The sequence below is a fragment of the Roseateles violae genome (assembly GCF_030410485.1).
Taxonomy (GTDB): domain Bacteria; phylum Pseudomonadota; class Gammaproteobacteria; order Burkholderiales; family Burkholderiaceae_C; genus Roseateles_D; species Roseateles_D violae.
This window is the reverse complement of the sequence record NZ_JAUHHC010000002.1, coordinates 963,650-1,019,016: the sequence shown is the minus strand read 5'-3', so window position 1 is coordinate 1,019,016 and position 55,367 is coordinate 963,650. Positions and strand designations below refer to the sequence as shown.

Sequence of the window (55,367 nt, the reverse complement as noted above, 5' to 3'; positions counted from 1 at the left end):
GCTCTTGCTCATCCTCGCCTGCTAACGGCCGTGATCCCGCCCCCAGCGCGCGGCCGGCGCCAGCTCGATGAACAGAGCCTGATCGCGGCCGCCTCCGGCGCGCTGGAAGCGCCGATACGCGCGGTGCTGTTCGGCCAGGCCCGCTTCGAGCAGCATGGCCACAGCCTGGCGCTGGCGCACGAGATCGTCCCCGGCGCCAAGCCGGGGCAGAACTTCTTTCCGCGCCTGCGCAGCAATATCGAGACCCTGCAGCAGGCGCGCAGCCTGCTCGAGCAGCGCGCGCTCGACGGCCGCCATCTGGGCCCGGCCGCGCATTGGCTGCTCGACAACGCGCCGCTGATCGACGAGCAGCTCTATGCGATCCGCCAGGGCCTGCCGCGCAGCTTCTTCCGCCTGCTGCCGCGGCTGCGCGACGAGCCGCTGGCCGGCCTGCCGCGCATCTACGGCGTCGCCTGGGCCTGGGTCGCGCACACCGACAGCGGCTTCGATCCGGCGCTGCTGAGCGCCTATCTGCGCGCCTACCAGGCCGAGCGCGAACTCTCGCTGGCCGAGTTGTGGGCGCTGCCCACCACCTTGCGCGTGGTGCTGATCGAGAACCTGCGCCGCCTGGCCGAGCGCTCGGTCACCCAGCAGGCGGCGCGCGACGCGGCGCACCGCTGGTTCGACAAGCCGCAGCGCGAGCTGGCCGAGCTGGAGGCGCTGGAGCCCGGCATCCGCGCGCGCGGCGTCGCCACCGCCTTCTATCTGCAGCTGGAGCACCGGCAGGAGGAATTGCCGCCGGAGCAGGCCCAGGCGCTCGATGCCTGGCTGGCCAGCCGCCTGCCCGACCCGTCCGGCAGCCTCGCCCATCAGCAGAACGAGACCATCGAGGACCAGCAGAGCATACGCAACGCCATCGTCAGCCTGCGCCTGCTGGACCGCAGCGACTGGCGCAAGCTGATCGCCGGCACCAGCAGCGTGATGCAGATCCTGCAGGGCTCGGCCGTGCACCGCGCCGAGGCCGAGATCACGCAGGATGCCACGCTGCACGCGGTGGAACGGCTGGCGCGGCGCTGCGGCCGCAGCGAATCGGCGGTGGCGCTGCTGCTGGTGCAGCTGGCGCAGGAGGCCGAGAGCAGCGAGGACGTCGAGGAGGCGGCGCAGGCCGCGCCGGCCTACTGGTGGCGCGGGCCGGGCCGCAGCCGGCTGTACCGGCTGCTGGACCTGCCGGCGCCCTGGTGGCCGGCCGAAGGCAGCGCGGCCAGGCGCGCGCTGGCCAGCTGGGCCTATCTGGGCAGCATCGCGGCCTTGAGCAGCGGCGCGATCGCCTGGCTGCTGTGGCGCCAGGGGGCACCGGGCCTGCCGGCCTGGCTGATCGCGCTGACGGCGCTGCTGCTGCTCGGGCCGGTCAGCGAGGCCGTCGTGGCCCTGGTCAACCGGCTGATCAGCGAATCGGCGCGGCCGGCCCTGCTGCCGCGCCTGGCCTTCGCCGAAGGCCTGCCCGAGACGCAGCGGGCGCTGGTGGTGATGCCGGTGATGCTGGCCAGCCCCGCGGCCATTGCCGTGCAGGCCGCCCAGCTGGAGCAGCATTACCTGGCCAATGCCGAGGCGCAGGCGCAGTTCGCCCTGCTCAGCGACTATCTGGATGCGCCCGCCGAGCGGCAGGACGGCGACGCCGAACTGCTGGCCGCGGCCGAGACCGCGCTGGCCGGGCTGAACCTGCGCCATCCGGCGCCGGCCGGCGCGCCGCCACGCTTTCTGCTCTTGCAGCGCGAGCGCCGCTGGTCCGAGACCGAGCAATGCTGGATGGGCTGGGAGCGCAAGCGCGGCAAGCTGGAGCAGCTGCTGCTGGCGCTGGACGGCGCGGCGGCGGCCAGCCCCTTTCTCCCGCTCGGCGCGCTGTCGCAGCTGGCCGCCGGCATCCGCTACATCGTCACCCTGGATGCCGACACCGATCTGCCGCCGGGCCGCCTGCGCGCGCTGGTCGGCATGGCCGCCCATCCGCTGAACCTGCCGCGGCTGGACGCAGAAGGCAGGCGCGTCGTCGACGGCCATGCGATCCTGCAGCCGCGGGTGATGACGCCGCTGCCGCGACCCGAGGAGGCGACGCCCTACCACCGGCTGTTCAGCGGCGAGGGCGGCATCGATCCCTACAGCGTCGCCAGCTCCGAGATCTATCAGGACCTGTTCGACGAAGGCAGCTTCACCGGCAAGGGCCTGCTGCATGTGGCGGCGCTGCGCCGGGTGCTGGCCGGCCGCCTGCCCGAGGGCCAGGTCTTGAGCCACGACCTGCTGGAGGGCTCGCTCGCCCGCTGCGCCGGCGTCAGCGACATCACGCTGATGGAGCAGTCGCCCTTCCATGCCGACGTGGCCGCCGCCCGCCTGCACCGCTGGACCCGCGGCGACTGGCAGCTGCTGCCCTTCCTGCTGCGGCCGCGCCGCTATCCAATGGCGGCGATCAGCCGCTGGAAGATGATCGACAACCTGCGCCGTTCGCTGGTGGCGCCGGTCTCGCTGGCCCTGCTGCTGCTGGTGCTGGCCAGCGGCGTGCTGCCGCTGGGCTGGGCGCTGGGGGTGGTCGGCGCGGCCTTCAGCGCCGGCCCGCTGCTGGGCGCGATCGCCGGCCTGGCGCCCAGCCGCGACGACATCGCGCTGCAGCGCTTCTACCGCCTGGCCGGCGCCGACGTCGTGCGCGCCCTGCTGCTGGCGCTCTGGCATGGCGCGCAGCTGCTGCAGCTGGGCCTGATGTATGGCGACGCGATCGGGCGCGCGCTGTACCGGCAGTTCGTTTCGCGCCGCCATCTGCTGGAATGGACAACGGCCGAGGCGGCCGAGCGGGCCGCGCGCACGGAGCTGCCGGCCCTGCTGCGCCTGCACCGGCGGGTGCCGCTGACGGCCCTGGGCCTGCTGGCGGCGCTGGGCGCGGCGGCCCTGCTCGGCGCGCCGGTGCACTGGCCCGGCAGCCTGGCCCTGCTGGCGCTGTGGGCGGCGGCACCGCTGTGGACCTGGCTGGCCAGCCGGCCGCGCCGCACCGAGCCGCAGCAGCGGCTGGACGAGGAATCGCGCGACTATCTGCAGGGCCTGGCGCGCGACAGCTGGCGCTATTACGAACAGCACATCGGCCCCGAGGACCACCATCTGCCGCCCGACAATGTGCAGCTGACGCCGCGCACCATGGTCGCGCACCGCAGCTCGCCGACCAATTTCGGCCTCTATCTGCTTGCGGTCGCCTGCGCTCAGGAGCTCGGCTTCATCGGCCGCGCAGCGATGGCCGAGCGCCTGCAGCTGACCCTGGCGACACTGGAGCGGCTGCCGCGCTGGCGCGGCCATTTCTACAACTGGTACGACACGCAGTCGCTGGCGGTGCTGACGCCGGCCTATGTCTCGGCCGTCGACAGCGGCAACTGCTCGGCCCATCTGCTGGCGGTGGCACGCGCCTGCGAACTGGCGACGCAGATCGATGCGGAGGCGGCCGAGCAGCGCGCGCGCCGCATGCTGCAGTATTCGCTGCAGCGCCTGCGCGCGCTGCAGCCCTTGCTCAGCGGCGCGCCCTCGCTGCAGGCGCTGGCCGCGCTGGCCAGCGGCGAATGGGCCTGGCCCGAGAGCGCGCGCCAGCTGCAGGCGCTCAATGCCAAGCTGCGCCAGGCGCGCCACGAGCTCGACGCGCTGCACCGCGGTCTCGGCGAGGGGGACGATCGCGGCGCGATGTGGCTGGCGCATGATCTGGTCGGCTCGGTGGAGTCGGCGCTGCGCGACCGCAGCGAGGACCTGCGGGCCCTGAACGACCGCCTGCGCGTGATCGGCCAGCGCCTGCGCGAGATCGCGCTGGAGGCCGATTTCGCGGCGCTCTACGACCGCGAGCGCCGCCTGCTGCACATCGGCTACCGCGCCGATTCCCAGCAGCTCGACGACAACCACTACGACCTGCTGGCCAGCGAGGCGCGGCTGACCAGCCTGCTGGCGATCGCCAAGGGCGATGTGCCGGTCGAGCATTGGTCGGCGCTGGGCCGGCCGCTGTATGCCGAGGGCCACGAGCTGGGGCTGAAGTCCTGGTCGGGCTCGATGTTCGAGTACCTGATGCCCTCGCTGGTGCTGGACGAGCCGCCCGGCAGCGTGCTGGGCCAGGCGGTGCGCAGCGCGGTGATCGAGCAGCGCGCCGAAGGCGCCAAGCAGGGCACGCCCTGGGGCATTTCCGAATCGGCCATCGCCGGCCAGGACCATACCCTGGCCTACCAGTACGGCCCGCAGGGCGCGCCGCGCCTGGCGCTGCGCCGCACCCCGCGGGACGAGCGGGTGCTGGCGCCCTATGCGACCCTGCTGGCGCTGGAAATCGATCCCTGCGCGGCGGTGGCCAATCTGCGCGCGCTGCAGGAACTGGGCGCGCGCCGCGCGATGGGCTTCATCGAGGCGCTGGACTACACGCCGCAGCGCCAGGCCGAGGGCAGCAGCTTCACCCTGGTGCAGACCTATATGACCCATCACCAGGCGATGGGCCTGGTGGCGCTGTGCAATCTGCTGGCCGACGAGGCGCCGCGGCGCTGGGCGATGAGCGACGCGCATCTGCGCGCGGTCGGCTCGCTGCTGCACGAGCGCGCGCCCTACGAGGTCGCGCGGCTCAGCGCGGCGCCGCCGCTGCCGCCGCCGCGCACGCCGCGCAGCGCGCGCCTGCTGCGCGAGATCGATCCGCTGCAGGACGGCCTGCCCTGCACCCAGCTGCTCACCAACGGCCGCTACGCGGTGCTGCTGCGCAGCCATGGCGGCGGCTACAGCAGCTGGGACGGTGTGGGTCTGACGCGCTGGCGCGACGATCTGCTGCGCGACGGCCATGGCAGCTTCTTCTATCTGCAGCGCAGCGGCGTCGGCGGCAGCGAGATGCCCTGGCAGTCGCTGACCGCGCATCCGGCGCCCGATCGCGCGGCGCGCTACCGCTGCCGCATGCAGGCCGACCGGGTGATCTTCGACGCCCACTGGCCCGACTGCCAATCGCGCATCACCAACTGGGTCAGTCCCGAGGACGATTGCGAGCTGCGCCAGCTGGAGCTCAGCAACACCGGCAAGGCCGAGCTGCTGCTGAACCTGATGACCTGCTTCGAGGCGAGCCTGGCGCCGCACAAGGCCGACGAGGCGCATCCGGCCTTCTCCAATCTGTTCGTGCAGATGCGCTGGGACGCGGTCGAGCGCGTGCTCTATCTGCGCCGGCGCCCGCGCCTGCCGGACGAGCAGGCGGTGCTGGCCGTGCATTTCCTGGCCGGCATCGAGGCGCCCGAGGGCGCGGTCGAGGCGGTCGAGCCCTGCAGCGACCGCGCCCGCTGGCTGGGCCGCTATGGCAGCGTCGCCCGCCCGCTGGGCGACGCCGGCCACAGCCTGCTCGAGCAGCAGGCCGGCGAGGAAAGCGGCCCGGGCCTGGCGCTGGACACCGGCCTCGATCCGCTGGCCGGCATCGGCCTGCGCCTGCGCCTGGCGCCCGGCGCGAGCCTGCGCCTGACCTTCTGCAGCGCAGCTGCCCATGGCGCGGAGACGCTGGACGCGCTGGTGGACAAATACCGCCAGGCCGCCCATGTCGAGCGCGCGTCCAGCATGTCGCACACGATGGCCGGCATCCGCCTGCGCGAGCTGCAGTTCGATGCCGACACCTGGGCCGCGATGCTGCGCATGAACACCGTGGTCAGCGCGCTGCTGACCCGCGAGGGCGTCGCCGCGCCGCGCGCCACCCTGCCCGGCGTCGCGCCGGCCGTCGGCGGCAGCACGGTCGGCCGCTGCGATCGCCGCCTGCTCTGGCGCCATGGCATCTCCGGCGACCGGCCCATCATCTGGGTCGCGATCAGCGGCGAGGAAGGGCTGGGCCTGGTGCAGGCGCTGAAGAAGGCGCTGCGCCTGTGGTCGGCCTGCGGCCTGGGCGTCGACCTGGTGGTCAGCAATGGCGAGCCGAACTCCTATCTGGCGCCGGTGCAGCAGGCGCTGCAGCAGTTGCTGGCCCGCCACCAGGCCCAGCAGCAGGAGCGGCCGGCGCATCTGCGCGCCAGCCTGCATGTGCTGCGCGAGCAGGACCTCAGCGCCGACGAGCGCTACACCTTGCAGACCCTGGCGCGGCTGAAGCTGCTGGCCGATGGCCGCTCGCTGGCCCAGCAGCTGGAGCGCTGGATGGACGAGCAGCAGCGCGAGTTCGAGAGCCGGCGCGCGCTGCGCAGCCTGCCGGTGCCCGATCCGCTGGACGGCCGGCCGCGCGGCACGGCCCTGCCGCCGGACGGGCGCTTCCATGCCGAGACCGGCGCCTTTGCCTTCGAGCTGACGCCGACCCGGCTGCCGGCGCGGCCCTGGGCCAATGTGCTGGCCAATGCCGGCTTCGGCTGCCAGGTCACCGAGCTGGCCGGCGGCTATTGCTGGGCCGGCAACAGCCGCATGCAGCAGCTGACGCCCTGGTCCAACGATCCGCTGACCGATCCGGCCGGCGAATGGCTGCTGCTGCAGGACCTGGACCAGGGCCGCGTCTGGCCGCTGGGCCGGCATCTGCCCAGCCCCGGCGAGCGCGCCAGCTGCGAGATCGAGCATGGCATCGGCTACAGCCGCCATCGCCAGCGCCTGGACGGGCTGGAGATCACCCTGAGCTGGTGCGTGGACGTGCAGGCCTCGCTGAAGCAGTTGCAGGTGCAGATCCGCCATGAGTCCGGCCCGCGGCGGCGCCTGCGCCTGGTCGCGCTGGCCGAATGGCAGCTGGGCAGCGCGCGGCAGGAGCGGCTGTCGGTGCTGACGCGGCCGACCTGGCTGATCACCGGCCCCGAGGGCGCCGGCCTGCCGCGGCCCAGCAGCGCGCTGGCCCTGCTGGCGACCCAGCTCGACCATCTGGGCGGCTTCGGCGAGTCGACCGCCGTCCTGGCGCTGCGGCCGGCGCAGGCCGGCGAGGCCCCGGGCGAGGCGGCGATCCGGCTCGGCGCCCAGGACTGGACCTGCGACCGCCGCGAGTTCTTCGACAGCGCCGGCCGCATGGTGCTGCCCGCGCGCCTGGGCCAGCGCAGCGGCGCCGGCCTGGACCCCTGCGCGGCGCTGGGCGCCGAGATCGATCTGCCGCCGGATGGCGCGGCCAGCCTGACAGTGCTGCTGGGCCATGGCGCGCATCCGGCCGCCGCGCAGGCGCTGCTCGAGCAGGCCTGGGCGATCGCGCCGGCCGAGCGGCTGGCGCGGCAGCGCGAGCAATGGCCGGCGCTGCTTGGCGGCGTGCAGGTGCAGACGCCCGATCCGCAGTTCGATGCGCTGGTCAACCACTGGCTGCCCTACCAGACCCTGGTCTGCCGGATCTGGGCACGCGCCGGCTTCTACCAGGCCGGCGGCGCCTTCGGCTATCGCGACCAGTTGCAGGACGCGATGGCGCTGGCCACGCGCGCACCCGCGCTGCTGGCCGAGCAAATCCTGCGCTGCGCGGCGCGCCAGTTCCCGGAGGGCGACGTCCAGCATTGGTGGCACGAGCCGGGCGGCGCCGGCGTGCGCACGCATTTCTCCGACGACCGGCTGTGGCTGCCCTATGCCCTCGCCCACTATGTGCAGCGCAGCGGCGACCTGGCCCTGCTCGACGAGGCCCTGCCCTTCCTGGTCGGCCAGCAGGTGCCGCCGGGCGCCGAGGACATCTACGAGACGCCCGGTTTCGGCGGCGAGGCGGTGTCGCTGTACGAGCATGCGGCGCGCGCGATCGACCGCAGCCTGGCCAGCGGCGCCCATGGCCTGCCGCTGTTCGGCACCGGCGACTGGAACGACGGCATGAACCGCGTCGGCGACCAGGGCCGCGGCGAGTCGGTCTGGCTGGCCTGGTTCCTGTGCCAGGTGATCGCCGATTTCTCGCCCATCGCCGCGGCGCGCCAGGACCAGGCGCGCGTGCAGCGCTGGCAGGCGGCACGCGCCGGCTGGGCGCGCGCGCTGGACGAGCAGGCCTGGGACGGCGCCTGGTATCTGCGCGGCTTCTTCGACGACGGCACACCGCTGGGTTCCTCCACGCAGGAGGAATGCCGGATCGACCTGATTGCCCAGGCCTGGGCCGTGCTCAGCGGGGCCGGCGATCCGGCGCGCGCGCGCCAGGCCATGGTCAGCGCCGGCGCGCGGCTGATGGACGGCCCCAACCAGCTCTTGCGCCTGCTCGATCCGCCGCTGGCCCGGCAGCGGCCCAGCGCCGGCTATATCCAGGCCTATCCGCCCGGCGTGCGCGAGAACGGCGGCCAGTACAACCATGGCGCGGTCTGGGCGCTGATGGCGCTGGCACAGCTGGGCCAGCGCGATGCGATGTGGCAGGTCTTCCGCGCGCTGAGCCCGGCGCATCGCTGGCAGGACCGGCGCCGCGGCAGCGCCTATGCGATCGAGCCCTATGTGATGGCCGGCGATGTCTACACGCAGCCGCCCTATATCGGCCGCGGCGGCTGGAGCTGGTACACCGGCTCGGCCGGCTGGCTCTTGCGCGCCGCGGTCGAGTCGATCTGCGGCGTCGTGCTGGCCGAGGGCCGCGTCAGTCTGCAGCCCTGCCTGCCCGCGCACTGGCTGGCCGCCGAGGTCGCGCTGCGCCACGGCGAGGCCTGGCACCGCATCATCGTCTGCGCGGACGAGGACACGGCCGAGGAGGCGCTGGCCACGCATGAGAGCGCGCGCCCGGCCCGCCTCGACGAGCAGATCGACCTGTCGCAGTGGCCCGAGGGCAGCGTGCACGTGGTCGTCGCGCCGCCGGCCGCGCCGGCGACGGCCCTGGTCGAATCGGAGCTGCCGGTCGAGAAGGAGTAGGGGAATAGGCGGAGCAGACCCCGCAAGAGCTACCAGCTCTTGTTCAGGGTAATGCCGACCTTGCCGGCGCGCGGCTTCAGCGCCAGGGTGGTCTGATTGCTCAGCTCCACCTTCATCAGCAGGCCGCGGCGCAGGTCCTTGAGCCGGTCGGTGCTGCGGAATTCCAGACCCATGCGCAGCTCGCGCGAGCCGTCACCGGCGGGCAGCGGCTCGCCGCTGGGCGAGAACTGCAGGCGCGGCGCCGGCAGCAGCGGGGTCTGCACAGAGAGCTGGGTCTGCGGACCGGTATTCAGCGCCAGACCGACGACCAGGCCGCCGTCGCGCGGCTGCTGGCCCTCGAAGGGGCGCAGGCGCATCGCGCCGTCGAAGCGCAGGCGCTGCTCGACGCCGACGCCCAGCGCCCAATGCTGGCGCTCGGCCCACAGCATGGTCTGACGCGCGGCCGGCAGTTCGGCCGCGCGCTGCAGCGCATTCGGCGCGGCGCCGGCGGTGGCCAGCGGCTCGACGACGCTCTGCGTCACGCTCAGATGGGTGGAGTCGGGATCGGTGGGCGGCTGCCAGCGCGCGTCCTGCGCCAGGGCCGGGGCGCTCAGCAGCGCCAGCAGGCAGCAGCAGGGCCAGCGCGTCGATCGGGGGAACGAGCGGCTGGCCATGATGGAGCTCCGTGACTGGGGTGCTGATTTCAGCCCGAGGGCTGGCTCAGGAAGATCTCGACGCGCCGGTTCGCCGCGCGGCCAGCCTCGCTGGCATTGCTGGCGACCGGCTGGTGCGAGCCGCGGCCCTCGATCGCCATCCGCGTCGAGCGGACGCCGCGATCGGCCAGATAGTTGCGCACCGCCTCGGCGCGATCCAGCGACAGCGGATCGTTGATGCCGTCATTGCCGCTGCTGTCGGTATGGCCGACGATGGTGACGCGCACCTCGGGGTCCAGATTGCGGCCGATCTCGTCGAGCACCGGGCGCATCTGCGGCCGGATATCGGCGCGGCCGAGGTCGAAGGAGACGTCGCTGGGCACGTTCAGGCGCAGCTGGTTGTCCGGCGTGCGTTCGACCGCGACGCCGGTGCCGGCGCTGGCGGTCTGCAGCGCGCGGCGCTTGTCTTCCATATGCTTGGACCAGAGATTGCCGCCCAGCGCGCCGAGCGCGCCGCCGATGGCCGCGCTCTTGCCGGCGCTGCCGCCGGTGGCCGAGCCGATCACCGCGCCGGCGACCGCGCCGATGCCGGCGCCGGTGGCCGTGCCCTTCTCGCGCTCGCTCATCGAGGAGCAGGCCGCCAGGCTCAGGATGAGGGCCAGGCAGGGCAGGCTGGTCGTGGTCGCTTTCATCGGCATCTCCTCGCTATCGATGGAACGATGTTAGGAAGACGCCGTTGCTGCCCTTGTCGGCAGCAGGCGGCAGCGGCCGTCGGACAAGGCCGACAATTGGCGGCCCTTGCCGATGGCGGACTCAGGGATACATATAGCGCCGCGTCCAGGGCCGGTCCTGCAGCGCCGCCGCGTCCGCGCCGCGCGCGCTGCCGAGGATCTGGTAGATGCCCAGCTCGCCGGTCTCGAACTCCAGCGCGCTGGCCGCCATATAGAGCCGCCAGATCCGGTAGGTCGATTCGCTGACATGCTGTAGCGCCTCGTCGTGATGGCGCTCGAGCCCGGCCACCCAATGCCGCAGGGTCAGCGCGTAATGCGCACGCAGGCCCTCGACATCGAGGATCTCGAAGCGCTGGCGCTCCATCGTCCGCTGCACATTGCTGAGCAGGTCCAGCTCGCCGTCCGGGAAGACGTAGCGGTTGATGAACTTGGCCGACAAGGCCTGGCCCCAGCCCTCCTCGTTGTGGGTGATGCCATGGTTGAGGAAGAGGCCGGCCGGCTTCAGCAGGCTGTGGACCTTGGCGAAGTACTGCGGCAGATTGCGCAGGCCGACATGCTCGAACATGCCGACGCTGGCGACCTTGTCGTAGCTGCCCTCGCCCTGCAGATCGCGGTAATCGCACAGCTCGACCGTGACGCTATCGCCCAGGCCGGCGGCGGCGATGCGCTGGCGCGCCAGCGCCAGCTGCTGGCTGCTCAAGGTCACGCCATGCGCGCGCACGCCGTGATGGCGCGCCGCGTGCATGACCAGCGCGCCCCAGCCGCAGCCGATGTCCAGGAAACGCTCGCCCTCGCGCAGGCGCAGCTTGCGGCAGATGTGCTCCAGCTTGGCGGTCTGCGCCTCGGCCAGGCTCAGCTCGGGTCGCTCGAAATAGGCGCAGGAATAGACCATCGCCGGATCGAGCCAGAGCGCATAGAACTCGTTGGAGACGTCGTAGTGGAAGGCGATCGCCGCGCGGTTCTCCTGCCGCGTATGGGCCTTGACGTCGGGCGCGGCCAGGCTGTCGTCGGCCGCTTCATTGCCCAGGCGCAGCGCGCGCAGCAGCAGCTTCAGCCGGTCGCGCGCCGGCAGCCGCAGCTCGTGCAGAAAGTCCTTCAGCCGCAGCGCGGCGAACAGATCGCCCTCGATCTCCAGATCGCCGCGGAAATAGGCATCGGCAAAGCGCAGCGGATCGCGGCCGACGACCAGTCGCCGCAGCACCTGCGCATCGCGCAGGCCGAGGCTGAAATCGGGTTGTGCCTGCCGGCCGGCGGCGCGGCCGAACAGGCCGCTGGGGCCATCGCCCAGATGCAGGCCCAGGCTGCCCGGATAGGCGGAGAACAACTTCTCGGCCAGCTCGGTCCAGCCGCGCAGGACGGCCGGGGCCGATCGGGGGCCGGCGGCGAGGCCGCCGGGCGGAGTCAGGGCTCGATGTTCACGCTGCGTCAGCGCGGCGCCCCGGCCGGATGCGAGTTCCTGGTCCGCTTGGTCCATAGCACCTCCCGCGAGCCGTCACGCCGGGGGAGCCGGCAGCGACAGCCGATGCATTATGGTAGCCAAGCTGCGGCCTCATTGCCGCACCGCACTCTGGGGAGAAAACAGGCGTCGGCGACGTCTGTCGCCCGGGGCGGGTTCAGGCCTGCGGATTGCCGTCCTCGAAGATTTCCTCGATCTCTTCCGGGGCGGCGTCGATCAGGCGGTCGAAGTCGGCGGTGACTTGCTGCTTGCCGTCGTTCTTCGGGATGATGGGCTTGTCCAGCGGGCGGTAGACGCGGCTGTGCAGGCGGTTCAGGCGCTCCGAATGCTCGATCGCGCGAACGACCTGCTCCGGATCCAGCAACATGGCGAAGGGGCTGTTGACTTGGGTGCTCAGCATTTTGCGACTCCGCTTGCGTGTTCTTGCAAGGTGAGTCAACTGTAGGCAAGCGGCCGCGCCGCGCGTAGTCGGCTCGCCGCCAAAGCGCTTGTCAGAAAAATTCCTAGGCCGGTGCTGCCGGCCGACCGGCTTCAGCGGCCCTGTTGCTGGCGTTGCAGCAGCAGTTTGTGCAGCTTCTCACGCTCGGCGGCGGCGGCGAAGTCGGCGGCCGTCAGGCCCAGCTGGTTGCGCAATGTCGGGTCGGCGCCCAGCTTGAGCAACTGCTCGGCCAGGTCGTAGGGGCCGTAGCGCGCGGCCATCATCAGCGGCGTCGTGCCGTTCGGCGAACGCGCATCGATGGCGGCGCCCTTGGCGATCAGCCAGGCGGCGATGCCGTTGTCGGGGCCGCTGCAGGCATAGTGCAGCGGCGTCCAGCCGTCCTTGTCGATCTTGGCGCCGCGCGCGGCCAGGGTCTTGACCCAGTCCAGCTGGCCCTTCAGCGCGGCCAGCATCAGCGGTGTCTCGCCGACGCCATTGGCCGCGTCGATGTTCAGCCCCGGGTAGTCGAGCAGCGCCTGCAGCGATTTCGGCGACTCCTCGCGGATCGCCACCTCCAGCGGGCTGCGCCCCTGCGAATCGCGGCCGTTCGGGTCGACCCCCTTCATCAGCAGGCTGGTGACCTCGCGGCCATTGTTGCGGTAGGCGGCCGTGGTCAGCTCGTCGATGTCGGCGGCGCGCGCCGGGCCGGCGGCCAGCAGCGCGGCGGCCAGCCAGGACAGTGCGATCCGCCAGCTCATCATGAGGGCTGCGGCAGCTTGAACAGCCGGCGCGTGTTGGCGCTCGTCTGCTCGGCCACTTGTTCGACGGAAACGCCCTTCAGCTCGGCCAGCGCGGCCGCCACATGCGGCACATAGGCGGGGCTGTTGGTCTTGCCGCGGTGCGGCACCGGGGCCAGATAGGGGCTGTCGGTCTCGATCAGCAGGCGCTCCAGCGGCAGCTGCAGCGCCACCTCGCGCAAGGCCTGCGCGTTCTTGAAGGTCAGGATGCCGGAGAAGGAGACGTAAAAGCCCATCTCGACGGCCGCCAGCGCGACCTCGGCGGTTTCGGTGAAGCAGTGGAACACGCCGCCGGCGCCTCCCTCATGCCCGTGGCAGCCCTCCTCCTGCAGCACGCGCAAGGTGTCGGCGGCGCTGCTGCGGGTGTGGATCACCAGCGGCTTATCCGCCTGCCTGGCGGCGCGGATATGGGTGCGAAAGCGCTGCCGCTGCCACTCCATATCGTGCTCGATGCTGCGGCCGTTGAGCCGGTAGTAGTCCAGGCCGGTCTCGCCGATCGCGACCACCTTGGGATCCTGCGCGCCCTGCACCAGCTCCTCGACGCTGGGCTCGTGCACGTCCTCGTTGTCCGGATGGACGCCGACGGTGGCCCAGAGCTGCCGGTGTTCGGCGGCCAGCGCGCGCACGCTGGGGAACTCCTCCATCGTCGTGCAGATGCAGACCGCCTGGCCGACCTGGGCGGTCTGCATCTCGGCCAGGATCTGCGGCAGCTGGGCCTGCAGCTCGGGAAAGCTCAGATGGCAATGCGAATCGATGAACACGAGAAAACCCGCGAATGGAAAGGGTTCAGATCGTCTGCGTCGGCTTGGCCGAGGAGATCTGCGTGCCGAGGATCTCCTCGATCTTCAGCTTCATCAGCCGGCTCTTCTCGTCGCCGGGGAAGCGCACGCCGACGCCCTGGGTGCGGCCGCCCGAGGCATTGGCCGGCGTCAGCCAGGCGACCTTGCCGGCGACCGGATAGCGCTGGTTGTCCTCCGGCAGGGCCAGCAGCAGATAGACGTCCTCGCCGAGCTGGTAGTCGCGCGTGGTCGGCACGAACAGGCCGCCCTCGGCAAACAGCGGGATATAGGCCGCATAGAGCGCGCCCTTTTCCTTGAACACCAGCTGGATCACGCTGGCGCGCGCGGCGACGGCCGTGCCCGGCGCAGCGGCATGGGCGGCACCGGGGGCCGGCGGCGTGCCGGCGGGCTTGGACGGTTCGTTCATGGGCCCAGTGTAGCCCGGCCGGTCAGGCCCGTTGGGCGCGCGGGCCCATCGCCTCGCGCAGCGCCTGCTGACCCTGGGCCAGCAGCGACTCGATCAGCAGGCCCTGGTTCAAGGGATGCTCGGCATGGCGCGCCGCCTGGCGCAGGGCGGCGTCCCAGCGATGCAGCGGCGCGGCCAGCTTCGGCGCCGGCAGCGACTCGGCCGGGAAGTAACTCGGCGCCGCGCCCTGGCTGCGCCGCAGCAGGTCGTGGCACAGGCGCTGCAGCGCGTCGATCGCGCGCGGCTGGGTCCAGTCGGCCAGTGCCGTCGCATCGCCGCGCAGCAGGCGCTGCGGCAATTGCTGCCAGCTCTTCGCGCGCAGGCCGGCCTCGAACCAGTCGCGCGCCTGCTGCGGGCGGCCGCCGGCGGCATCGAGCAGCACCTCCGCCTCGTCGACGCCCTCGCCGGCCAGCCATTGCAGCGCGGCGGCGCGCGGCGGCAGCGGCAGCGGCACCGGCTGGCAGCGGCTGCGTATGGTCGGCAGCAAGGCCTCGGGCGCCATGCTGGCCAGCGCGAAGCGCAGCTGGCCGGCCGGCTCCTCCAGCGTCTTCAGCAAGGCATTGGCAGCCACGGTGTTGAGCGCCTCGGCCGGGTAGACCACCACCACCTTGGCGCGGCCGCGCGCCGAGCTGGCCTGGGCAAAGCCCAGCACCGCGCGCACCGCGTCGATCTTGATCTCGCGGCTGGGCTTGGTCTTGCTGGTCTTGGCCTCGCCTGCCCCACCCTCGCCCTCCGGCGCGCCCCAGCCCAGCGGCTCGCGCAGCGCTTCCGGGATCAGCAGCTGGAAGTCCGGATGGGTGCGCGACTGGAACAGCCGGCAACTCGGGCATTCGCCGCAGGCGGCGCGCTCGATCGGCGCCTCGCACAGCCAGGACTGGGCCAGCAAGAGGGCCAGGTCGAACTGGCCGACGCCGGCCGGCCCCTGGATCAGCAGCGCATGCGAGCGCGCCGTCGCCAGCGCCTGACGCAAGGGCTGATCCAGCCAGGGTAGGGCGCCGCTCACCATCCCCGCGCCTCCATCACCGCGACGATCTGCGCCCAGACCTCGGGCACCAAGACGCTGGCGTCGATGCGGGCGAAACGCTCGGGCGCGGCGGCGGCACGTGCCGCATAGCCGGCGCGCACGCGCTCGAAGAAATCGAGATCCTGCTGCTCGAAGCGGTCGGCCTCGCGCGCCCCGACTTCACGGCCCACGCGGCGCTGCGCGGCCTGCGCGGCCGGCAGGTCGAACCACAGGGTCAGGTCCGGCTGGCGGCCGGCCTGCACCCATTGCTCCAGGGTCGCCAACTGGGCCAGGTCCATGCCGCGGCCGAAGCCCTGGTAGGCGAAGCTGGCGTCGGTGAAGCGGTCGCAGAGCACCGTCTTGCCGGCGGCCAGCGCCGGCTCGATCACCTGCCGCAGATGATCGCGCCGGCCGGCGAAGACCAGCAGCAGCTCGGTCAGCGCATCCATGCCGCTGTTCAGGAACAGGCCGCGCAGGGTCTCGGCCAGCGGCGTGCCGCCGGGCTCGCGGGTGTTGACGAGTTCGCCCTGGGCGGCCAGCCGCTCGGTCAGCGCCGCGATATGGGTCGATTTGCCGGCACCGTCGATGCCTTCGAAGGTGATGAATCTGCCTGCCACTGGAATCTATCTGCCGCGCTGGTATTTGTTGACGGCGCGATTATGCGCGGCCAGGTCCTCGCTGAATTCGCTGCGGCCGCTGCCGTCGTTGCGCGAGACGAAGTACAAGGCCTTGCTGCTCGCCGGATGCAGGGCCGCCTGCAGCGAGGCCGCGCCCGGCATCGCGATCGGCGTGGGCGGCAGGCCCGGCCGGGTGTAGGTGTTGAATTCGGTGTCGGCCAGCAGATCGCGCTTGCGCAGATTGCCGTCGAAGCGCTCGCCCAGGCCGTAGATCACCGTCGGATCGGTCTGCAGCGGCATGCCCAGCTTGAGCCGGTTGACGAAGACCGCGGCCACCAGGCCGCGCTCGGCCGGCGCGCCGGTCTCCTTCTCGACGATGGAGGCCAGGATCAGCGCCTCGTCGGCGCTCTTCAGCGGCAGGCCCTCAGCGCGCTCGGCCCAGGCCGCCTCGAGCTTGCGGCGCATCGCCTGGTAGGCGCGCTTGAGCACGGTCAGGTCGCTGACCCCGCGGCTGTAGGCATAGGTATCGGGAAAGAAGCGGCCCTCGGGCGCCTGGCCCGGCGCGCCAATCGCGGCCATCAGCTCGGCATCGGACAGGGCCGCGCCGGCCTGCTTCAGCGACGGCGCCTTGGCCAGCGCTGCGCGCACCTGGCGCCAGGTCCAGCCCTCGATCAGGCGCAGCTGCTCCAGCACCTCGTCGCCGCGCACCATCTTGGCGAGCAGCTCGCGCGGCGTCGTGCCCTGGTGGATCTCGTAGCTGCCGGCGCGTATGGCCTTGGCCTGGCCCGACCAGCGGAACCATTCGAACAGCAGGCGCGGATCTTCCTGCACGCCGGCGCGCACCCAGGCCTGGGCGACCTCGCGCGGCGAGCTGCCGGCCTCGATCGACAGCTCGACCGAAGGCGTCGCCAGGCGCAGCGGCGCCTGCAGCCACCAACCGACCCAGCCGGCCACGCCGGCCAGCGCCAACAGCACCACCACAAGGGCCTTGCCCAGCAACTTCATCGTCGTCCTCAAGGCCCTGATCGCCTGCTTGTTTCGGGCGCTGATGATAATCGCGGCCATGAGCACAACCATGACGACCGGCGCGCTGCGCCTGAACACGCTGGGCCTGATCCGCGCCCAGGGCGAGGACGCCGCCAAATTCCTGCACGGCCAGCTGACCCAGGACTTCGCGCTGCTCGGCGAGGGCGAGGCGCGGCTGGCCGGCTACTGCTCGGCCAAGGGCCGGCTGCTGGCCACGATGATCGGCTGGAAGGCCGGCACGGATGAGATCCTGCTGGCGCTGCCGCTGGAGCTGCTGCCGACGCTGCTGAAGCGCCTGTCCATGTTCGTGCTGCGCGCCAAGTGCAAGCTCAGCGACGCCAGCGCCGACTGGCAGCTCTGGGGCCTGATCGAGGCGCCGGCGCCGGGCGCGCGCTGGAGCCTCGGCCGCGAGGGCGAGTCCGTGCGCATCCGCCTGCCCGACGACGGCAGCCGCTCGCGCTGGCTGCTGGCCCAGCCGGCCGATGCGCCGGCGCCTGCCCTGCCGACGATCACCGAGGCCGACTGGCAATGGCTGGAGCTGGCCAGCGGCCTGCCCTGGGTGCGTGCCGAGACCAGCGAGCAGTTCGTGCCGCAGATGCTCAACCTGGAGCTGCTGGGCGGCGTCAACTTCCAGAAAGGCTGCTACCCGGGCCAGGAGGTGGTCGCGCGCAGCCAGTACCGCGGCACCCTGAAGCGCCGCACCTATCTGTACGAGCTGGACGAGGGCCAGGCCTTGCCCGGCCAGGAGATCTTCCACAGCGAGGACCCGGGCCAGCCGGCCGGCCTGGTCGCCAACGTGGCCCGGCGCGAGGGCAAGAGCCTGCTGCTGGCCGAGACCAAGATCGCCGCGCTGGCCAGCGGCAGCCTGCACCTGGGCGCCGCCGACGGCCCGCTGCTGCGCCCGCGCGAGCTGCCCTATGCGCTGAGCGAGCCGCAGTGAGCCAGGGCGCCGGCGAGCTCTACGTCTACTACAAGCTGCGCGCCGGGCTGGCGGCGGCGGCGCGCGCCGCCTTCGACGCGGCGCGCGGCATGGCGCCGGTGCGCCTGCTGCAGCGCGATGAGGGCGGCGCTTGGCTGACATGGATGGAGATCTACGCGCCCGAGCAGCCCGAGCTCGAAGCCCGCATCGCCGCCGCGCTGGCGCCCTTCATCGAGGGCGAACGGCATGGCGAGCGCTTCGCCGAACTCAAGCCGGGCCGACCTTGAGCTTGATCGTCTGCTTGAACACCCCGTCACGCTCGCAGCCATAGGCCTGGGCCATCTCGGTGTAGGCGGCGACATAGGCCGCATAGGCCTTGGCGCTCATGGTCGCCGAGCTGTGGACGAGCTGCATCCGGACCTTCTGCACCCGTTTGTCCTGCACCGTCGCGACGAGCAGGAACTCGGCCTGGCCGCGGAAGTCGGACAGCACCACCTCGGGATTGCCACGGCGCGAGCAGAAGTCCTTGGCCTTGCCCTCCACCGCGCCCTCGCCGGCCGATGCGCTCGCCGAAGCAAGCAGCAAGGCGGATGCGATAGCGCCGATCGCGATGGCAGCGCTCGCCCTCACAGCGCCCGCACCATCTCGACATGGCCGATGCCGGCCTCCTCGAAGGCGGCGCCGCGCTGCACGAAGCCGGCGCGGGTGTAGAAGCCGGCGGCCGACAGCTGCGCATGCAGCAGCACCTCGGCAAAGCCCTGCTTGCGGCCCTCGCGCATCAGCGCGTCCAGCACCTCGCGGCCGATGCGGCCGCCGCGCATGCTGCGCACGACCGCCATGCGACCGATCTTGGCCACGCCCGGCACATGCTCGAGCAGGCGACCGGTGGCCAGCGGCCGGCCGAAGCGGTTGAAGGCGACCGCGTGCAGGCAGCTTTCGTCGGCCGCGTCCCATTCCATCTCGGCCGGGATCTTCTGCTCGTCGACGAAGACCGCCTGGCGGATCGCGCCGGCGGCCTCGCCCAGCTCGGCCCAGCGGCCGACCCGGACCTCGATCACCGGCTCGCCGGCCTCGAAGCCCTCGATCACCGCGCGCAGCTCGGCCGGGATGGGCTTGGCGGTCTGCGTGGCCGGATCGGCAAACACATAGACCAGCTCGCCATGGACCAGCAGCTCCTCGCCGCGGAACACCGCGCAGACCACCGTCATCGAGCTGCTGCCGATGCGGCTGCAGCGCACGCCGATGTCGAGCTGCTCGTCGTAGCGGGCCGAGCCCAGGTATTCCAGGGTCGATTTGCGGACGTAAAGATCGCCGGCCAGGCCCTGCATGGTGTCGGCGTAGGGCAAGGCCAGCGCGCGCCACCAGCCGCCGACGGCCGTGTCCACATACATCAGGTAATGGCCGTTGAAGACGATTTGCTGGGCGTCGATCTCGGCCCAGCGCACGCGCAGCCGTTCGGTGAAGCGGAAGTCGCTGCGTTTCATTCGGTGAACAAAGCCTTTCGAATCGCCTGGCCGCAGACCTCCAGCGCCCTCAGCGCCTCGGGAATAGTGCGGCCCATCTTGATGAAATCGTGGGTGACGCCACGGTAGAGCTCCAGCTCGACCGGCACGCCGTTCGCGCGCAAGAGATCGGCATAGGCAAGGCCCTCGTCGACCAGCGGATCGGCCTCCGCGAGGATCAGGCAGGCCGGCGCCAGGCCCTCGTGGTCCTCGGCCAGCAGCGGGGCGAAGCGCCAGTCGCTGCGCTGCGCTTCGTCGATGTAATGCCGGAAGAACCAGGCGATCGATTCGGCGTCGAGCAGATGCCCCTTGGCGAAGCGGCGGTGCGAATCGGTATCGGCATGGGCGCTGGCGCCCGGCGTGATCAGCAGCTGCAGGGCCAGCTGCAGGCCGATGTCGCGCGCATGCAGGGCGCTGACCGCGGCCAGCGTGCCGCCGGCGCTGTCGCCGCCGACGGCCAGGCGGCTGCCGTCAAGGCCCAGCTCTTGAGCCTGCTCGGCCAGCCAGCGCAGCGCCGCCCAGCTGTCGTCGACGGCTGCCGGGAAGCGGTGCTCCGGCGCCAGCCGGTAATCCAGCGAGACGACGGCCGCGCCGCTGCGCAGGGCCAGTTGCCGGCACAGGCTGTCGTGCGTCTCCAGGCTGCCGATGGTGAAGCCGCCGCCGTGCAGATAGAGCAACACCGGTAGCTGCGCGTCGCTGGGCGCATAGAGCCGCGCCGCCAGCGCCCCGGCCGGGCCGGGAATCTGCAGGTTCTCGATGCGCGGCAGCGGCGCGCGCGGCAGGTCGAGGATCTCGGCGCCCATCAGATAGCCGATGCGCGCCTGCTTGGGCGTCAGGGTGTGGAAGGCCGGGCGGTTGGCGCGGTGGATGCGCTCCAGCACGCTGGCCATCCGCGGTGTCAACAAGGTGCTACTCAATTCGGGCTGCGGGGCGATATAAAGCGAGCGACAGTGTGCCAGAGCGCGCGCGGTTCACCCATTCCAACGAGACACGACCATGGCCCTGATCCAGTACCTGACCCATATTCAGATCGATTTCGGCGCTGCCGCGCTGCTGCCGCAGGAGTGCGAGCGGGTCGGCATGCGACGCCCGCTGGTGATCAGCGACGCCGGCGTTCGCGCGGCCGGTGTGCTGGCCAAGGCGCTGGCCGGCTGGGGCGAGACCCCGCCGCCGGTGTTCGACCAGACGCCGTCCAACCCGACCGAGGCGGCCGTGCGCCAGGCGGTCGAGCTGTTCCGTCAGCAGGGCTGCGACGGCCTGGTCGCCATCGGCGGCGGCTCCAGCATGGACCTGGCCAAGGGCGTGGCGATCGCCGCGACGCATGAAGGCCCGCTGAAGACCTACGCGACGATCGAGGGCGGCAGCCCCAGGATCAGCAAGGCGGTGGCGCCGGTGATCGCCGTGCCGACGACGGCCGGCACCGGTAGCGAGGTCGCGCGGGGCGCCATCATCATCGTCGACGACGGCCGCAAGCTCGGTTTCCACAGCTGGGAGCTGATGCCCAAGGCCGCCATCTGCGACCCCGAGCTGACGATGGGCCTGCCGCCGCTGCTGACCGCCGCCACCGGCATGGATGCGATCGCGCATTGCCTGGAGACCTTCATGTCGGCGGCCGTCAATCCGCCGGCCGACGGCATCGCGCTGGACGGCCTGGCGCGCGGCTGGGCCCATATCGAGCGCGCGACCCGCGACGGCCGCGAGGACCGCGAGGCGCGCTGGCAGATGATGAGCTGCAGCATGCAGGGCGCGATGGCCTTCCAGAAGGGCCTGGGCTGCGTCCATTCGCTGAGCCATGCGCTGGGCGGTGCCGACCCGCGCCTGCACCACGGCACCTTGAACGCGGTCTTCCTGCCCGCGGTGATCCGCTTCAACGCCCAGGCCGAAAGCATGCGCCGCGACCGGCGCCTGGCCCGCATCGCCCATGCGATGGGCTTGGCCGGCTGCGACGAGGCCGGCAACGAGGTGGCCGAGGCGATCAAGGCGATGAATGCACGGCTGGGCCTGCCTTCGGGCTTGGCCGCGATGGGCGTCACGCCGGCCCTGTTCGACAAGGTGATAGCCGGCGCAATGGCCGACCACTGCCACAAGACCAACCCGCGCCTGGCCACGCGCGAGGACTACCGCGCGATGCTGGAAGCGTCGATGTAGGGCTAGATCCGTCCCATCAGCAGCAGCACCAGCAGGATCAGCACGATCAGGCCGATGCCGCCGGCGGGGCCGTAGCCCCAGCCGCGGCTGTAGGGCCAGGCCGGCACGGCGCCGAGCAGCAAGAGGACGAGGACGATGAGCAGGATGGTGCTGAGCATGATCGGAACTCCAGCGCGAGTTGAGGGTCTACAGCACCTTAGCCCCGCCCGCGGCGGCGCCGCGTCGGCCTGAGACGGGCCCGGCCGTCGGCCTTCAGGCGCTTGGCGCCGTGGCGGCGTCCTACGCCGGCGCCCGGGCCGCCAGCGGTAGTCCTTTTCCGACCCGCCGGCAAGGGCCGGGACTATGCCCGCCGGGCGGTGCGCGTTATGCAATGGAGTCAAGCTTGCATTCATCGCAGGAGTTCGCCATGAGCCAGCCCAGCAAGATCCTCACCGCAGCGATGCGCCAGCGTGGCTGCTACGGCGTCGCCCGCCCCGCCCAGCCGCTGCAGCACCAGGCGGCCGCGCCGCCGCCGGCCGGGCGGCATCGCAAGCCGCCCTGGTATATCCGCTGGTGGATGGCGCTGCATCATGATCGCTGAACGAAGGACCCGACGAAAAAAGAGCCCGGCTCCGCACAGGAGACCGGGCTCTGCTTTTGGGGGCGCCGAGCGGATCAGCGCGCCGGATCAGCCATGCTTGGCGTCGAAGAACTGCTCGTCCTCGGTGGAACCCTTCAGCGCGGCGGTCGAGGCCTCGCGCTCGATCGTCGTCGTCACCGCGTCGAAGTAGCCGGTGCCGACCTCGCGCTGGTGCTTGACCGCGGTGAAGCCCTTCTCGGCGGCGGCGAACTCGGCCTCCTGCAACTCGACGAAGGCGCTCATATTGTTGCGGGCATAGCCGTGCGCCAGATTGAACATCGAGTAGTTCAGGCTGTGGAAGCCGGCCAGCGTGATGAACTGGAACTTGTAGCCCATCGCGCCCAGCTCGCGCTGGAACTTGGCGATGGTCGCGTCGTCCAGGTTCTTCTTCCAGTTGAAGCTCGGCGAGCAGTTGTAGGCCAGCAGCTTGCCCGGGAACTTGGCATGGATCGCGTCGGCAAAGGCCTTGGCGAACGCCAGGTCCGGCTTGCCGGTCTCGCACCAGATCATGTCGGCGTATTCGGCATAGGCCAGCCCACGGCTGATCGCCTGATCGAGGCCGTTGCGGGTGCGGAAGAAGCCCTCGACGGTGCGCTCGCCGGTGCAGAAGGGCTTGTCGTTGTCGTCGATATCGCTGGTGACCAGGTCGCCGGCCTCGGCATCGGTGCGGGCCAGCAGCACGGTGGGCGTGCCCATCACATCGGCGGCCAGGCGGGCGGCGACCAGCTTGGCGACGGCCTCACGGGTGGGCACGAGCACCTTGCCGCCCATATGGCCGCACTTCTTGGCGGCGGCCAGCTGGTCCTCGAAGTGCACGCCGGCGGCACCGGCCTCGATCATGGCCTTCATCAGCTCGAAGGCATTCAGCACGCCACCGAAGCCGGCCTCTGCATCGGCGACGATGGGCGCGAAGTAGTCGATATCGTCCTTGCCCTCGCTCCATTGGATCTCGTCCGCGCGCTTGAAGGTGGCGTTGATCTTCTTGACGACCTTGGGCACCGAGTCCACCGAGTACAGCGACTGGTCCGGATACATCTCGCCATTGCTGTTGGCGTCTCCGGCGACCTGCCAGCCGGACAGATAGATCGCCTTCAGGCCAGCCTTGACCTGTTGCATCGCCTGGTTGCCGGTCAAAGCGCCGAGCGCGTTGATGAAGGGCTCGGTGTTCACCAGGCCCCAGAGCTTCTCCGCGCCGCGCTGGGCCAGCGTGTGCTCGATCTTCAGCGAGCCGCGCAGGCGCACCACGTCGGCGGCCGTGTAACCGCGCTTGATGCCTTTCCAACGGGGGTTCTCGGCCCAGTCCTTCTCGAGGGCGGCGATCTGCTGTTCGCGGGTCGGGGTCGTCATGGTCATCTCCTGCTGATGGATGGAAGAAAGAAAAGAGGAATCTGTTGGACTCAAGATTAGTCCGCGAGCATCCGCAGCGGGAGACTTGTGTCTTATATAAGACTTAAAATTTTCCTATTGAAAATCAACCACTTGAGAAAATAAAACCGTATCGTGAAATTGGCTTCACCATAATGAGAAAAAATGCGGCGCCGCAGCAAGCCCGTCTTTCACAGCTTGAAGCGAGAGTTTCGTATTGCGAAAAGCGAACGGTCTGGAACGTCAAGCGCAAAGCGCGCATCCTTGCCCCGGCCGAAGCGCCGGGCGTGCAGCGCTTACAGTGGGCCAATGACGACACTGACTACCGCCCGCCTGCGCCTGGAGCCCTTTGCCGACGCCCACCTGGAGGGGCTCAACGCGATGAACAGCGATCCGGCGGTGATGCGCTATCTGACCGGCCGGCCGGAGACCCTGGACGAGACCCGCGCGGCGATCGCGCGCGTCCAGGCGCGCTGGGCCGAATGGGGCTATTCCTGGTGGAGTTTCATCGAACAGGACAGCGGCCATCTGGTCGGCGCCGGCTGCATCCAGCATCTGGGCCGCGAGAAGGCGAATCCGCTGGAAATCGGCTGGCGCCTGCGCCAGGACCGCTGGGGCCGCGGCTATGCCTCGGAGGCCGCGCAGCGCATGGCCGCCTTCGCCTTCGACGAGTTGCGGGCACCGCTGCTGCGCGCGGTCTGCGATCCGCAGAACCAGGCCTCGGCGCGCGTGATGCAGCGGCTGGGCATGCGCTTTTGCGGCATCGAGCGCTGGTACGAGGCCGATTGCGCGGCCTACGAGATCGATGCGACGGGCTGGCGCGCGCGGACTCAGAGCCCGCCGACGAAGTAGCGCTTCAGGCCGGCCAGCACCATCTCGACCGCGATCGCGGTCAGCACCAGGCCCATCAGCTTTTCCAGCGCCGAGATCACCGAGTCGCCCAGCAGGCGGCGGATGCGGTCGGCCAGCAGCAGGGTCAGGCCCGAGACCAGCATCGCCGCGCTGAGCGCCGCGATCCATTCCCAGATCCGCTCGGGCTGGCGCGAGGCCAGCAGCAGCACGGTCGCCATTGCCGAGGGCCCGGCCAGCAGCGGCACGGCCAGCGGGAAGATCAGCGGCTCGCGGCCCGGCTCCAGGCCATAGGCCGACTCGCCGGCGCTGCCGAAGATCATGCGGATCGCGATGATGGTCAGGATCACGCCGCCGGCCACCTCCAGCGAACGTTCGGACAGATGCATCACGCGCAGAAAGCTCTCGCCGACGAACATGAAGGCGAACAGCACCATAAAGGCGATGCCGACCTCGCGCACCGCGACGCGGCGGCGCCGCTGTGGCGCGACCGAACGCATAATGGGGATGAAGATCGGCAGGCTGCCGAGCGGGTCCAGAACCAGCAGCAGGAGGATGAAGGCGGAGAGGAAACTGTGGTCCATCCGGCATTGTCACCCGCGCGGGTGGTGCTCTGAATGGATCTTTCTGAGCCGCTCCCGCGCCACATGGGTGTAGATCTGGGTGGTCGACAGATCGGCATGGCCCAGCAGCAGCTGCACCGCGCGCAGATCGGCGCCATGGTTCAGCAGATGGGTGGCGAAGGCATGGCGCAGAGTGTGCGGCGACAGCGGGCTGGTGATTCCGGCGACGCCCGCGTACTTCTTGACCAGGATCCAGAACATCTGCCGCGTCATGCCCTCGCCGCGCGCGGTGACGAACAGCGCGTCGCTGCTCCGGCCGGCCAGGATGGCGGCGCGCGCCTCCTGCAGATAGCGCATCAGCCAGCCATGCGCCTCCTCGCCGAAGGGCACCAGCCGCTCCTTGGAGCCCTTGCCGGTGATGCGCAGCACCGCCTCCTTGAAGCCGACGTGCACGCTCTTCAGCCCGACCAGCTCGCTGACCCGCAGGCCGCTGGCATACATCAGCTCCAGCATCGCGCGGTCGCGCAGGCCCAGGCTGCTGTCGACCTCGGGCGCGGCCAGCAGCGCCTCGACCTGGGCCTGGCTCAAGAGCTTGGGCACGCGCAGCGGCTGGCGCGCGTTCTCCAGGCGCAGGGTCGGGTCTTGCCGGATGCGCTGCTCGCGCAGCGCCCAGCGGAAATAGCGTTTGAACACCGACAAGCGGCGGTTGGCGCTGGTCGCGCGGCTGCCGGCATGGCGGGCGCTGGCATAGGCGAGCAGGTCCAGCTCGCCGCAGCTGTCCAGCGCCCGGCCCGGCTCACCCTGCCCGGCCAGCCAGGCGGCGAACAGGCGCAGATCGCGGCGATAGGCGTCGAGCGTGTTCTTGGCCAGACCGTCCTCCAGCCACAGCGTTTCGACGAAGGCCTCGATTGCCGCCGCGCTGGCCGGCGGCGGCGCGGCCAGCGGCTCCTCGCCGGTCTCAGTCGAGCTTGAGCTTCTGCTGCGCGACGACTTGCTTGTAGACATCGAACTCGGCCTTGATCTGGGCCGCGAACTGCTCCGGCGTGTTGGCGATGATCAGCGAGCCGGTGTCCTCGATGCGCTTCTTCACCTCGGGCAGCTCGACCGTCTTCTTGACCGCGTTGTGGATTTTCTCGACCACATCCTTGGGCATGTTTTTGGGCCCGTGGATGCCGTAATAGGCCATGCGGTTGACCGGCTCCAGGCCGACTTCCTTGAAGGTCGGCACATTGGGCAGCACGGCCAGGCGCTGCGGCGCGGCGACGACGATGGGGATCAGGCGGCCGTCCTTGATGAAGGGCAAGGCCGAGGGCAGGTTGTCGAAGATCATCGGCACCTGGCCGGCCACCGTGTCGTTCAGCGCCGGGCCGGCGCCGCGGTAGGGGATGTGCAGCACGAAGACGCCGGCCAGGTTCTTGTACAGCTCCATCTGCAGATGGCCGATGCCGCCGGTGCCCGAGCTCGAATAGCTGTACTTGCCCGGGTTCTTCTTCAGCTCGGCGACGAAGCCGGCATAGTCGCGCGCCGGGAAGCTCGGATGGACGGCGATGATATTGGGCGTCGCCGCGACATTGATGATGGGCGTGAAGTCGGTCAGCGGGTTATAGCTGATCTTCGGGTTGATCGCCGGATTGGCGGCCGTCGTCGAGACGGTGGCCATGCCCACCGTGTAGCCGTCGGCGGCCGAGCGGGCGATCTCGGTCGCACCGACCGAGCCGCCGCCGCCGGCCTTGTTCTCGACCAGCAACTGCTGGCCCAGCGAGGCGGTGATCCGCTCCGAAACGACGCGCGCGATGATGTCGGTCGTGCCCCCCGGTGCGAAGGGCACGATCAGGCGCACCGGCTTGCTCGGATAGGCCTGCTGGGCCAGGGCGGTGGCGAGCGTGCCGCAACCGGCCGCGAGCAGCGCGGCAGCGCGCACCCAGTGACGTCGATTCATTCGGATCTCCTCTAAGAGTTTGTCGGGCGATGCTAGTGGACCGGCACCGCGGGGCCAGGCGCAATACTACTTAGCTTTGGCGGCCGGGCGGGGCTGGCACACTGCCCGCATGCCTGACGTTTTATTGCTGCTGCCTGACTTCCTGCTGATTCTTTGCGGCTTTCTGCTGTGCCGCTACACCGCGCTGGACCGGCCGGTCTGGGAGGCCGCCGAGCGTCTGGTCTATTACCTGCTGTTCCCGGTGCTGCTGTTCAACTCGATTGTGCGCACACCGTTACAGCCGGCCGCGACCGCGCACCTGGCCCTGGCCGGGGTGGCCACCGTGCTGGGCGGCGTCGTGCTCGCCTATGCGCTGCGCCTCTTCCCCCGCGTCAACGCCCATGCCCATGCCTCGGGCGCCCAGGTCGCCTTCCGCTTCAATTCCTTCATCGCGCTGGCGCTGGCCGAACGGCTGCTCGGCGCGCAGGGCGTGGCCTGGGTCGCGCTGCTGGTCGCGCTGTGCGTGCCGATCTGCAATGTGGCGGCCGTCTGGCCGCTGGCCCGCCACGGCGGCCACGGCTACTGGCGCGAGCTGGCACGCAATCCGCTGATCCTCAGCACCGCCGCCGGCCTGGCGGCCAATATCGCCGGGCTCAAGTTCCCCGAGCCGGCGGCGCTGACCCTGCACCGCATCGGCCTGGCCGCCCTGCCCCTGGGCCTGATGGCGGTCGGCGCCGGCCTGCGCTTCGGCGCGCTGAAGGAGGCGCCAGGTCTTGCCGCGGCGCTCTTGACCATCCGCCATGCGCTGCTGCCGCTGCTGGCGCTGGGCCTGGCCGCGCTGCTGGAGATCTCGCCGCCGCAGCGCATGATGCTCTTGATGTTCGCCGCGCTGCCGACCGCCTCCAGCGCCTATGTGTTGGCCGCCCGCATGGGCGGACATGCGGCCTTTGTCGCCGGACTGGTGACCTTGTCGACCCTGCTGGGCATGCTCAGCCTGCCGCTGTGGCTGATGCTGCTGAGTCGGTTCTGAGTGCCCACTCGATGTGCTCGGCCAGCAGCGGCGTCGCGCCCGGCAGCGCCGCCTGCAGCGCCGCGCGCAGGGCCGGGCTGTCGGTTGCGCGCAGCGCATTGCCGATGACCACGGCCAGATTGCGGCGCCAGCGCTGGTGGCCGATGCGGCGGATCGCCGAGCCCTCCATCTGGCGCAGGAATTCGGCCTCGTCCCAGTTCCACAGTCGAAGCAGATCGCCGTCGCGCAGGGCCGGCCGCGCGTCGAAGTCGGCGACGACCGCGGCCTGGGCGAACTTGTTCCAGGGGCAGACCAGCTGGCAGTCGTCGCAGCCGTAGACGCGGTTGCCGATCGCCGGGCGCAGTTCCTCGGGGATGGCTTCATCGCTTTCTATCGTCAGGTAGGAGATGCAGCGCCGCGCGTCGACGCGGTAGGGCGCGACGATGGCCTGCGTCGGGCAGACGTCCAGGCAGGCGCTGCACTGGCCGCAATGCGCACTGACCGGCTCGCTCAGCGGCAGCGGCAGATCGATATAGATCTCGCCCAGGAAGAACATCGAGCCGGCCTCGCGGTGCAGGGTCAGCGTGTGTTTGCCGCGCCAGCCGATGCCGCTGCGCGAGGCCAGTTCGACCTCCAGCACCGGCGCCGAATCGGTGAACACGCGGTGGCCGAAGGGCCCGACCGCCTGCGCCAGGCGTTCGGCCAACTGCTGCAGCCGGCTGCGCAGGACCTTGTGATAGTCGCGCCCCCGCGCATAGATGGAGACCTGGGCGCGCTGCGGATCGGCCAGGCGCCGCCATTCGATGGCCTGCCAGTCCGCGCCGCTGTCAGCAAATGCCAAGCGTGGCAGATAGTCCATCCGCGCCGTCAGCACCCGCACGGTGCCGGGCACCAGCTCGGCCGGCCGCGCGCGCTTCAGGCCATGCGCCTGCATATAGTGCATGCCGCCATGAAAGCCCGCGGCCAGCCAGGCCTCCAGTCCCGGCTCGGCCGAGGCGAGGTCGATGTCGGCCACGCCGATCTGTGAAAATCCGAGCTCGAGCGCCCAGCCGCGCAGCTGCGCCATCAGCCGCTGCGCGTCTATGCTGGCGTCGCCGTCCGTCGTCAAGTTCTGTGGAGCCCGCGTCATTTGCGCATTCTAGAAACCCGATCGCTGCTCTGGCCCGATGAGGCCGCCTGCGAAACCTTCGCCCGCGAGCTGGCCCGCTGCCCCGGTCTGATGGAGGCCAGCATCGAATTGCACGGTGCCCTGGGCGCCGGCAAGACCAGCCTGGTGCGGCATCTGCTGCGCGCTCTAGGCGTCAGCGGCCGCATCAAGAGCCCCAGCTATGCGGTGCTGGAGAGCTACTCGATCGAGCGTGGCGAGGTCAGCCACTTCGACTTCTACCGCTTCGCCGATCCGCGCGAATGGGAGGATGCGGGCTTTCGCGACATCTTCAGCGCGCCCGGGCTCAAGCTCAGCGAATGGCCGGAGAAGGCCGCCGGCGTGCTGCCGCTCGCCGATCTGCAGATCTGGCTGAGCGTGCAGGCCGACGACAGCCGCGCGGTCAGGCTGGTCGCCGGCACCGAGCGCGGCCAGTTGCTGCTGCAGGGCCTGGAGGGGCAGGAATGAGCGCGGCGCGTCGACAGGCGCTGCGCAGCATGGGGGCGCTGGCCCTGTGCCTGCGGGCGCCGGCGCTGCTGGCCGCCAACGGGCCCAGCATCATTGCCGTGCGCGTCTGGCCGGCCGACGAGTACACGCGGGTGACGCTGGAATCGGACAAGCCGCTGGAGGCCCGGCATCTGCTGGTCGAGGGGCCGGACCGGCTGGTGATCGACATCGAGGGCCTGGAGCTGAGCCCCGGCCTGCGCGAGCTGCTCGGCAAGGTCAAGCCCGACGACCCGTACATCGCCGGCGTGCGCGTCGGCCAAAACACGCCCAAGGTCGTGCGCATCGTGCTGGACCTGAGGCAGGCGGTGGCGCCGCAGATCTTCACCCTGGCGCCGGTGGCGGCCTACCAGAACCGGCTGGTCTTCGATCTCTATCCCAAGGTCGAGGCCGACCCGCTCTTGGCCCTGGTGCGCGACAAGCTGGCCGCCGAACGCGAGGCCGCGCAGTCGGTGCGCGATGCGCTGGGCGAGCTGATCGGCCGCATCGACCGGCCGGTGGCCCTGCCGCCGACGGCGCAGGCCTCGGTCCCCGCGGCGCCGGTGCCGGCCGCCTCGGCCCCACCGCCGCTGGCCGCGCCGGTCGCACCGCCGCCGGCGCTGACGCAGAACCGGCTCGACCGGCTGATCGTCATCGCGCTGGACCCGGGCCATGGCGGCGAGGATCCCGGCGCCGTCGGCCCCAGCGGCCTGAAGGAAAAGGACGTGGTGCTGGCCGTCGCGCTGAAGCTGCGCGAGCGGCTCAACAGCAATCCGAATATCCGCGTGATGATGACGCGCGACGCCGATTTCTTCGTGCCGCTGGGCGAGCGGGTGCGCAAGGCGCGGCGCGTGCAGGCCGATCTGTTCGTCTCCATCCACGCCGATGCCTTCTTCACGCCACAGGCCAAGGGCGCCTCGGTGTTCGCGCTCAGCGACGGCGCGGCCAGCAGCCAGGCCGCGCGCTGGATGGCCGACAAGGAGAACGCCGCCGATATGGTGGGCGGCGTCAACAAGGGCGCGGTCAAGGACGCCACCGTGCTGCGCGCGATGCTGGACATGAGCACCAGCGCGCAGATCAAGGACAGCCTGAAGCTCGGCTCCGAGGTGCTGGGCCAGATCGGCAAGGTCGGCAATCTGCACAAGAAGCAGGTCGAGCAGGCCGGCTTCGCGGTGCTGAAGGCGCCCGACGTGCCCTCCATCCTGGTCGAGACCGCCTTCATCTCCAACCCGGGCGAGGAAGCCAAGCTGCGCGACCCCGACTACCAGGACAAGCTGGTCGAGGCGCTGGCCACCGGCATCGCGCGCTATTTCGCCAAGAACCCGCCGCTGGCGCGGCACCGGGTGCTGTAGCGGGAGGTCAGCGGGAGCTCAGCGCGCCTGGGCGGCCCGCTCCTTGGCCCGGGCCCGCAGGCCGCCGACGATCGCGACCAGGCCGGGGATGATGATCATCGCCCAGATGATCTTCTCGAGATTGTTCTTGACCCAGGGCACATTGCCGAACAGATAGCCGGCCGTGGTGATGCCGACCACCCACAAGAGCCCGCCGCTGACGTCGTAGAGCGTGAACTTGCGCCGCGTCATCTGGGCGACGCCGGCGACGAAGGGCGCGAAGGTGCGCACGAAGGGCATGAAGCGCGCGATCACGATGGTGATGCCGCCATGGCGTTCGTAGAACTCGTGCGCCTGCATAAAGGCCTTCTTGTTGAAGAAGCGCGACTGCTCCCACTGGAAAACCTTGGGACCGAAATAGCGGCCTATCGTGTAGTTGCTCTGGTTGCCGGCCACCGCCGCCACGCACATCAGCGGCACGGCGATCGAGAAGTCCAGCAGGCCGGTGCCGCACATCGCGCCGACGATGAACAAGAGCGAGTCGCCCGGCAGGAAGGGCATCACGACGACGCCGGTCTCCACGAAGATGATCAGGAACAGCAATGCATAGATCCAGGCGCCATGGGCGCCGACGAAGCTGGCCAGATGCTGGTCCACATGGACGATGAAGTCGATCAGGGCGGCGATGATTTCCATGGGCGCGGATCATACGGGCAGGCCGGCGCCGCCCGCGCGGCCGCCTTCTTACAATGCGGCGATGGATTTGTCTTCTCCCAGCGCCGCCGCGCCGCGCCGCGCGATCCGCGAGCTTCCCGATGAACTGATCAGCCAGATCGCCGCCGGCGAGGTCGTCGAGCGGCCGGCCTCGGTGGTGCGCGAGCTGGTCGACAACGCGCTGGACGCCGGCGCGAGCCAGATCCAGCTGAAGCTGATGGCCGGCGGCGTGCGCGCCATCGTCGTCGAGGACGACGGCCTGGGTATCCCGCTGGAGGAGCTGCCGCTGGCGCTGAAGCGCCATGCCACCAGCAAGATCCGCACGCTGGATGAGCTGGAATCGGTGGCGACCATGGGCTTTCGCGGCGAGGCGCTGGCGGCGATCGCCTCGGTCGCCGAGATGGCGCTCTTGAGCCGCTGCGAGGGCGCGTCCCATGCGCACCGGCTCGACGCCCGCTCGGGCGAGATCGCGCCGGCCGCCCGCGCGCGTGGCACCAGCGTCGAGGTGCGCGAGCTGTTCTTCAACACGCCGGCGCGGCGCAAGTTCCTGAAGACCGACGCGACCGAGCTGGCCCATTGCCTGGAGGCGGTGCGCCGCCATGCGCTGGCCCGGCCCGATGTGGGCTTCACCGTCTGGCACGAGGGCAAGCTGCTCGAGCAATGGCGCGCCGCCTCGTCCGAGCAGCGGCTGAAGGACGTGCTGGGCGAGGACTTCATCGCCGACAGCCGCGCGGTCTTCTCCGAGGCCGGCCCGCTGCGCTGCTATGGCCGCGCCGGCCTGCCCGAGGCCGCGCGCAGCCGCGCCGACATGCAGTACGTCTACGTCAACGGCCGCTTCGTGCGCGACAAGCTGATCGCGCACGGCATCCGCTCGGCCTACGAGGACGTGCTGCACGGCCAGCGCCAGCCGTCCTATGTGCTGTTCATCGAGATCGCGCCGGACCGGGTCGACGTCAACGTCCACCCGACCAAGATCGAGGTGCGCTTCCGCGATGGCCGCGAGTTGCACCAGCGCGTGCGCTATGCGGTGCAGGACGCGCTGGCGCAATCGCGCTCGGCCGAGGCCCTGGCGACGATCACGACAACGACAACGACGACGCCGGTCGCGGTGACGCAGCAGATCGAAGTCGCCGGCCTGCGCCCCTCGGCCGGCAATCCGCCGGCCTGGTTCGGCCACGTCCCGGCTGCCGCCGAGCCGCGCCCGGCCTACACCGGCACGCCCAGCTGGCGCAGCAACACCCAGGTCTCGCTGGGCCTGGCCGAAGTGGCGACCCTGTACGGCCAGCGCGAGCCGCTGGCGGCGCCTGCGGCCGCAAGCCCTGCCGCAAGTCCGGTCGCGCAGCCGCTGCCACCGCAGGACTGGCCACTGGGCCGCGCCCTCGCGCAGATCCAGGGCGTCTACATCCTGGCCGAGAACGCGCAGGGCCTGATCATCGTAGACATGCATGCGGCGCACGAGCGCGTCGTCTACGAGCGCTTGAAGACCAGCCTGGTCGACCGGGCCATCGAGTCGCAGCCGCTGCTGATCCCGATCACCTTTGCCGCCACGCCGGCCGAGATCGCCACCGCCGAGGCGCAGGCCGAGACCCTGCTGCGCCTGGGGCTGGACGTCGCGCCGCTGTCCGAGAAGGTGCTGGCCGTGCGCGCCCGCCCGGCGCTGCTGGCCGGCGGCGACGTGATCGAGCTGGCACGCGGCGTGCTGGCCGAGCTGGGGACTTTCGATGCCAGCCAGGCGATCGAGCGCGCCCAGCACGAGATCCTGGCGACGATGGCCTGCCATGGTGCGGTGCGCGCGAACCGGCAGTTGACGATCGACGAGATGAACGGCCTCTTGCGCGATATGGAGCGCACCGAGCGCGCCGACCAGTGCAACCACGGCCGGCCGACCTGGCGCCAGCTGAGCATGCGCGAGTTGGATGCGCTGTTCCTGCGCGGACGATAGATAGACAGACAGACACCGAACCGGAGCCTTTATGGCAACCCTGAAACTGAACAAGAAGGCCGCGGCACCCGCGAAGAAGAACGCCGAGGGCGAGCGCCGTGCCCCGCTGCGCGGCAAGGGTGTCTCGCGTCCGCGCCAGACCCTGGAGGCCGCGCAAGCCGAGCGTGCACGCAAGCAGGCGGAGTTCGAGCAGCGCCGCGCGGCCGAGGCCGAGCGCTTCGAGCGCTACGGCCGGCCCACGCCGCGGCCGGACGAGCGGGGCCCCGATCAGCGCCCGGCCCGGCCGGCCAAGCCGAGCGGCTTCCGGCGCGACGATCAAGCGCCGCCGCTGCAAGGGCCGCGCCGCGACGGCCCCGCCGCGGAAGCGCGCCGCCCCCCGCGTCCAGATCAGCGCCAGGATCAGCGTCAGGACGGGCGCCAGGATCAGCGTCAGGACCGGCGCCAGGATCAGCGTCAGGACCTGCGCCAGGATCAGCGCCAGGACCAACGCCGCGCCAGCGGCGCCCGTCCGCCCTACCCGGCTCCGCCGCAACGCGGCCCGCAGCCGGCCGCGCGGCCGCGCCCGCCGGCACGCCGCCCCCACGATGACGATGATGACGACGACGATTTCGCCGTCCATCACGATGCCTCGACCGAGGGCGAGCGCCTGTCCAAGCGCATGACGGCGCTGGGCATGGCCTCGCGGCGCGAGGCCGACGAATGGATAGGCGCCGGCTGGGTCAAGGTCGACGGCAAGCTGGCCCAGCTGGGCCAGCGCGTCGGGCCGGACGTGAAGATCGAGGTCGATCCGCGCGCATTCAAGGAACAGGCCAAGCAGGTGACCATCCTGCTGAACAAGCCGATCGGCTATGTCTCGGGCCAGGCCGAGGACGGCTACGAGCCGGCCTCGGTGCTGATCAGGAGCGCCAACCACTGGAAGGACGATGCCTCCGGCATCAAGTACCACATCGGCCATTCGCGCGGCCTGGCGCCGGCCGGCCGGCTGGACATCGACTCCACCGGCCTGCTGGTGCTGACCCAGGACGGCCGGGTCGCCAAGCTGCTGATCGGCGACGACTCCAAGGTCGAGAAGGAATACCTGGTGCGGGTCGAGTACAAGGGCAAGGGCGCGCCGATGGCCGAGTTCCCGGCGCAAGACCTGGCCCTGCTGAACCATGGCCTGACCCTGGACGATGTGGAGCTGAAGCCGGCCAAGGTCAGCTGGATCAACGACGACCAGCTGCGCTTCGTGCTGCGCGAGGGCCGCAAGCGCCAGATCCGCCGCATGTGCGAGCTGGTCGGCCTCAAGGTCGTCGGCCTGAAGCGGGTGCGCATCGGCCGCATCAACCTCGGCCATCTGCCGCCGGGACAATTCCGCTTCCTGTCGCCCTGGGAACGCTTCGATTGAACGAAGCGGCACATCAGAAACCGGGCGACGGCGTGGCCGTGCTGGCCCTGGCCCTGCTGCTGGGCATCCAGCCGGTGACGACCGATCTCTACCTGCCGGCCCTGCCCGAGCTGGGCGCGCCGATGGCCGGCGCGCAGCTGACCTTGTCGGCGCTGATGCTGGCCTTCGGCCTGGGTCAGCTGCTGCTGGGCCCGCTGGCCGACCGCTACGGTCGCCGGCCGGTGCTGCTGGGCGGGCTGAGCCTATACCTGCTGGCCGCCCTGGCCGCGGCGGCCGCCGGCGGCATCGCCCAGCTGGTGGCCTGGCGCGCGCTGCAGGGCCTGGGCCTGGCGGCCTCGGTGGTCTGCGGCCGGGCGATGCTGCGCGACTGGTTCGAGCCGCAGCAGGGCGCGCAGGTGATGGCGCGCGCGCTGACCGGCCTAGGCATCCTGGCGACGCTGAGCCCCGGCATCGGCGGCGCGCTGACCGAGCTGTTCGGCTGGCGCTCGACCCTCTTGGCCACCGCCGCCTTCGCGGCCGCGGCCCTGGGCTTCATCGCGCTGCGCGTGCCCGAATCACTGGCCGCGCGCGACCCGCTGGCCCTGCGGCCGGCGCATCTGCTGCAGAGCTGGGCGCTGGTGCTGCGTCACCCGACCTTCCGCGCCTATGGGCTGATGACGGCGCTGGGCTACGGCACCTTGTACACCTTTCTGGCCGGTTCTTCCTTCGTCTTCATCGGCATCCTGCAGGTCTCGCGCCAGTCCTACGGCCTGATGGTGGGCGCCTGCGCCGCCGTCTATGTGCTGGGCACCCTGGCCTGCCGGCGCCTGCTGCCGCGCCATGGCATTGCCGCCACCGCCAAGCGCGGCGCGGCCTTCACCCTGGCCGGCGGCCTCTCGGTGGCCGGCCTCGCGCTGGCCGGCGTCGAATCGGTCTGGGCGCTGCTGCTGCCGCAATGGCTGTTGATCTTCGGCCACGGCATCCTGCAGCCCTGCGGCCAGACCGGCGCGGTCGGTCCCTTTCCGCAGCGCGCCGGCGTCGCCTCGGCCTGGGCCGGCTTCCTGATCGCGCTGACCGCCTTCCTGGTCGGCGCCTGGCTGAGCCATGCGCTGGCGCGGCAGGCCAGCGTGCTGACCCTGGCGCTGACCCTGTGCGCGATGGCGCTGGCGACGGTGCTGGTCAGCTGGACCTGGGTGCAGCGGCCGGCGCCGGCGCTGCAGGCCCCGGCGGGGCGGCCGACATGAACGTCACCCGGCCGATCTGCATTGCCGGCCCGACCGGCAGCGGCAAGACCGCCTGCGCGCTGGCGGCCGCCGAGCTGCTGCCGGTCGAGATCATCAGCGTGGACTCGGCCCTGGTCTACCGCGGCATGGACATCGGCACGGCCAAGCCCAGCGCGGCCGAACTGGCCCAGGTGCCGCACCACCTGATCGACATCATCGATCCGCTGGACGTCTACTCGGCCGCGCAGTTCGCGCGCGATGCGCAGCGGCTGGCCGCCGAGATCCTGGCGCGCGGCCGGCTGCCGCTGCTGGTGGGCGGCACGATGCTGTACTTTAAGGCCTTGTTCGATGGCCTCAGCAGCCTGCCGCAGGCGGACGAGGCGCTGCGCGCGGACATCGATGCGCGCGCCGCCCGCGCAGGCTGGCCGGCCCTGCATGCCGAGCTGGCGGCACTCGACCCCGCGACGGCGGCGCGGCTGGCGCCCAACGATTCGCAGCGCATCCAGCGCGCGCTGGAGGTCTGCCTGCTGACCGGCCGGCCGATGAGCGAGCTGCACCGCGAGTCGCGCAGCGCCGGCGTGGACTGGCCGCTGCTGTCGCTGGAGCCGCGGGACCGCGGCTGGCTGCACCAGCGCCTGGCGCAGCGTTTCCGCCAGATGCTGGCCGACGGCCTGCTCGACGAGGTGAAGGCGCTGCGCGCGCGCGGCGATCTGAACCCCGAGCTGCCGTCGATGCGCTGCGTCGGCTACCGCCAAGTCTGGGAGGCACTGGACAGCGGCGATCGGTCGACCTTGGAGGAACGCGGCATCGCCGCCACCCGCCAGCTGGCCAAGCGCCAGCTGACCTGGCTGCGCAGCATGCCGCGCCGCCAGCTGATCGCCTGCGACGACCCACAGGCCCAGCCGGCCCTGCTGGCGGCGATGCAGCGCCTGCTCCGATGAGCCCGCTGCTCGACGCCCGCGGCCTGGCCAAGCGCTATGGCACCACGCCGGTGTTCGAGGGCGTCGATCTGCAGCTGGAGCGCGGCGAGCTGGTCGCGCTGCTGGGCGAATCGGGCAGCGGCAAATCGACCCTGCTGAACTGCCTGGCCGGGCTGGACGAGCTCGATGCCGGCCGGGTCCTGCTCGACGGCATCGAGCTGACGACGCTGGACGAAGGCCGGCGCGCGCTGCTGCGCCGCGCCAAGCTCGGCTTCGTGTTCCAGGCCTTTCATGTACTGCCGCATCTGACGGTGGCCGACAACATCGCCCTGCCCTTGCTGCTGCTGCGGCGGCCCGACCCGCTGCGGGTGGCCGAGATGCTGGGCGCCGTCGGCCTTGAGGGCCTGGGCGCGCGCATGCCGCGCCAGCTCTCCGGCGGGCAGCTGCAGCGGGTCGCGATCGCGCGCGCGCTGGTGCACCGGCCGCTCCTGGTGTTGGCCGACGAGCCGACCGGCAATCTGGATCCGCGCCATGCCCAGCAGGTGCTGGACCTGCTGCTGGCCCAGGTGCGCGAGCAGGGCTCCGCCTGCCTGCTGGTGACCCATTCCGAGCGCGCGGCCGCGCGCGCCGACCGCTGTCTGCGGCTGGGCGAACAAGGCTTGACATGAAGCCCCTCGACCAAGGCCCGCCTTGGCCGGTCCCCCGGGGGGACGGCGATGCCTGCCGGATCGACCGGCAGGCGGATCGCCATGGCGGGCCGGCTTGGGGCGGCCCGGCGCTCGGCCCGCAAATCCGGCTCATCGCGGGCGGCTGAGATGAACGCCCGGTGGTTCGCACAGCTGTCCTGGCCGGCCCTGCGACACCAGGCCGGCCGGCAGTTGCTGGCCCTGCTGGCCATCGTGCTGGGCGTCGCCCTGGCCTACGCGGTCCATCTGCTCAACGGCACGGCGCTGGCCGAGTTCGGCAGCGCGGCGGCCAGCCTGAACGGCAAGCCCGATCTGGTGCTGCGCGCGCGCGCCGGTGCGCTCGGCGAAGAGGTCTACGCCGAGATCGCGCGCCGGCCCGGGGTGCAGATCGCCGCGCCGGTGCTCGAGGGCATGGCGCAGGCCGCCGATGCGCAGGGTCAGCGCTTCAATCTGCGCGTGCTCGGCCTGGACGCGCTGCAGGCGGCGCCGCTGAGCCCGCAGCTGCTGCCGCATGGCCAGGACCTGCAGCAGCTGCTCGATCCGCAGCGGCTCTTTCTCAACGAGGCGGCCTTGCAGCGCCTGCCGCAGCCCCGGCCGGAGCGCCTGACCTTGCGCGTCGCCGGCCGCGAGGGCCCGCTTTCGACCACGCAGACCCTGGGCGGCACGCTCGACGCGGCCGGCGCGCCGCTGGCGGTGCTGGACATCGCCGGCGCGCAGCTGCTGCTGGGCCGCCTGGGCCAGCTGGACCGCATCGATCTGCGCCTGCGGCCGGGCCTCAGTCCGACGCAATGGCTGGCCGAGGCCAAGCTGCCGGCCGGCCTCGTCGCCGCGCCGCCGCCCGACGAAGGCGAGCGCCTGCAGGAGCTGAGCCGCGCCTACCGCGTCAATCTGGGCGTGCTTTCGCTGATGGCCTTGTTCACCGGCAGCTTCCTGGTCTTCGCCGTGCTCTCGCTGTCGGTCGCGCAGCGCCTGCCGCAATGGGCGCTGCTGGGCGTGCTGGGCATGAGCGCGCGCGAGCGCGGGGCGCTGGTGCTGGCCGAGGGTCTCTTGCTGGGCCTCATCGGCAGCCTGCTGGGCCTGCTGCTGGGCTGGTGGCTGGCGGCGCTGGCGCTGCAGCGGCTGGGCAGCGATCTGGGCCTGGGCCTGATCCAGGGCCTGCGGCCGCAGTTGCGCTTTGCCGTGGAGCAATTGCCGGCCGCGGCCGTCTTCGGCCTGCTGGGCCTCGTCGTCAGCGCTCTGGCCGCCGGCGCGCCCGCGCTGGCCGTGCGGCGCATGCCGGTGGCCCAGGTCTTGAAGGGCCTGGGCGGCGCGCTGCACGGCGCCCTGCCCGCCTGGCTGGGGCCGGCGCTGCTGCTCGCCGGCCTGGCGCTGGCCCTGCTGCCGCCGCTGGCGGGCGTGCCGCTGGCCGCCTATCTGGCCATGCTGGCCATGCTGCTGGGCGGCATCGCCTGCGTGCCGGCGCTGCTGCGCGGCGCGGTCGCCATGCTGGCGCGGCTGCCGGACTCGGCCACGCTGCTGCTGCTGCGCGAGCGCGCGCTGGACCAGGCCGGCGAGGCGCTGCGCGCGCTGGCCGGCGTGCTGGTGTCCTTAAGCCTGTCGGTGGCGATGCTGGTGATGGTCGGCAGCTTCCGCGATTCGCTGGACCAGTGGTTGACGCGGATGCTGCCGGCCGATCTCTATATCCGCTCGGCGCTGCGCCTGGCGCCGGGCCAGGCGGCGCCGCTGCCGCCCGCCTATGTGGCCGCCGTGCGGCACAGCGCGCTGGCCGAGCGCATCGCCGTGCAGCGCAGCGCCAATGTGCTGATCGAGGGCGCGCCGCAGCCGGTGACGGCCTTGGCGCGCGAAATCGAGGATGAAGGCCAGCTGCCGCTCGCCGGCGCGCTGGCCGAGGGCCAGGGCCTGCCCCTCTACGTCAACGAGGCCCTGCGCGATGCGCTGCGCCTGGCGCCGGGCCAGCGCCTGACGCTGCGGCTGGAGGCCGGCGCCGGGCCGCAGCCGGCCTTTGTGCGCGGCGTCTGGCGCGACTATGCGCGCCAGAGCGGCGCGCTGATCCTGCCACTGGCCGCCTACCGGCAGTGGAGCGGCGACGCGACGGTCAGCGAGCTGATGGTCTGGCTGCGGCCGGGCACGGACGCGCAGGCCGCCGCCGCCCAGCTGCGCGCGCTGGCCGCCGAGCCGCAGGACCTGGAACTGGCGGCGGCCGGCGAACTGCGCGGCATCTCGCTGCGCATCTTCGACCGCAGCTTCGCCGTCACCCACTGGCTGCAGGCGGTGGCGCTGGCAATCGGCCTGTTCGGCATCGCGGCCAGCCAGTCGGCCCAGGTGCTGGCGCGGCGGCGCGAATTCGGCCTGCTGCTGCATCTGGGCCTGACCCGCGCCGGCGTGCTGCGCCTGCTGGCGCTGGAGGCGGCGCTGCTCTGCGGCATCGGCGCGCTGGCCGGCCTGGCGCTGGGCCTGGCGCTGTCGGCGGTGCTGGTCTTCGTCGTCAACCCGCAGAGCTTCCACTGGAGCATGGACCTGAGCCTGCCCTGGCCGCGGCTGACGGGACTGCTGGCGGCGACGTTCACCGCCGGCGTACTGGCGGCGCTGATCGCCGGCCGCCGCGCCGCCTCCGGCGATGCGGTGCAGGCGGTCAAGGAGGATTGGTAGAGGACGCCGATGGCCGGCACGCCCCGGGCATCTGCGCGACCTCAAACAGCGCGCTGCAGGCGACGTCCACAAACGAGCAGCCCACCGGCCAGCCCTAGCACCCAGCTCGCGGGCTCCGGCACATCGGTGATCGGCCCGAATCCGAAGTCCCCTTCGGCCACGGCGGCCCCCAGCACGGCCACCGGCGGCCGCAGTTGCGCCAGCGCCGTCGCCGAGCCCTGCAGTTGCGCCGCGCCGGCGTCGATGTCGTCGCTGCGGAAGCTGAACAGCGGGTTGAAGTACAGGTCCTCGCCCTGGTCGGTGAAGAACGGGTCGCTGCCGGCCAGCCGAGCGGCGTTGTCCTCGCAGTACAGGCACAGCAAATCGCCGATGCGCACGTCACCGGCCTCGCGTTCGATGAACAGTGCCTGGTTCAGCCGCAGCAGTAGCTGGTCCTCGTCTCTGCCGCCGGCGGTGGCGATGCGGACGTACGATCCACCGACCTGGCGGGTGTAGTCGTGGCTGCCGATGCGAAAGGTCAGCGAGAACAGGCCGCCGAGATCGTCGCCCGACAGCTGCCGGCCGCCGACCAGGGTGACCGGCGTCTGGCCGATATCGCCGACCTCGGCCCATACCGGCGACACGACGTCGAGATTGATATTGCGTGCCTTGATCGCGCCGAGCCCGAGCGAGAAGGCGTGGTCGTACAGGGGCGGCAACCGCAGCGCGTCGTCGGCCTGCAGATGCCCGGCAGGCACCGGACCGACCTTGCCCAGGCCGGTGTCGGCCTCGAGGGCGTCGATGTACAGCTCGTAGCCCAGCGCCAGGCCGGTCGTGTTGCGCACCTCGCCATCAAGCAGATAGCGAGGCTGCACGACCAGCTTGTTGTCGAACGCACCAGGGATCGGGCGCCAGTCCAGCGCCTGGCCCAGCGGCGCGACGATCTGGTTGGTGATCTGCGCACCGCCGGGGCTGAGCCATTCGACGGGGCGGCTGAAATTGAGTTCCAGCTTGGGAGCGACCTTGACCGTGAAGTCCTGGTACAGGCTGAGCTTGGGGCCGCCCTCCACGCCCAGCAACTTGAGGTCGAAGGGGCCGACTCCCTGATGCAGGAAGGCACCGACGAAGGGGACCAGTTGCTCCAGATTGCCGTTGAACGCCATGATCTCGCGCGCCTGCGTGCCGAACAGCGTGGTGCTGCCCGCCTGCAACCCGCCGCCCACGGCCAGGTTCGGGTAGCTGACGCTGACACTGCCATAGCCGAGCGCGATATCGCTGCCGGAAATCTGCTGCCGTCCCAGCCCGATCACCTGCACGCCGGCCGGATTGATATCGATCAGCCTGACGCTGTCGGCGTTGTTGGCGGTGAACTGGCGCGAGGTGCAGAGCACGCATTCGATGCTGCCGGTAATCGGATTGCGCAGTCGCAGCGCGCCGGCCTCGACGCGCACGCCGGCATTGAGGTTCCAGTGCAGATCGGCCCAGGCGGCGGCGGTCGGGAACGAGGTCTTGAACACGGGGTTCTGGAAGTGCTCGGTCTCGTAGCCCGGGATCGAGTTCAGGCTGTCGTAGCCGGGCCCGCCCAGCAGCGCCATCACCATGCCGAGATTCGGCTTGAACTCGCGATAGAGCCCCGGCGTGAAACTGGTGTTGGTACGGGTGTAGCCGAGCGTCGACACGCCGGTGGCGCCGCGCGTGGCGATATCGATGCGCCCGGTGCCGGGATAGGTGATATTGAGCCGCCCGCCATCCACATAAAGCCCCAGGTCCAGCCCTATATTGCCGCTTGCAACGCCGCCGGCGCGCACAAAGCCAATGTTTGGGATGCCCAGGAAGTCGGACATCAGGGCCGTCGGACTCAGCCCGACCGTCGGTACCGACACGGTGAACGCTTGCTGGAGGTCCTTGTTGACCCACTGCTCGCGGAACATCGGCCCGTCGGTCCAGGGATTGCGGTTGACCGCAGTGAAACTGACGTTGTGATTCAGCGTGAGGGCCACGCCTTGGGGTGCCCCGGCCAGCAGCAGCGAAAGCATCGCGAACGCCACAGCCGTGCTTTGATTTGCCTTCATGACCTTCCCCCTTTCCTTGGAATGCCACAGGACCACCGCCGCCCCTGCCCTCGCGATCGCAGTCTGCGCGCTATCCAATCGCGGTGCGCGGCGAATGCCGCCATCCATCCCTATTTCAGAGGAAGCGGCCTCGGCGTGGGCCGGGCAAGAGACTTCGGGTCGGACCTTTTCGGTGCAAGGCGAGGCCCGCTGACGCACCTTCACTAAGATGCCCGGATGATGACGTTCAAGCGCCGTGCGCTGCTGCAGGCCGCCGGGCTGCTGGGTCTGCTGCCGCGGACGGCCGCTGCGGCAGCCGAGGCCGGGCTGCGCTTTCCGCGCGACTTCGGCGCGCATCCGGCCAGCCGGCTCGAATGGTGGTACCTGACCGGCCTGCTGGCCGCGCCGGGCGCCGAGGCCCGCCCGCGCTGGGGCTATCAGCTGACCTTCTTCCGCCTGCGCGGGCCGGCGCCCGACGACCATCCGAGCCGGCTGGCCGCCCGCCAGCTGCTGCTGGCCCATGTCGCCTTGAGCGATCTGGACGGCCGGCGCCTGCTGCACGAGCAGCGGCTGGCACGCGCGCTGCCGGGCCTGGCCGAGGCCAGCGAGCAGGATTGCGCCGTCAACATCCGCGACTGGTCGCTGCGCCGCGAAGGCGATGTCTATCTGGCACGCTTCGATCTGGCCGCCACCGAGCTGGAGCTGCGCCTGCAGACCACGCAGCCGGTGCTGCTGCAGGGCCAGGCGGGGATCTCGCGCAAGGGGCCGCGGCCGGAGCAGTTCAGCCGCTACTACAGCCAGGTGCAGCTGCGCAGCCAGGGCACGCTGCGGCGCGAGCGCGGTGCGGTGCAGGCGCTGCAGGGCCGCTCCTGGCTGGACCATGAATGGAGCGATCAATTGCTGGGCGAGGCGCAGGCCAGCGAGCGCGCGGTGGGCTGGGACTGGGCCGGCATCAATCTGGACGACGGCGGCGCGCTGACGATCTTCCAGCTGCGCCGCGCCGATGGCAGCCGGCTCTGGGCCGGCGGCAGCTGGCGCCGGCCCGACGGCCGGACCGAAGATTTCGCGCCCGAGCAGCTGCGGCTGCGGCCGCTGCGCCATTGGCGCAGCCCGCTCAGCGGCGCCGACTACCCGCTCGAATGGGCGCTGGACACGCCGCTGGGCGCACTGCGCCTGGCCGCCCTGTTCGATGCGCAGGAGATCGATGCGCGCGGCAGCACCGGCATGCGCTACTGGGAGGGCGCGGCGGCGCTGCGCTCGGCCGAGGGCCGGCCGCTGGGCCAGGGCTATCTGGAGCTGACCGGCTATGCCGGCAAGCTGAGCTTCTGACTCAGCTCTTCAGGATGCGACTGGGCTTGCCGGGCAGCAACCCGGCGCAGGCGCGCACGCAGTTGCGGCCCGAGGTCTTGGCCACCTGCAGCGCCTCGTCGGCCTCGTGGATCAGCTGGTCGAGCCGGATATGCTCGGCATGCAGGGCGGCGACGCCGAGGCTGACGCTGACCTGCACCGGCCGGCCGTTCCAGGCGAAGTTCAGCGCCTCGACCCGCTCGCGGATGCGCTCGGCCACGTCCAGCGCGCCCAGCGGATCGGTGTGCGGCAGGAAGAGGATGAACTCCTCGCCGCCGAAGCGCGCCAGCACATCGGCCTGGCGCAGGGTCTCGGCGCTGGCCTCGGCGATGCGGCGCAGCAACAGGTCGCCGCAGAGATGGCCGAAGCCCTCGTTGACCTTGCGGAAATGGTCGACGTCGATCAGCACCAGCGCGCAGGCGGTGTCGTAGCGCCGCGCCAGCGACCATTCGCGCTCGACCAGGTTCAGGAAATGGCGGCGGTTGAAGATGCCGGTCATCGAATCGAGCGTCGCATGCCGGGTCAGCATGCGCTGCGACTGCTCGACATGGACCACCAGTCGCACCAGCATCCGGCCCAGCGGCAGCGCGATCGCCAGGCTGCAGACGCTGGCGCAGAGGCCGGCCAGCAGGCGGTCGTCGGCATCGGGCGCGCGCAGCAGCAGCCAGACCAGGCCCTGAGCCAGCGCCATCGTGACGATCCAGACCGCCGCGCACAGCAGCGACAGCGACGCCGGGCTGCCCAGCGCCTGCACCGCCCGGCTCAGCGGCGGCAACCATGCGGGCGGGTCGAAATCCTGATGCATGCGCGTCCAGCCCCTCGTCGATACAGACAGACTTTTGCAGAGGCCTATTCCAACACAGCGCCCGCCGCCTGCGCGAACGACCCCCTATTGGCGGGGGATTGCCGGGCGGGGACTTGAAAAAAGGCCGAAATCGGCGCATGCAATCGCAGCGCCGATTCCGGGCCCGGAGGTGGGTCGCTGCCTGGCTCGTCGCTGGTGTCGCTAGCGTCGCTAGTGCGCACCACCCGGGTCGACCGGCGCCGCGCCGGCCAGACGCGGTGGCCGGCGGGTCAGCCAGATGCTGAGGATCAGCAACAGGAACATGAAGGCCGAGGCGAGGAAGATGTCGTCGGCCGCGCGGGTGAAGGCCTGCTGGTCGATCAGGCGGTTGATCTGTGCCCAGGCCTGCTCGGTCGACAGCCCGCCGGCCGTCAGCTTGGAGACCGTCTCGCCGGCGATCGCATTGCCCATGCCCAGTTGCTCGACCAGGTGCTGGTGGTGCAGGGTCGCGCGGCTCTCCCACAGGGTGGTCGAGATCGAGGTGCCCATCGCGCCGGCCGTGATGCGCACAAAGTTCGACAGGCCGGCCGCGGCCGGCAGGCGCTGCGGCTGGATGCCGGACAGGGTCAAGGTCGTCAGCGGGATGAAGAAGAAGGCCAGCGCCCCGCCCTGCAGGATGGTCGGGATCATGATGGTCGCGAAGTCCGTCTGCGGCGTGAAGTGCGAGCGCATCGTCAGCACGACGGCGAACAGCACGAAGGCCCCGCTGGCCATCCAGCGCGGATCCCAGCGCGCGACATTGCGGCCGGCCACCGGCGACAGCAGGATGGCCAGCAGGCCCACCGGCGCCATCGCCATGCCGGCGTCGGTGGCCGTGTAGCCCATCCACTGCTGCAGCCACAAAGGCAGGAGCACGACATTGCCGAAGAACAGGCCGTAGGCGATCGACAAGGTGATCGCGCCGAAGGCGAAGTTGCGCCGCGCGAACAGGCGCAGGTCGACGACCGGATGCGCGTCGGTCAGCTCCCAGGCGACGAAGAAGGCGAAGCCGACCGCCGCAACGACGGCCAGCAGCTGGATCTGGCCGCTGGCGAACCAGTCCAGTTCCTTGCCCTTGTCCAGCATGATCTGCAGCGCCCCGACCCAGACCACCAGCAGGGCCAGGCCGATGCCGTCGATCGGCAGCTTCTTGATCTCGGTCTCGCGCTTGCGGTAGATGCTCCAGGTCAGGAAGGCCGCGCCCAGGCCGACCGGCACATTGATGTAGAAGATCCAGGGCCAGGTGATGTTGTCGGTGATCCAGCCGCCCAAGAGCGGCCCGACCACCGGCGCCACCAGGGTCGTCATGCCCCACAGCGCCAAGGCCGTGCCGGCCTTCTCACGCGGATAGCTGGCCAGCAGCAGGGTCTGCGACAGCGGAATCATCGGCCCGGCGACCAGGCCCTGCAGCACGCGGCAGGCGACCAGCATCTCCAGCGAATGCGCGAAGCCGCACAGCCAGGACGCGATCACGAACAGCACGACGCTTAAGCTGAACAGGCGCACCGCGCCGAAGCGCTGCGTCAGCCAGCCGGTCAGCGGCACCGAAATCGCGTTGGCGACGCCGAAGCTGGTGATGACCCAGGTGCCCTGCACCGGGCTGACGCCCAGATCGCCCGAGATCGCCGGCAGCGACACATTGGCGATGGACGAGTCCAGCACGTTCATGAAGGTCGCCAGCGACAAGGCCAGCGTGCCCAGCACCAGGGCCGGGCCATGCAGCGGCACCGGCGTCGCGTGGGCGGCACCTTGCGGGGGTTGACTCATGAGAACGCCTCGCCTCAGCCCTGCTTCTTGGCGGCCGCGCGGCCGGCATGACCCGAATTGGCCTTGATGATGCGGGCCACCTCGGCGTCGGCCCTGGCGTCCATGCGGTCATAGACGGCGGTCTGGGCCGCCGGCTCGCTGCGCTGCGCCTCGACCAGCGACTTGCCGCTCTTGTCCTGCACATCGACGGTCACTTCCATCGACAGGCCCACGCGCAGCGGATGCGCGGCGACTTGGCCTGCATCGAGCGCGATGCGCACCGGCACGCGCTGCACGACCTTGATCCAGTTGCCGGTCGCGTTCTGCGCGGGCAGGAGCGCGAAGGCCGCGCCGGTGCCGGCCGAGAGGCCGACGATCCGGCCGTCGAACTCGACCTTGTCGCCATAGACGTCGGCCACCAGCTTGGCGCCCTGGCCGATGCGCAGCTGGGCGAGCTGGCTTTCCTTGAAGTTGGCGTCGACCCAGACCTGCTGCAGGCCGACCACCGCCATCAGCGGCGTGCCGGCGGCCACGCGCTGGCCCAGCTGCACGCTGCGGCGCGCGACCCAGCCGTCCACCGGGGCCGGCAGCTCGGCGCGCTGCAGGGCCAGATAGGCCTCGCGCACGCGGGCGGCGGCGCGCAAGACGTTCGGATGCTGGTCGACGCTGGTGCCGTCGGTCAGCACCTGGTTGCTGGCCAGCTGCTCGCGGGCCGTCTGCACGGCCGACTGCGCCGCGGTCAGCGCGCTTTTGGCGCTGGCGACCTGGGTCACCGTGTGCTCGTACTCTTCCTTGCCGACGGCGCCGCTGGCCAGCAGCGGGGCGCGGCGCTGCTGGTCGGCCTGGGCGCGGGCCAGCTCGCTCTGCAGGCGGGCCACCTCGGCCTCGCGCAGCTTGATCTGCGATTCATAGCTGCCGTTGTTCGCGTACAGGGTGCGCACCTCGCGCACCGTCTGCGCCAGCTGGCTCTCGGCCTGGTCCAGCGCGACGCGGGCATCGGCCGGATCCAGGCTCACCAGCTTTTGTCCGGCCTTGACGAAGTCGGTGTCGTCGGCGTGGATGGCGCGCACGGTGCCGCCGACCAGCGGCGTGATCTGCACGACATTGGCGTTGACGTAGGCGTTGTCGGTGCTCTCGTAGCGCTTGCCGATCAGCAGGGCATAGGCGCCGTAGCCGATCAGGCCCAGCGCGACGGCGGCGCCGATCAGACTCAGCGCAAGCCGGCGCTTGGGGTTGGAGGCATCTTGGGTGGAGGTGTCGGAGGCGCTCATGGTGTGGGGTCTGTTATTTCGTTCTTGCATTTATTCCTGTGCCGCCGGCGGCAGGCTCTCGCTCCAGCCGCCGCCCAGCGCCCGCATCAGGCCGACCTGGCTGTCCAGCGTCTGCGCGCGCAGATCGAGGGCCTGGCGCTGCTGCACCAGCAGGCCGTAGTGCGCATTCAGCAGCGCCAGCCGGCTGCCGAGCCCGGCCTCGAAGCGCTGCCGCGCCAGATCGGCGCTGGAGCGCGCATTGCTCAGCAGCGCCTGCTGCTCCTGCTGCTGGCGCGCCGCCGACTGCACGCCGACCAGCTGGTCGCGCGCATCGCGCACCGCGTCGAGCAGGGTCGCGTTGTAGGAGGCGACGGCGCCGTTCAGCTCGGCGGCGGAGCCGTGCAACTGCGCGCTGAGCCGGCCGGTGTCGAACAGCGGCAGGCGCAGCGAGGGGCCCAGGCCCCAGACCAGGCTGCCGCCCTTGCCCAGGTTGTCCAGGCCGATCGAGCTCAGGCCCACGAAGCCGTTCAGACTGATGTTCGGATAGAACAGCGCACGGGTGGCCGAGACCTGCTGCGTGGCCGCCTCGGCGCGCCAGCGCGCGGCGACCACGTCGGGCCGGCGGCCCAGCAGATCGAGGCCCGGGCCGTCCTGCTCGCCCTGCAGCGTCAACGGGTCCGGCAGGCGCGGGCGCAGGCGCTCGATCGCCTCCAGCGGCTGCACGCTCAGCGCGGCCAGCTGATGGCGCAAGAGGGCGGCCTGCTCGTCCAGCACCAGGCGCTGGCGGCGCAGCTCGGGCACCGGCTGCTCGGCGCCGCGCAGCTCCTGCTCGTTGTCCAGGCCGGCGGCGACGCGCTCGCGCACCAGGGCCAGGGCGCGCTCGCGCTCGGCCAGCTGCTCGCCCAGCAGCTGGCGCTGGTCCAGCACGCGGGCCAGGGCCAGATAGCTGCGCGTCAGCTGCGTCGACAGCATCAGCCGCGCGGCGGCGGCATCGGCCAGCGCGGCCTTCTCCTGGCCGATCGCGGCGGCCAGCTCGGCCTGGTGGCGGCCGAAGAAATCCCATTCGTAAGTGACGTTGACCGCGCGCAGATCGATGGTCGCGCGCTGGTCGCCCGCGATCGGCGGCGGGTACAGGCCATGCTCGGTGAAGCGCTGGTAGGTCAGGTCCATGCCGGCGCCGACCACCGGCTTGCTGGCCGCGCCGGCCGCCTCGGCCGAGGCATTGGCGCGGGCGATGCGGGCGCGGGCGGTGGCCAGGCTGGGCGATTCCCTCAGCGCCTGGCCCATCAGCACGTTCAGCTGCCGGTCGCGGAAGACGAACCACCAGTCGGCCCGCAGATCGGGCTGCGCCTGCTGGCCCGCCAGGCTGGGGCTGGCCGGGTTCTTCAGGCCCAGCTTGGCGGCCGTCAGCGCCGGCGGCGCCTCGGGCAGCTTGGGGATGGGCGCGCAGGCACTGAGCAGCGCTGCCGCGGCCAGGGCCACGGCGGCCGGGGCATGGATTCTTTGCTTGTTCTTCATTGGATCGGATAGCAATCGTTCGTCGTCAGCCCTGCTCGGCCTGGCGCAGCGCGTCGCCATTGGCGATCAGCCTTTGCAGCAGGCTCAGCAGCAGCCGCCACTCGGCCTCGCTGAAGCCCTGCAGATGCGCGTTGAACACATCGGCCAGCACGGCGGTCAGCTTGGAGGTCAGCGTCATGCCCTCCTCGGTCAGCGAGACCATGACGACGCGGCGGTCCTCGCTGCTGCGCTCGCGCAGGCACAGGCCCTTGGCCTCCAGCCGGTCCAGCAGCCGCGTCATCGCGCCGGTGTCGGTCTCCAGCTCGCGCGCCAGGCTGGCGACCGGGCTGGGCCCGCCCAGGCGCAGGATCAGCAGCGGCACCCATTGCGCATGGGTCAGTCCGTCCTTGGCCAGGCGCAGGCCGGCCTGCTGGGCAATGGACTGCTGCACGCGCTTGAGCAGCCAGCCCAGGCTTTCGCCGCGCTGGTAGCTGTCGGGTCGATAGAACTCGGGCATGCTTTGCACTTTATTTGCCTAGGCAATGATTGTCAAGGCAAGCAACAAGGCGTCGCACCAAGCCAACAGGGCCGGCGCCCTACACTGGGCCGATGTCGACCGCCTCCGATGCCCGCGCCCCCCTTGCCGCCACCGCTACGCCCTCGTCCACCGCCGCCGGCAACCCGCGCGCGCTGAGCGGGCTCTGGCCTTTTCTGCGTCCCTACCGAGGCCGCATCGCGGCGGCCCTGCTGTTCCTGCTGCTGTCGGCAACGGCGACCCTGGCCTTCCCGCTGGCGCTGCGCGAGCTGATCGACCAGGGCTTTGTCGCCGCCGAGCCCGGCCAGCGCGTGATGGCGCTGCGCGAGCACTTCCTCGCCCTGTTCGGCGTCGGGGCGGCACTGGGGATGTTCTCCGCCCTGCGCTTCTATGCGGTGACCTGGCTGGGCGAGCGCGTCACCGCCGATCTGCGCCAGGCGGTCTATGCCCATGTGCTGCGGCAAAGCCCCGAGTTCTTCGAGACGACGCAGACCGGCGAGGTGCTGAGCCGCATCACCACCGACACCACCGTCGTGCAGACCGTCGTCGGCTCCAGCCTGTCGATGGGCCTGCGCAACACGGTGATGGGCATCGGCGCGATGGTGATGCTGGTGGCGACCAATCCCTATGTGATGACCCAGGTGCTGGGCATCCTCTTGCTGGTGGTCGCGCCGGCGCTGTTCTTCGGCCGGCGCGTGCGCAAGCTGAGCCGCGCCAGCCAGGACCGCGTCGCCGACAGCAGCGCGATCGCCGCCGAGGTGCTGAACGCGGTGCCGGTCGTGCAGAGCTACACGCAGGAGGCGGCGGAAGCACGGCGCTTCGCCGCCTCGACCGAGAACGCCTTCGACACCGCGCGCCGCCGTACCCGCGTGCGCTCGTTGCTGGTGGCCTTCATCATCACCGCCACCTTCGGCGCGCTCTTGTGGGGCCTGTACCAGGGCACACAGGCGGTGCTGGCCGGCCAGATCACGGCCGGCCACCTGGGCCAGACGGTGGTCTACGTGACCCTGCTGGTCAGCAGCGTCGCGGTGCTGGCCGAGGTCTATGGCGATGTGCTGCGCGCGGCGGGCGCGACCGAGCGGCTGACCGAGCTGCTGGCGACGCGCTCGCCGGTCGCCGAGCCGGCGGCGCCGGTGCCGCTGCCGCGCGCCAGCGGCGGCACCGCCCTGTCGCTGCGGGCCTTGAACTTCCACTACCCGTCGCGGCCGCAGCAGGCGGCGCTGGCCGACTTCGATCTCGACATCGCCGCTGGCGAGACGGTGGCCCTGGTCGGCCCCAGCGGCGCGGGCAAGAGCACGGTGTTCCAGCTGCTGCTGCGCTTCTACGACCCGCAGGCCGGCGAGATCCGGCTCAATGGCGTGGCCACCGACGCCGTCGCCCTGCACGATCTGCGCGCCGCCATCGGCCTGGTGCCGCAGGACAGCGTGATCTTCTCGACCAGCGCGCTGGAAAACATCCGCTACGGCCGCCCCTCGGCCAGCGACGAGGAGGTCCGGGCCGCCGCCCGCGCCGCCTTTGCCGACGAGTTCATCCAGCGCCTGCCCGAGGGCTACGACACCTTTCTCGGCGAGCGCGGCGTGCGGCTCTCGGGCGGCCAGCGCCAGCGCATCAGCATCGCCCGCGCGATGCTGAAGAACCCGCCCCTGCTGCTGCTCGACGAGGCAACCAGCGCGCTCGACGCCGAGAGCGAGCGCGTCGTGCAGGCCGCGCTGGAGGCCGCGATGCAGGACCGCACGACCCTGGTCATCGCCCACCGCCTCGCCACCGTGCAGCGCGCCGATCGCATCGTCGTGCTGGAACATGGCCGCATCGTCGAGGTCGGCACCCATGCCGAGCTGGTCGCGCGCGGCGGCCTGTACGCCAGCCTGGCGGCGATGCAGTTCGAGGCCTGAGCGGACTCTCCGCTCGAAGCTGGATTGGCGCCATGCTGGGATCCCTGTTCGGCAATCTGATCGGACGACCGGTCGTCGAGGCCTGCGCCTGGCTCTACGGCAAGCTGCGCGAACTCGCCTATGCGGACGTCGAGGGCCGGCATTACCAGTTCCGCGGCAACCCGATCGACACCATCGAAGGCGCGGGCTCGGAGCGCTGGCTGCTGCTCTCGGACGTGCGGCGCACGGTGGCCGACCTGCCCAGCTTCGCCTCGCTGCGCCATATGTACCCGCAAGGCTTGCGTGTCGAAGGTGCGTCGCCGAAAGAGCAGCAGCAGCGCATCGAGGCCAAGACGCTGATCGCCGTGCTTGCCAAGGGGCAGGACCTGCGGACGCGCCGCTTCATCGTCTGGCTGCGCCAGGATGTGGTCTTCCCGGCCGAGCGCAAGGCCGAGCTGCGCAGGACCCGCTAGGCGCCCTGCCGCTCAGCGCGTCGCGCTGGTCTTGGTGTTCCAGCCGAATTTCACTTCGGCGCCCAGAGCCCCCTTGGCGTCCTGGGGCTTGTAGGAGAACTCGATGTCTGCATAACTGCAGCTGACCGATTCGCTCACCTCGCCGCCCGCCGCGCCGCTGGCCTGCACGCTGCTGATGAAGACCTCCTTCAACGTGACGAGCAGATAGTCCTTCTGCCCCTCGCCGGCCTTGCGCGCCACCAGCTTCGCCTCCTTGAAATGCTTGCCGCTCACGCATTGCTTGGCCAGCATCGGCGAGGCCTTGTCATAGGGATGGGTGAACTGGAACTCCCCCGCCACCGCCTTGCCCTTGCCCGAACCGCCGCCGGGGCTGACGGCCGAGGCCTGGCTGGCGCCCCAGGCCCAGGACAGCACGACGATCTCGCCCTTGTGATCCTTGAGGGTCGACTCGCCTTCGACGCCGTCGAACTTCAGATAGAAAGCGGTGCTCATGGACGGGACTCCTTGCATTGGCGGGAAGCCGGGCAGGCCGGTCGGGAAGAAAAAGCGCGCCGATCATGCCCGCGCCGCTCGCGCCCGGATATCCCGCAAGTCGCGCGGCCTCTTCGCTGCAGCCTCTCCCTATCTCGCAGGCCCCAGCGCCGCTCTGCGGCGCGTGCCTTCTCCTAGACTTGCTCGCTCGCCGGCGGCGTCTGCATGGCCTCGGGTTCATGGAGTTCTGATGATGAAGACGAACCGAAGCGTTCCGAGCGCATCTTTGCTTCCCATGCTTTGTCTCGTGGGGCTGCTGAGCGCCAGCGCCGCGGCCAGCGCCGCCAGCGGCCAGATCGATTCCTTCGGGGCCAGCAGCACGGCGGTGCTGGCCGGCGAATCGGTGGAGCTGACGGCCTGGTTCAGCGTGCAGACGACAGCCGGCTCCTACACCGAAAGCTCGCCGGAGCCGGACCCGGCGGAAGGCCCGCAGATCTGGGAGGTCGGCCGCACCGTCACCGCCTCGGAGCTGCTCGACAGCGTCTCGCTGTCCATCAGCGCCATCGGCCGGGAACTGCTGCTGCACCCGGCCGCCTTTCCCGGCGCGGGCTTTTCGGACCACTGGACTATTTCCCTGCCCTTCACGCAGCCCGGTCTCCACTACCTGGAGCTGAACGGCAGCTGGACCAGCAACACCCAGCAAACCACGGTCACGCAGGTGGCGACCCGCAACTGCGGCACCGACGACACCGGCGTGTTCGGCTGCTCGCCGTGGGACGTGCAGTCGACCGAGCAGCGCATCGACTTCCCCTCAGGCGGCAGCTTCGAGGCGCGCGGCATCGAGATCCATGTGTCGGCGCTGCCGGTGCCGGAGCCCGCGAGGGCGGGGCTTTGGGTGCTGGGGCTGGGGGCGGTGCTGAGTGTCGCCGGGCGGCGCTCGTCCAGCCACCTCAGCCGACGAGGCTATCCAGCGCTTGCCTGAGGGCCGCGGACGACATCTTCCTCGGCGAGCGCGGCCCGCCTCGTCGAGGCGAACACGCTGGTGCCCAGCCAGCGCCACAGATCCTCCGCGTCGCGCCTGGCCCCGTCGACGCGGACCTCGTGCGACTGCAGCACCTGCTCGGGTGTCCGGTCGCCTCCCCACACCTCGGTCAGCGCGCGCACCGTCGAGTCGACGACCAGGGTCAGGTCTCGCCCCGGGTCATCGCGGCACAGGTCGGCGGCGCCGTTCTCGACCACCAGCCACCAGGCGCCCTCGTGCGGCCGCGCGTCGCGGAAGCGGAAGCTGATGACGACCGGCCGGGGCGGGAACTCCGGCAGGTTCACGAAGCGGCGGATGTCCCACATCAGCAGGCCGGCATCGAGTTCGCCGTCGCGCAGGCGGCTGCCGACCCAGCGCGCACCCCAGTGACCGAGCGCCATGATGATGGGCCGCAGATCCTCGCCGGCCTCGGTCAGGCCGTATTCCCAGACCTTGCCGACGGCGCTGCGCCGCACGACCCCGGCTTCCTCCAGCCGCTGCAGGCGCTGGGCCAGCAGACTGGTGGACATGCGCGGCACGCCGCGGTGCAGATCGTTGAAGCGCCGGCTGCCGCACAGCAGCTCGCGCACGACCAAGGGGGTCCAGCGCTCGCACAGGATCTCGGCGCCGCGCGCGATGGTGCAGAACTGGCCGTAGCTCGATGACTCCATGCTTTCGCGCCCCCAAGCCCAAACGCTTCAGATTCTGGACTGGCGGCGAGCGCCTTGTCACTGCATGCTTTCGCCGAGATCGCAAACCCGATCCCCACCGGTTCTTCCTTCCATTCATTCAATCATTCATCGGAGGCCCTTCATGGCAAACATCAAGTTGGCGCAGATGGACGGCGGCACGGTCGAACTCCCGCCGGAGGCGCTGCAGGCCTTCCGGACCGCCTTCAAGGGGCCGGTGCTGGCGCCGGAGGACCCGGCCTATGAGGAGGTGCGCAAGATCTGGAACGCGATGATCGATCGCCGCCCGGGCCTGATCGCGCGCTGCAGCGGCACGGCCGACGTCGTGCAGGCGGTGCGCTTCGCGCGCCAGCACCGCCTGCTGTGCTCGGTGCGCGGCGGCGGGCACAACATCGCCGGCCTGTCGGTCTGCGAGGGCGGGCTGATGATCGACATGTCGCTGCTGCGCGGCGTCTGGGTCGATCCCACCGGCCGCAGGGCTCGCGCCCAGGCCGGCTGCACCCTGGGCGACGTCGACCGCGAGACGCAGCTGCACGGCTTGGCCGCCGTGCTGGGCTTCGTCTCGGCCACCGGCATCGCCGGCCTGACCGTCGGCGGCGGTTTCGGCTATCTGACGCGCCGCCATGGCTGGACCTGCGACAACCTGATCTCGATGGAGGTCGTCACCGCCGACGGCAGCGTCGTGCAGGCCTCGGCCGAGCAGAACGCCGAGCTGTTCTGGGCGCTGCGCGGCGGCAGCGGCAATTTCGGCATCGTCACCTCCTTCGAATACCGGCTGTATCCGGTCGGCCCCGAGATCCTCGGCGGCGCGATCGCCTGGCAGGGCAAGGACGCGAAAGAGGTGCTCGAGGCCTACCGCAAATTCAGCGCTGAGGCGCCGCGCGAGCTGACCAGCGTGGCCGTGCTGCGCATCGCGCCGCCGGCGCCCTGGCTGCCCAAGGAGGTGCACGGCCAGCCCATCGTCGCGATCTTCGTCTGCCACAGCGGCAAGATCGAGGACGGCGAGGCGCTGCTGGCGCCGCTGCGAGCGACCGGCCGCCCGCTTGCCGACATCGTGACGCGCCGGCCCTATGTGCAGATGCAGAGCCTGCTCGACGCGACCCAGCCCAAGGGCCGGCGCTACTACTGGAAGTCGCATTACCTGCCCGGCATCGGGCCCGAGATGATCGACACCGCCGTCGCGCATGCGGCCCGCATCCGCTCGCCGCATTCGGCCATCCTGATGTTCCAGATCCAGGGCGCATTAGGCGATCTGCCGGCGGAGCATTCGCCGGCCGGCAACCGCGACGCCGCCTATGTGCTGAACATCACCGGCTCCTGGGAAAAGCCGGAGGACGACGAAATCAATATCCGCTGGGCGCGCGACTGCTTCGAGGCCACCCGCGCCTGCTCGACCGGCGGCACCTACATCAACTTCCTGACCGAGGAGGAAGGCGCGGACCGCATCGAGGCGGCCTACGGCCGCGCCACCCTGGACCGGCTGGCGGCGCTAAAGCGGCGCTATGACCCGGAGAACCTGTTCCGCCACACGAAGAGCGTCTGCGGCTGAATGCGCGGCGGCGTTCGCGCCCGGTGGTATGGTGGGCCGTGCGCCGCCGCGAGTGAA

Annotated in this window: 49 protein-coding genes (1 of these 49 cut by a window edge); 21 read left to right on the top strand and 28 right to left on the bottom strand. The window is 70.9% G+C overall.

Annotation, left to right across the window (positions count from 1 at the left end; all coding sequences use genetic code 11):
• Together QWJ38_RS10165 and QWJ38_RS10160 are read left to right on the top strand one after the other, a co-directional pair.
• On the top strand, window positions 1-25 hold the final stretch of the coding sequence (locus QWJ38_RS10165; RefSeq protein WP_290358929.1) for a hypothetical protein. The gene continues 176 nt to the left of window position 1, outside the view; the window shows 25 of its 201 coding nt (coding positions 177-201); the start codon falls outside the window, past its left edge; the stop codon is at window positions 23-25.
• 5 nt (window positions 26-30) lie between these two features.
• Entirely contained in the window at window positions 31-8,733 is an 8,703-nt protein-coding gene (locus QWJ38_RS10160; RefSeq protein ID WP_290358928.1) for a GH36-type glycosyl hydrolase domain-containing protein, read from the top strand.
• Window positions 8,734-8,762: 29 nt separating this feature from the next.
• Here QWJ38_RS10160 and QWJ38_RS10155 read toward each other — a convergent pair whose 3' ends face one another.
• The 10 genes from QWJ38_RS10155 to mltG form a co-directional block, all read right to left on the bottom strand.
• Window positions 8,763-9,386 (bottom strand): hypothetical protein, encoded by a 624-nt coding sequence (locus QWJ38_RS10155; RefSeq protein WP_290358927.1) that lies wholly within the window; start codon window positions 9,384-9,386, stop codon window positions 8,763-8,765.
• Between the two features lie 29 nt (window positions 9,387-9,415).
• Window positions 9,416-10,057 (bottom strand): YiaD family glycine zipper/OmpA-like lipoprotein, encoded by a 642-nt coding sequence (locus tag QWJ38_RS10150; RefSeq protein ID WP_290358926.1) that lies wholly within the window; start codon window positions 10,055-10,057, stop codon window positions 9,416-9,418.
• Between the two features lie 121 nt (window positions 10,058-10,178).
• Window positions 10,179-11,570, bottom strand: a complete 1,392-nt coding sequence (locus tag QWJ38_RS10145; RefSeq protein WP_290358925.1) for a class I SAM-dependent methyltransferase — start codon at window positions 11,568-11,570, stop codon at window positions 10,179-10,181.
• Between the two features lie 139 nt (window positions 11,571-11,709).
• The gene (locus QWJ38_RS10140) at window positions 11,710-11,952 is read right to left on the bottom strand and encodes a hypothetical protein (RefSeq protein WP_290358924.1); all 243 of its coding nucleotides are present in this window, start codon (window positions 11,950-11,952) and stop codon (window positions 11,710-11,712) included.
• 131 nt (window positions 11,953-12,083) lie between these two features.
• Window positions 12,084-12,728: an ankyrin repeat domain-containing protein gene (locus tag QWJ38_RS10135; RefSeq protein ID WP_290358923.1), complete on the bottom strand. Its 645-nt coding sequence runs from the start codon at window positions 12,726-12,728 to the stop codon at window positions 12,084-12,086.
• Entirely contained in the window at window positions 12,728-13,528 is an 801-nt protein-coding gene (locus QWJ38_RS10130) for a TatD family hydrolase (RefSeq protein WP_290358922.1), read from the bottom strand. Before QWJ38_RS10130 ends, QWJ38_RS10135 begins: the two co-directional genes overlap by 1 nt.
• Before the next feature lie 25 nt (window positions 13,529-13,553).
• On the bottom strand, window positions 13,554-13,973 hold the full coding sequence (locus tag QWJ38_RS10125; RefSeq protein WP_290358921.1) for a PilZ domain-containing protein: 420 nt from the start codon (window positions 13,971-13,973) through the stop codon (window positions 13,554-13,556).
• 22 nt (window positions 13,974-13,995) lie between these two features.
• Window positions 13,996-15,018 carry a DNA polymerase III subunit delta' gene (gene holB / locus QWJ38_RS10120; protein ID WP_290358920.1) on the bottom strand — a complete coding sequence of 341 codons (1,023 nt, stop codon included), beginning with the start codon at window positions 15,016-15,018 and terminating at the stop codon, window positions 13,996-13,998.
• The gene (gene tmk / locus QWJ38_RS10115; RefSeq protein WP_290358996.1) at window positions 15,012-15,638 is read right to left on the bottom strand and encodes a dTMP kinase; all 627 of its coding nucleotides are present in this window, start codon (window positions 15,636-15,638) and stop codon (window positions 15,012-15,014) included. The genes holB and tmk overlap by 7 nt, the downstream gene beginning before the upstream one ends.
• On the bottom strand, window positions 15,639-16,637 hold the full coding sequence (gene mltG / locus QWJ38_RS10110; protein WP_290358995.1) for an endolytic transglycosylase MltG: 999 nt from the start codon (window positions 16,635-16,637) through the stop codon (window positions 15,639-15,641).
• 58 nt (window positions 16,638-16,695) lie between these two features.
• Here mltG and ygfZ point away from each other — a divergent pair, with 58 nt between their 5' ends.
• Together ygfZ and QWJ38_RS10100 are read left to right on the top strand one after the other, a co-directional pair.
• Window positions 16,696-17,598, top strand: coding sequence for a CAF17-like 4Fe-4S cluster assembly/insertion protein YgfZ (gene ygfZ / locus QWJ38_RS10105; protein ID WP_290358919.1), 903 nt, complete (start codon window positions 16,696-16,698; stop codon window positions 17,596-17,598).
• Entirely contained in the window at window positions 17,595-17,864 is a 270-nt protein-coding gene (locus tag QWJ38_RS10100; RefSeq protein ID WP_290358918.1) for a DUF4936 family protein, read from the top strand. The genes ygfZ and QWJ38_RS10100 overlap by 4 nt, the downstream gene beginning before the upstream one ends.
• Here QWJ38_RS10100 and QWJ38_RS10095 read toward each other — a convergent pair.
• Genes QWJ38_RS10095 through QWJ38_RS10085 form a run of 3 tightly spaced genes read right to left on the bottom strand, consistent with a single transcriptional unit; the run spans window position 17,845 to window position 19,969 of the window.
• Entirely contained in the window at window positions 17,845-18,162 is a 318-nt protein-coding gene (locus QWJ38_RS10095) for a hypothetical protein (RefSeq protein WP_290358917.1), read from the bottom strand. The two genes, QWJ38_RS10100 and QWJ38_RS10095, sit on opposite strands and share 20 nt — an antisense overlap.
• Before the next feature lie 41 nt (window positions 18,163-18,203).
• The gene (locus tag QWJ38_RS10090; RefSeq protein WP_290358916.1) at window positions 18,204-19,061 is read right to left on the bottom strand and encodes a YbgC/FadM family acyl-CoA thioesterase; all 858 of its coding nucleotides are present in this window, start codon (window positions 19,059-19,061) and stop codon (window positions 18,204-18,206) included.
• A complete protein-coding gene (locus tag QWJ38_RS10085) occupies window positions 19,058-19,969 on the bottom strand; it encodes an alpha/beta hydrolase (protein ID WP_290358994.1) in 912 nt (303 codons plus the stop codon). Before QWJ38_RS10085 ends, QWJ38_RS10090 begins: the two co-directional genes overlap by 4 nt.
• A 106-nt stretch (window positions 19,970-20,075) precedes the next feature.
• On the opposite strand from QWJ38_RS10085, the gene QWJ38_RS10080 reads away from it, so the two are divergent.
• The gene (locus QWJ38_RS10080) at window positions 20,076-21,227 is read left to right on the top strand and encodes a 4-hydroxybutyrate dehydrogenase (protein ID WP_290358915.1); all 1,152 of its coding nucleotides are present in this window, start codon (window positions 20,076-20,078) and stop codon (window positions 21,225-21,227) included.
• A 2-nt stretch (window positions 21,228-21,229) separates the two neighbouring features.
• Here the strand turns inward: QWJ38_RS10080 and QWJ38_RS10075 are convergent, their stop codons facing one another.
• A complete protein-coding gene (locus tag QWJ38_RS10075) occupies window positions 21,230-21,388 on the bottom strand; it encodes a DUF3309 family protein (protein WP_290358993.1) in 159 nt (52 codons plus the stop codon).
• Between the two features lie 245 nt (window positions 21,389-21,633).
• On the opposite strand from QWJ38_RS10075, the gene QWJ38_RS10070 reads away from it, so the two are divergent.
• A complete protein-coding gene (locus tag QWJ38_RS10070; protein WP_290358914.1) occupies window positions 21,634-21,807 on the top strand; it encodes a hypothetical protein in 174 nt (57 codons plus the stop codon).
• Between the two features lie 87 nt (window positions 21,808-21,894).
• On the opposite strand, the gene aceA is transcribed toward QWJ38_RS10070, so the two are convergent.
• Window positions 21,895-23,193: an isocitrate lyase gene (gene aceA, locus QWJ38_RS10065; protein ID WP_290358913.1), complete on the bottom strand. Its 1,299-nt coding sequence runs from the start codon at window positions 23,191-23,193 to the stop codon at window positions 21,895-21,897.
• A gap of 327 nt (window positions 23,194-23,520) precedes the next feature.
• Between aceA and QWJ38_RS10060 the strand changes: the two genes are divergently transcribed.
• Window positions 23,521-24,063, top strand: coding sequence for a GNAT family N-acetyltransferase (locus QWJ38_RS10060; RefSeq protein ID WP_290358912.1), 543 nt, complete (start codon window positions 23,521-23,523; stop codon window positions 24,061-24,063).
• Here QWJ38_RS10060 and QWJ38_RS10055 read toward each other — a convergent pair.
• From QWJ38_RS10055 to QWJ38_RS10045, 3 genes are read right to left on the bottom strand one after another with little or no spacing between them, the layout of a single operon-like run.
• The gene (locus QWJ38_RS10055; protein ID WP_290358911.1) at window positions 24,042-24,644 is read right to left on the bottom strand and encodes a MarC family protein; all 603 of its coding nucleotides are present in this window, start codon (window positions 24,642-24,644) and stop codon (window positions 24,042-24,044) included. The two genes, QWJ38_RS10060 and QWJ38_RS10055, sit on opposite strands and share 22 nt — an antisense overlap.
• 9 nt (window positions 24,645-24,653) lie before the next feature.
• Window positions 24,654-25,628, bottom strand: a complete 975-nt coding sequence (gene xerD, locus QWJ38_RS10050) for a site-specific tyrosine recombinase XerD (protein WP_290358910.1) — start codon at window positions 25,626-25,628, stop codon at window positions 24,654-24,656.
• The gene (locus tag QWJ38_RS10045; RefSeq protein WP_290358909.1) at window positions 25,582-26,562 is read right to left on the bottom strand and encodes a tripartite tricarboxylate transporter substrate binding protein BugE; all 981 of its coding nucleotides are present in this window, start codon (window positions 26,560-26,562) and stop codon (window positions 25,582-25,584) included. The genes xerD and QWJ38_RS10045 overlap by 47 nt, the downstream gene beginning before the upstream one ends.
• A 109-nt stretch (window positions 26,563-26,671) precedes the next feature.
• Here QWJ38_RS10045 and QWJ38_RS10040 point away from each other — a divergent pair, with 109 nt between their 5' ends.
• Window positions 26,672-27,571 (top strand): AEC family transporter, encoded by a 900-nt coding sequence (locus QWJ38_RS10040; RefSeq protein ID WP_290358908.1) that lies wholly within the window; start codon window positions 26,672-26,674, stop codon window positions 27,569-27,571.
• Here the strand turns inward: QWJ38_RS10040 and queG are convergent.
• Complete coding sequence (gene queG / locus QWJ38_RS10035) at window positions 27,531-28,616, bottom strand: tRNA epoxyqueuosine(34) reductase QueG (RefSeq protein WP_290358992.1); 1,086 nt, start codon at window positions 28,614-28,616, stop codon at window positions 27,531-27,533. The two genes, QWJ38_RS10040 and queG, sit on opposite strands and share 41 nt — an antisense overlap.
• Before the next feature lie 63 nt (window positions 28,617-28,679).
• Here queG and tsaE point away from each other — a divergent pair, with 63 nt between their 5' ends.
• Both tsaE and QWJ38_RS10025 read left to right on the top strand, forming a co-directional pair.
• A complete protein-coding gene (tsaE, locus tag QWJ38_RS10030) occupies window positions 28,680-29,162 on the top strand; it encodes a tRNA (adenosine(37)-N6)-threonylcarbamoyltransferase complex ATPase subunit type 1 TsaE (protein WP_290358907.1) in 483 nt (160 codons plus the stop codon).
• Window positions 29,159-30,529, top strand: a complete 1,371-nt coding sequence (locus QWJ38_RS10025; RefSeq protein ID WP_290358906.1) for an N-acetylmuramoyl-L-alanine amidase — start codon at window positions 29,159-29,161, stop codon at window positions 30,527-30,529. The genes tsaE and QWJ38_RS10025 overlap by 4 nt, the downstream gene beginning before the upstream one ends.
• 18 nt (window positions 30,530-30,547) lie before the next feature.
• Here the strand turns inward: QWJ38_RS10025 and QWJ38_RS10020 are convergent, their stop codons facing one another.
• Window positions 30,548-31,204, bottom strand: coding sequence for a DedA family protein (locus tag QWJ38_RS10020; RefSeq protein ID WP_290358905.1), 657 nt, complete (start codon window positions 31,202-31,204; stop codon window positions 30,548-30,550).
• A 61-nt stretch (window positions 31,205-31,265) separates the two neighbouring features.
• Here QWJ38_RS10020 and mutL point away from each other — a divergent pair, with 61 nt between their 5' ends.
• From mutL to QWJ38_RS09990, 6 genes are all read left to right on the top strand, one after another.
• The gene (gene mutL, locus QWJ38_RS10015) at window positions 31,266-33,164 is read left to right on the top strand and encodes a DNA mismatch repair endonuclease MutL (RefSeq protein ID WP_290358904.1); all 1,899 of its coding nucleotides are present in this window, start codon (window positions 31,266-31,268) and stop codon (window positions 33,162-33,164) included.
• Between the two features lie 31 nt (window positions 33,165-33,195).
• Window positions 33,196-34,551 carry a pseudouridine synthase gene (locus QWJ38_RS10010; RefSeq protein WP_290358903.1) on the top strand — a complete coding sequence of 452 codons (1,356 nt, stop codon included), beginning with the start codon at window positions 33,196-33,198 and terminating at the stop codon, window positions 34,549-34,551.
• Window positions 34,548-35,774, top strand: coding sequence for an MFS transporter (locus QWJ38_RS10005; protein ID WP_290358902.1), 1,227 nt, complete (start codon window positions 34,548-34,550; stop codon window positions 35,772-35,774). Before QWJ38_RS10010 ends, QWJ38_RS10005 begins: the two co-directional genes overlap by 4 nt.
• Window positions 35,771-36,694 carry a tRNA (adenosine(37)-N6)-dimethylallyltransferase MiaA gene (gene miaA / locus QWJ38_RS10000; RefSeq protein WP_290358901.1) on the top strand — a complete coding sequence of 308 codons (924 nt, stop codon included), beginning with the start codon at window positions 35,771-35,773 and terminating at the stop codon, window positions 36,692-36,694. The genes QWJ38_RS10005 and miaA overlap by 4 nt, the downstream gene beginning before the upstream one ends.
• Window positions 36,691-37,341 carry an ABC transporter ATP-binding protein gene (locus QWJ38_RS09995; RefSeq protein WP_290358900.1) on the top strand — a complete coding sequence of 217 codons (651 nt, stop codon included), beginning with the start codon at window positions 36,691-36,693 and terminating at the stop codon, window positions 37,339-37,341. Before miaA ends, QWJ38_RS09995 begins: the two co-directional genes overlap by 4 nt.
• A gap of 147 nt (window positions 37,342-37,488) precedes the next feature.
• Complete coding sequence (locus QWJ38_RS09990; protein ID WP_290358899.1) at window positions 37,489-40,008, top strand: ABC transporter permease; 2,520 nt, start codon at window positions 37,489-37,491, stop codon at window positions 40,006-40,008.
• A 41-nt stretch (window positions 40,009-40,049) separates the two neighbouring features.
• On the opposite strand, the gene QWJ38_RS09985 is transcribed toward QWJ38_RS09990, so the two are convergent.
• Window positions 40,050-42,167, bottom strand: a complete 2,118-nt coding sequence (locus QWJ38_RS09985; protein ID WP_290358898.1) for a hypothetical protein — start codon at window positions 42,165-42,167, stop codon at window positions 40,050-40,052.
• A gap of 108 nt (window positions 42,168-42,275) precedes the next feature.
• Here QWJ38_RS09985 and QWJ38_RS09980 point away from each other — a divergent pair, with 108 nt between their 5' ends.
• Window positions 42,276-43,367: a lipocalin-like domain-containing protein gene (locus QWJ38_RS09980; protein ID WP_290358897.1), complete on the top strand. Its 1,092-nt coding sequence runs from the start codon at window positions 42,276-42,278 to the stop codon at window positions 43,365-43,367.
• A 1-nt stretch (window position 43,368) separates the two neighbouring features.
• Here the strand turns inward: QWJ38_RS09980 and QWJ38_RS09975 are convergent, their stop codons facing one another.
• The 5 genes from QWJ38_RS09975 to QWJ38_RS09955 all read right to left on the bottom strand — a co-directional run bounded on the left by QWJ38_RS09975 (window position 43,369) and on the right by QWJ38_RS09955 (window position 49,218).
• The gene (locus tag QWJ38_RS09975) at window positions 43,369-44,190 is read right to left on the bottom strand and encodes a GGDEF domain-containing protein (RefSeq protein ID WP_290358896.1); all 822 of its coding nucleotides are present in this window, start codon (window positions 44,188-44,190) and stop codon (window positions 43,369-43,371) included.
• Between the two features lie 210 nt (window positions 44,191-44,400).
• Window positions 44,401-45,975, bottom strand: coding sequence for a DHA2 family efflux MFS transporter permease subunit (locus QWJ38_RS09970; protein WP_290358895.1), 1,575 nt, complete (start codon window positions 45,973-45,975; stop codon window positions 44,401-44,403).
• A 14-nt stretch (window positions 45,976-45,989) separates the two neighbouring features.
• Entirely contained in the window at window positions 45,990-47,225 is a 1,236-nt protein-coding gene (locus QWJ38_RS09965; RefSeq protein WP_290358894.1) for an HlyD family secretion protein, read from the bottom strand.
• Window positions 47,226-47,255: 30 nt separating this feature from the next.
• A complete protein-coding gene (locus QWJ38_RS09960) occupies window positions 47,256-48,722 on the bottom strand; it encodes an efflux transporter outer membrane subunit (RefSeq protein ID WP_290358893.1) in 1,467 nt (488 codons plus the stop codon).
• A gap of 25 nt (window positions 48,723-48,747) precedes the next feature.
• Window positions 48,748-49,218 (bottom strand): MarR family winged helix-turn-helix transcriptional regulator, encoded by a 471-nt coding sequence (locus QWJ38_RS09955; RefSeq protein WP_290358892.1) that lies wholly within the window; start codon window positions 49,216-49,218, stop codon window positions 48,748-48,750.
• Window positions 49,219-49,310: 92 nt separating this feature from the next.
• Between QWJ38_RS09955 and QWJ38_RS09950 the strand changes: the two genes are divergently transcribed.
• The gene (locus QWJ38_RS09950; RefSeq protein WP_290358891.1) at window positions 49,311-51,128 is read left to right on the top strand and encodes an ABC transporter transmembrane domain-containing protein; all 1,818 of its coding nucleotides are present in this window, start codon (window positions 49,311-49,313) and stop codon (window positions 51,126-51,128) included.
• A gap of 32 nt (window positions 51,129-51,160) precedes the next feature.
• Window positions 51,161-51,580 (top strand): hypothetical protein, encoded by a 420-nt coding sequence (locus QWJ38_RS09945; protein WP_290358890.1) that lies wholly within the window; start codon window positions 51,161-51,163, stop codon window positions 51,578-51,580.
• Window positions 51,581-51,592: 12 nt separating this feature from the next.
• Here QWJ38_RS09945 and QWJ38_RS09940 read toward each other — a convergent pair whose 3' ends face one another.
• Entirely contained in the window at window positions 51,593-52,072 is a 480-nt protein-coding gene (locus QWJ38_RS09940; RefSeq protein ID WP_290358889.1) for an Hcp family type VI secretion system effector, read from the bottom strand.
• A gap of 286 nt (window positions 52,073-52,358) precedes the next feature.
• Between QWJ38_RS09940 and QWJ38_RS09935 the strand changes: the two genes are divergently transcribed.
• On the top strand, window positions 52,359-53,033 hold the full coding sequence (locus tag QWJ38_RS09935) for a hypothetical protein (protein ID WP_290358888.1): 675 nt from the start codon (window positions 52,359-52,361) through the stop codon (window positions 53,031-53,033).
• Here QWJ38_RS09935 and QWJ38_RS09930 read toward each other — a convergent pair.
• On the bottom strand, window positions 53,015-53,743 hold the full coding sequence (locus QWJ38_RS09930) for a winged helix-turn-helix transcriptional regulator (protein WP_290358887.1): 729 nt from the start codon (window positions 53,741-53,743) through the stop codon (window positions 53,015-53,017). The genes QWJ38_RS09935 and QWJ38_RS09930 overlap by 19 nt on opposite strands.
• Window positions 53,744-53,885: 142 nt before the next feature.
• Between QWJ38_RS09930 and QWJ38_RS09925 the strand changes: the two genes are divergently transcribed.
• Entirely contained in the window at window positions 53,886-55,310 is a 1,425-nt protein-coding gene (locus QWJ38_RS09925; protein ID WP_290358886.1) for an FAD-binding oxidoreductase, read from the top strand.
• Window positions 55,311-55,367 lie beyond the last annotated feature (57 nt).

What these genes read in the sequence shown, in the direction of transcription:
- QWJ38_RS10020 (WP_290358905.1), bottom strand. Translation starts at nt 31,204, where the DNA reads ATGGAAATCATCGCCGCCCTGATCGACTTCATCGTCCATGTGGACCAG.
- QWJ38_RS09940 (WP_290358889.1), bottom strand. Translation starts at nt 52,072, where the DNA reads ATGAGCACCGCTTTCTATCTGAAGTTCGACGGCGTCGAAGGCGAGTCG.
- QWJ38_RS09945 (WP_290358890.1), top strand. Translation starts at nt 51,161, where the DNA reads ATGCTGGGATCCCTGTTCGGCAATCTGATCGGACGACCGGTCGTCGAG.
- QWJ38_RS09990 (WP_290358899.1), top strand. Translation starts at nt 37,489, where the DNA reads ATGAACGCCCGGTGGTTCGCACAGCTGTCCTGGCCGGCCCTGCGACAC.
- QWJ38_RS10135 (WP_290358923.1), bottom strand. Translation starts at nt 12,728, where the DNA reads ATGAGCTGGCGGATCGCACTGTCCTGGCTGGCCGCCGCGCTGCTGGCC.
- QWJ38_RS09925 (WP_290358886.1), top strand. Translation starts at nt 53,886, where the DNA reads ATGGCAAACATCAAGTTGGCGCAGATGGACGGCGGCACGGTCGAACTC.
- QWJ38_RS10145 (WP_290358925.1), bottom strand. Translation starts at nt 11,570, where the DNA reads ATGGACCAAGCGGACCAGGAACTCGCATCCGGCCGGGGCGCCGCGCTG.
- holB (WP_290358920.1), bottom strand. Translation starts at nt 15,018, where the DNA reads ATGGTGAGCGGCGCCCTACCCTGGCTGGATCAGCCCTTGCGTCAGGCG.
- queG (WP_290358992.1), bottom strand. Translation starts at nt 28,616, where the DNA reads ATGGCGCAGCTGCGCGGCTGGGCGCTCGAGCTCGGATTTTCACAGATC.
- QWJ38_RS10155 (WP_290358927.1), bottom strand. Translation starts at nt 9,386, where the DNA reads ATGGCCAGCCGCTCGTTCCCCCGATCGACGCGCTGGCCCTGCTGCTGC.
- QWJ38_RS10085 (WP_290358994.1), bottom strand. Translation starts at nt 19,969, where the DNA reads ATGGCCAGCGTGCTGGAGCGCATCCACCGCGCCAACCGCCCGGCCTTC.
- aceA (WP_290358913.1), bottom strand. Translation starts at nt 23,193, where the DNA reads ATGACGACCCCGACCCGCGAACAGCAGATCGCCGCCCTCGAGAAGGAC.
- QWJ38_RS10080 (WP_290358915.1), top strand. Translation starts at nt 20,076, where the DNA reads ATGGCCCTGATCCAGTACCTGACCCATATTCAGATCGATTTCGGCGCT.
- QWJ38_RS10125 (WP_290358921.1), bottom strand. Translation starts at nt 13,973, where the DNA reads ATGAACGAACCGTCCAAGCCCGCCGGCACGCCGCCGGCCCCCGGTGCC.
- QWJ38_RS10090 (WP_290358916.1), bottom strand. Translation starts at nt 19,061, where the DNA reads ATGAAACGCAGCGACTTCCGCTTCACCGAACGGCTGCGCGTGCGCTGG.
- mutL (WP_290358904.1), top strand. Translation starts at nt 31,266, where the DNA reads ATGGATTTGTCTTCTCCCAGCGCCGCCGCGCCGCGCCGCGCGATCCGC.
- mltG (WP_290358995.1), bottom strand. Translation starts at nt 16,637, where the DNA reads ATGAAGTTGCTGGGCAAGGCCCTTGTGGTGGTGCTGTTGGCGCTGGCC.
- QWJ38_RS09985 (WP_290358898.1), bottom strand. Translation starts at nt 42,167, where the DNA reads ATGGATGGCGGCATTCGCCGCGCACCGCGATTGGATAGCGCGCAGACT.
- ygfZ (WP_290358919.1), top strand. Translation starts at nt 16,696, where the DNA reads ATGAGCACAACCATGACGACCGGCGCGCTGCGCCTGAACACGCTGGGC.
- QWJ38_RS10070 (WP_290358914.1), top strand. Translation starts at nt 21,634, where the DNA reads ATGAGCCAGCCCAGCAAGATCCTCACCGCAGCGATGCGCCAGCGTGGC.
- miaA (WP_290358901.1), top strand. Translation starts at nt 35,771, where the DNA reads ATGAACGTCACCCGGCCGATCTGCATTGCCGGCCCGACCGGCAGCGGC.
- QWJ38_RS10150 (WP_290358926.1), bottom strand. Translation starts at nt 10,057, where the DNA reads ATGAAAGCGACCACGACCAGCCTGCCCTGCCTGGCCCTCATCCTGAGC.
- QWJ38_RS10060 (WP_290358912.1), top strand. Translation starts at nt 23,521, where the DNA reads ATGACGACACTGACTACCGCCCGCCTGCGCCTGGAGCCCTTTGCCGAC.
- QWJ38_RS10055 (WP_290358911.1), bottom strand. Translation starts at nt 24,644, where the DNA reads ATGGACCACAGTTTCCTCTCCGCCTTCATCCTCCTGCTGCTGGTTCTG.
- QWJ38_RS09950 (WP_290358891.1), top strand. Translation starts at nt 49,311, where the DNA reads ATGTCGACCGCCTCCGATGCCCGCGCCCCCCTTGCCGCCACCGCTACG.
- QWJ38_RS10040 (WP_290358908.1), top strand. Translation starts at nt 26,672, where the DNA reads ATGCCTGACGTTTTATTGCTGCTGCCTGACTTCCTGCTGATTCTTTGC.
- QWJ38_RS09955 (WP_290358892.1), bottom strand. Translation starts at nt 49,218, where the DNA reads ATGCCCGAGTTCTATCGACCCGACAGCTACCAGCGCGGCGAAAGCCTG.
- QWJ38_RS09995 (WP_290358900.1), top strand. Translation starts at nt 36,691, where the DNA reads ATGAGCCCGCTGCTCGACGCCCGCGGCCTGGCCAAGCGCTATGGCACC.
- xerD (WP_290358910.1), bottom strand. Translation starts at nt 25,628, where the DNA reads ATGTCTACAAGCAAGTCGTCGCGCAGCAGAAGCTCAAGCTCGACTGAG.
- QWJ38_RS09960 (WP_290358893.1), bottom strand. Translation starts at nt 48,722, where the DNA reads ATGAAGAACAAGCAAAGAATCCATGCCCCGGCCGCCGTGGCCCTGGCC.
- QWJ38_RS10140 (WP_290358924.1), bottom strand. Translation starts at nt 11,952, where the DNA reads ATGCTGAGCACCCAAGTCAACAGCCCCTTCGCCATGTTGCTGGATCCG.
- QWJ38_RS09970 (WP_290358895.1), bottom strand. Translation starts at nt 45,975, where the DNA reads ATGAGTCAACCCCCGCAAGGTGCCGCCCACGCGACGCCGGTGCCGCTG.
- QWJ38_RS09975 (WP_290358896.1), bottom strand. Translation starts at nt 44,190, where the DNA reads ATGCATCAGGATTTCGACCCGCCCGCATGGTTGCCGCCGCTGAGCCGG.
- QWJ38_RS10025 (WP_290358906.1), top strand. Translation starts at nt 29,159, where the DNA reads ATGAGCGCGGCGCGTCGACAGGCGCTGCGCAGCATGGGGGCGCTGGCC.
- QWJ38_RS10045 (WP_290358909.1), bottom strand. Translation starts at nt 26,562, where the DNA reads ATGAATCGACGTCACTGGGTGCGCGCTGCCGCGCTGCTCGCGGCCGGT.
- QWJ38_RS10010 (WP_290358903.1), top strand. Translation starts at nt 33,196, where the DNA reads ATGGCAACCCTGAAACTGAACAAGAAGGCCGCGGCACCCGCGAAGAAG.
- QWJ38_RS09930 (WP_290358887.1), bottom strand. Translation starts at nt 53,743, where the DNA reads ATGGAGTCATCGAGCTACGGCCAGTTCTGCACCATCGCGCGCGGCGCC.
- QWJ38_RS09980 (WP_290358897.1), top strand. Translation starts at nt 42,276, where the DNA reads ATGATGACGTTCAAGCGCCGTGCGCTGCTGCAGGCCGCCGGGCTGCTG.
- QWJ38_RS09965 (WP_290358894.1), bottom strand. Translation starts at nt 47,225, where the DNA reads ATGAGCGCCTCCGACACCTCCACCCAAGATGCCTCCAACCCCAAGCGC.